The following is a 56,541-nucleotide window of genomic DNA, read 5'->3' on the forward strand; positions in this document are numbered from 1 at the left end:
CTCAAGCCCAGAAGTTAACGCGGGGTGGAGCAGCCCGGTAGCTCGTCAGGCTCATAACCTGAAGGCCGCAGGTTCAAATCCTGCCCCCGCAACCATCTTGACCTGCGATCCACCCCGCTCTCCGGCGGGGTTTTTCGTTTGCGCCGAAAGCGTAAGCCAGCCAGATCGCCCCGAACGTCGATCTCCGCCTTGCCGTCCACTGGCGTCAGCACAATGTCCTCGACCAGTGAGCGGATCACCTCGGCAGCCTCGGTCCGCCGCTCCTCGGAGTCGTCCTGCAGCGTCTCGTAGAGCTGCTGCACCCGCTGGCGATAGTGCTGTGCCATCGCCGGAGGCGGCTCGTCGGCCGTGGCCAGGAAGGACGTCAGTTCCACCTTGCGTGCCCGCAGCCTGTCGCCGCGTTCCTTGACGTCATCCACTGAGAGCGCGTCCTTCAGGTAGAGGTCCATCAGCTTCTGGACCTCCCGGTCGATCCGTCCGATCTCCGCCTCCGCCGCGTCGATATGCGCACGCGCCTCCATGCGCAGCCGATTGGTCTCCTGCGTATAGGCATCGCAGAAGGCGGAAAAATCTTCGGATCGAGCATCCGGTTGCGCAGCGCGTTCAGCACGCGCGATTCCAGTTCGTCGCGGCGGATGTTGACCCGGTTGTCACAGGTGCCCTTGTTGCGCGCCGTCGAACAGCCGATGAGGGTCGCCGAGATCATCGAATAGCCGCCGCCGCAGCAGGCGCACTTCGTCAGCCCGGAGAACAGATACTTTGGGCGGCGGCGGGTGTTGACCCGCGCGACGTCGGGCTGCCCCTTGGCATCAGGCGCGATCCGGTTGCGGGCCTGCCGTGTCTTCACCGCCTGCCACAGTGCGTCATCAAGGATGCGCAGTTCCGGGGCCTCCTGGATCACCCAGTCTTCTTCCGGGTTCGGGCGCGCCTGACGCTTGCCGGTATCCGGGTCCTTGATGAAGCGCTGGCGGTTCCAGACGATGCTGGCCGCGCCGGGTGTTGTCGGCCAGAGCCTTGAGGAACAGGGCATTCATCGTGCCCTTGAGGCCGACATGCAGATGCGTGACCTCGCCCTCGGACAGGGTGACGATCTTCACGTACTCATAGGACATGCGCTTGAAGATGCCCGCGATGTCCTCCTGATCGCGCGACAGTCGGTCCATCGCCTCGGACAGGATCAGGTCGAAGCGGCCGCGCGCGGCGTCCGAGATCAGCGCCTGAATGCCGGGCCGCAGCAGCGACGCGCCGGAGATGGCGTGATCGGTATATTCCTCGACCACGTGCCAGCCCTGTTTCTCGGCATGCAGCCGGCACAGGCGGATCTGATCCTCGATCGAGGCGTCACGCTGGTTGTCAGAGGAATAGCGGGCGTAAATCGCGACTTTCATCGGGCAGGCTCCTTACCGGGAGCCTCGCCCCCGCCTGTGCATCTGCGCCTCGAAGTTCTGACGTGCCATCTGCCGGCCGAGCAGCCGGGCGAGCTGGACGAGGCGAGGGTCCGGATCGCCGCGCGGCGTGAAGGTGAGTTCCGGCATGTCGACGAGCATCGCTTCGAGCAGTTCTTCCCGTTCGCTGCGTGATATCGTGGTCGATGGGCGGGCCTTTTGTGTCATGGGACGAAGGATTGACGCAGCGGACAACATAAACAACTGGAATCAAACGTAGAAAACCGGCGCTGAAAGGCAGCGCTACGCGCATCGAGGCGATGGATAGAAAATAACTAAACGGGAACGTACAGCGGTATTCTGGAATTTAAGCCGGTTTTATGCAGGAAGATGCACGCTTGTTCGGTTCTTCCCAATGGCCTGCCGGATCGTGTGGTCTGTCACGATCCGTGCGTGCGCATGGTATCAATAAACCGGTAAACGGAAGATCGCGAAGGGCAGGCATCGCCGAATTTTTCCTTGGCGAGCTGGAATGCCTCTGTCGTGGTCTTCGTAACGGCCGTGCCCAGCAGGAAATCCGCCAGTTCGGGGCTGCGAGCAATGGCGGATCGGGACAAGGCACGATAGGTCGAAATGCTCTTCCGGCTCCGGGTCTCTGCTGCCCTGGCCTTGAGCGCCTCGTATTCTTCCAGCGGAATCGTGACGACGCTGTCCGCGAACACGTATTTGCCGCACGATTCGCAACGATTCGTTTCGCTCACGGCAGAACCTTTCTTCGAACGAAATCAATTGTGGTTTCCATGATGTCTTGCCGGTTTTCATCCGAAAGCCCGAGATAGGGACGCGCCGGGATGGTGACGGATTTCGCGGACACCCAGCCGCCATCAGGCTTTCGGAACTTTAGCAGGTCAGCCCGCACCGGTCTGATCTCGCCGCCGAGCTGGTGGATGCGGGCATAGATCAGGCTCGACCCGACCGCGACCGTGCTGCCGGCCGGTTCGAACTCGATTGACCGCGAGAGGTTGCCCTCGCGGTAGAGCGTGGGCTTGCCTGCCTGGTTCGGCTTCCACGGCGTGCCATCGGGAGCGGTCTTTTCGTCCTCGATCCGGTCGCGCGTCTGCTTCCAGATCAGCTCTCCCAGTTAGTCGAGAAGATCGCGCTCGGACATACCTACGATGCGTGACAGCAAAACCGACGCGCTATCGAGCCCGTCGAGAGAAACCTTGATCCCGATGTCGGCCATGATGATCCCCTTGGCTACACCTACTCAGCGCGCGCCGCCTTCCGGTAATCCTCTTCGGACAACCTAACATTGCGGAGGATATCCGCCTCGGCCGAGCTGGGCGACGGTGCGCGTACTCCGAGCACGCTGTTCAGCTCAATCCCGGCCCGCTCAAGGTCGGGATCGACTCCGGACTTCACGATGACAGGCAGCTTCCCGATGATCGCCGCCGCCCGGTCGTAGGAGTTCAGGGCAAGGTCGAGATAGTCGGCGCGGACGGCCGGCGTTACCTTGCCGGCGCGCACCGCGTGGTCGATCAGCGCTTCGGCGCGCGCTTCATGCTGCTGGCGGCGGGCGCGCTCCAGATCGGCATTGGCGCTGTTCAGTTCCGCGACAACCGCGTGATAATGACCGGCCAACACCACGCCGCGGCCAGCTGCATTGAGGCCGGTCGCAGCCTGTTTCAGCGCGTTGATGGCTGCGAGAACATCGTTGATATCCGCCGTATCAGGCAGGTCGAGCACGAACGCGATATTCTTCAGCATGTCGGTTTCCTGCTGTTGAGCATTGAGGGCTGTCAGGTGAAAGTTGGGGCTGTGGACGAGGCCGGCGCCTGCCAGCGCGGTGACTTCCCCCGTCTTTTGGTCAAAGCCGATAGCCGGCGACAGAAAGCGATATTCCCGGCTGGCGATCATCTCCGCAGCGCGCGGCGTCCATGAGACGATGCCCCAGACGCCCTTGTCATCGACCTCAAGCCGCTCGATCCAGCCGGCCGCCGGTTTCGGCCCGGATTTTCCGGGCGTCATCGAATCGTGCTGATAGTCGATGGGCAGAGACCCGTTGTTGGCCTCGAACGCCTCGACAATGGCCTGCGGATCGGAGAGCTGCCATTGCCGCCCGTCGCGCCCCCTGATCTTCGGGCCGGGCGGCAACAGGTGAACGCGCTTCGGAGCCTTGCCCTCGTCGTTGAGGGCAAGAGCTTGGCGAAGGTCGATATGCTCGGAAACCGTCATGGTATCTTACCCCTGTTGGCCCGATTCCGGGGGTTCCGTTTGCTGACCTTCCTCCGGGTCCGGCGTTTCAGCCCCGTGCAATCGCGCGGCGATGATCAGCTCGGCCCAGCCCTTCCAGATATTGGAACTGCCCTCGATCGTGTCGGCGAAAATGAGGCGGCGGGCGGCTTCTTCGAGGTCGTAAGGTACGACGAGAACGTCCGGCCGGATGCCGAGCAAGCCGCCTTCGTTACCCTTGAGCTTCGTCATGGCCTTGCGTGCGGCAGCATAGTTCGTCGGATTCAACTCGGCCTTCGAGCCAAAGGCGAGCTGCCAGAAACCGAAGCCGACATTATGGCGGGCGCGGACGCCATAAACGTAGTCATCCTTCCAGAACACCGGCTCGTCACCGTCATTGGTGAGAGACGTGAACGATGGGCCAATGCGCTCCTGCCAGATCAGCGGGCGGATGGCGCGTGTGGTGTCCAGGAGGAACCATGCAGCGCCGCTGCCCGCTTGCATGTTCGATGTCGCCGTGAACCTTGCTGGTGCCCGGAACTGCCGTCACCGGGTGCGCCTCGGAGAAGAACGGCTTGCCGTAATAGCCGCGCTCGGTGAAGCCGGAGGCCAGCAGGTGGAACAGCAGCTCATCGGGGTGCTCCTTGGCGGCACGGCCCATTTCCGAGGCCATGGGCGCGTGGATGCCGTACTGGTCGTCCTCGATAGAGGTGCGGGGAATCGTGATGGTGCTTTCGAACAGCTTGTTCTTGATGCTGTAACCGTGCGCCACAAGATTGTTGATGACGCGCGAGCCGATCCATTCCCGCAGGCGCGGGAACTGGCCGAGCCATGCATAGAGTTCTTCTGCGGTTCCGCTGGATGTCTTCGTGGCGATCCTGTCGCTGAAGGCTTCCGTGCCGTCGAATGCCTTCTGAAATAACGCTTTGAAGGACGTTTCAAGGGTTCGTAAGTTCGTCTTGTCGACACGCATGGTCTTTTACCTTCGAGGTGAGAGTGGTGCCCGGCCAGCGCGCCGAGGGGCGGCGACGGGCGAATTCCTATGATCAGGCGTCATTTGCGACATCCTCGGCTCGGCGCTTCGGGGCGACGGAAACCTTCCTTACGCATTCGCGCCCAGTGGCGAATGATCGTTGATCGATCAACGCCAAGCGCCAGTGCCGCGCTATCGATGGTTGCAGTCGAAAAGAACGCGCGCCTCAGACGGCGCTTGAGGTGTGCGCGCGAACTCTCCGGCCCACGGGGAACATGAAATCTGTCTCCCAACTGTGCGGAGACGAGATGGTCGGTTATCTTCCGGGCAGCATCGAAGCCAACGGCATCGACCAGCCAATGATCAGCGTGCAGGGCGGCGGACGACGGAAAGAACGCCAGCGATCCGCCCTTGATCCTAGCGATGATCAAGGCGGCCTCGATGCCCGCTACTTCGGCGATCTCTCCGAGGACGCCCGGAAATTCATCAGCTTCCGGCAGCTCGTGCGCTTCCTCATCAACCATTCATCACCCGGTCGGATGCCCCGGCGCGATGATGACTCCGCGCCGGGGACTTGCGTTCTGCCGGAGCGGCAGTGAGCAGGGTAATAGAAGCACAAGAGATGCAAATGCAGCGCAGATGCACATGCATCTCAAGGTCGAGATGTTGCGAAACGTCGGGGATGGGTGAAAATCGGTTCGCGCCCGGGGAATTGCACCCATCGCGAGATGCGCCGGAGACCTGGCCGGGACTTCTGTCTTCACGCCGTGTGGGGGATGACGGCCCACCGGGCGCAACTTTATCATCCGGACCGGCTGCGCGTCAATATGCTGGATACGAGCGGCAGCATATGGACGACGGCTAGAACCCGCGCGGCAAATGAGAGAAGAGGTGGTAACGTCCCCGGTGGGCCGTCACCCCCACGTGGCGCGAGGATGCCTTGAGGACATCCCGACCAGATCTCCGGAGCATTCAAGATGCTTGTGCCTCGGGGACGCGGTGGGATAGTAGGCTGCAATCTCGAAGTTGGCAAGCGCCGGGCGATATCGAAAAAGAAGCCCGCACGAGCCTGTTAATGCCTTCGCTGGTAATGGGATAGCTGGAAGGCCGTGAACACCCGCCCACGGCCTTCAATGCACCTTCAAATTTGATCCTGTCAGCAGGTGGTGGTCGTCTTTTCCGCCGGGGGCGATTTTCGCGGCCGGCGGGTCATCGCTCGCAGCCCGTTGATAGCCTTTCCGGCGACTTCCGGGGTCAGGAAGCGCAGCGATGAAATCCCGTAGTGTGCTCAAGCCAGTGGTTCATGGCAGCTTCATCGCCGCTGCCCGACCATTTGCGCCACAGATCGCGGATCATATCGACCTGCGCCGGTGTCGCCATGCCGGGCCGGTTGCCGAAGGTCCGCTTCATCCTGTCGGACCGAAAGCCCCATGCATTGAAATACCGCATGACGCCTTCGAAGCCTTCCGGTGACAGCTCCTTAGAACTGGTGACGTTACCGAATTCCATCAGGATGGCGCGATAGGTGTTGTCGTCAAAGCCGAGTTGCTTCTTGGCGACGTGCAGGACGGCGACCTGTTTCGGGGAAATGCCCGGAGAAGTCGAGCGATGATTCATTGTTCTTCTCCCGCCTTAAGGCGCCACAAAGTGGCGTGGTCGATAGAAATAAACTCTTCCAATACTTTCTTAACTACGCTCGAGGCGACTCCGGCATGCTTTGCTATGATATCGACAGCAACAAGCCTATCCATTGTCTTCGCAGCCGAGTAAAACCACACATCGCCTGTAATTTTTTGGCGCTGTTCATCAGACACGTCCAACGCATCAATGCCGGCTGCAACGGCGAGCACCCGGCGCGCAGTATCCTCTCCGACACCTGCCCATTCCGCCACAACGCCGATATCGCGTATTTGGAGCTTGTCTCGCCGTAATGCTACTATCTGTTCCCGCAAGCGAGATTCGATAATGCTAAGTTCTTCGCACTGAGTTTCAAGAAGTAAGTTTATACCAAACCCATCACGACTGAAATCATCTCCTGTCCTGGTCGCGTACTCAACTAGTGTATTGAATGCTGAAATCGCCCTCGTTGTGAAACTCAATGCGTCTAGAACCTCATTGATTCTTTCTGCTCTTCCTTCTCTGTTGCTCTACATTTCAAAACATCGTGAGTCATCGTTGCCAGTGTGGTTGGGGGTTGAAGGTGTTGGAACGCTACACTTGTAGGCGGAGGGCCGTGGCGGTAGTGCCGGGCGCGGCCGTCCGGGAAAAAGGGGGGGGTACTTGCTGTCAGGTTTCAGCATGTCGCGCGCGGAAGTTATGCCATAAATGGCGGTCACCGCTTGTTGGAGATGAGCCAGTCGTACGCTGGCCGTGCCGGCCGCAAGGCTTTCAGCCCGCGTCAGCAAACGCACAAGCCGCCGGACATTCGTGCGTAGACCAAAGTTGATAACAGCAGCGCGCGCGGCGGCTTCCTCGACGCCGAAGGCGCATCCAATGATCTCGCAATCTTGTTCATCGAGTGGCGGAAGATTAACTTCTTCGCCGAGCCGGTCTGCAACTTGCTCCCATGCACCCTTGTCCATTCTCCTGGTCGCCAGTCGCTCACCGTTGCCTGCCATTACAAACGCAAGATTGCATTCCTCCTGAATGCTGAGAAGTTCACGCTGTGCCGTGGCTTCCAATGTCTGAGCTTCATCGACTGCCATAAGTATCCGTTTGCCACCTGACAGGCGGCCTTTCAGATCTAGCGTAAAAATAAGCTTATCCCGTAAATCCCGTGTCGTTCTGCAATCGTGATATATGTCAAAAGTAGTCAACAGCATGAAATACATATCGCGCGCTGACTTGCTAGTTTGCCCGACTTGGCAATGATAGCCATCATAGTGGCGAATGAGATATTTTAGCCCCGTTGTTTTTCCATATCCGGGCGGTGAAACGATGTGTACCGGTTCCCCGAAGTCGAGTGAGAGAGCGATCATTTCGCGAATGCGTCGGACACGCCTCATTCCCGAGGCAAGAAGGGCGGGGGTGCACCTTCCGGACATCCCCACGCGACGGCGCGGTGACGTGGAACCTTGCGGTTGTGCGCTGTAGGGGCAGTGCTCGTCCCGATCGGGCACCGCGTCATAAATCGGGCGTACCCGCGCGCAGGTCTCCTCGGTGCTTAGTAAGGCTGAGCTGCACCCGTTCCTATGCCATCACGAAGACGGCTCGGCGGGGAACATCGGTCTCCACCTGCAAAGGCATCGTTCCGGCAGGCGCGATGCTGTACCAGAATGCGAGGATGGCGGGACCGTATCCCAATGAGATAAATTCATTGAGATACGGTCAAACCCGTGCGGCGCTTGAGCAGAGCCCACACGCGATTGGTAGGAGACCGGGAGTATGTTGGTATCAACCGTGCGAGGCGGCGACGGTCTTGATGCGGGTGAAGCCGTTTAAAGCTTCGAAGCCCTTTTCGCGGCCATGACCCGATTTTCCAACACCCCCGAACGGCAACTCTATGCCGCCGCCCGCGCCGTAATTGTTGATGAAGACCTGACCGACTTCCAGTTTGCGAGCCAGACGCATCTGGCGCCCGCCATCTCGCGTCCAAACGCCCGCAACAAGGCCGTAAGCGGTACCATTCGCTATCTTCAGCGCTTCTGCCTCGTCCTCGAAGGGGATCAGTACTTGTACAGGGCCGAAGATCTCTTCCTGCGCAAGCTTATGATCGGGAGGAACGTCGGCAAACAAGACGGGAGGCACGAAGTTTCCGGCTTTAGCGGCATCCTCCCTGATCTTTCCCTCGGCGGCAACTGTCAGTTCTTTTCGGCCAATGGCGATGTACGAGCTGACAATTTCTTTCTGCTTGCGCGAAACCAGCGGTCCAAGAGCGTGGCTTCCCACGGCGGGACCGGCCTCCAGCCCGCGATATATCTCGGACATTCTCCGCTTGACTTCCTCGTAGATGCCACGCTGAACCAGAACCCGCGATGCGGCCGAGCACGTCTGACCGGCGTTCTGCATGCAGGCGCCGACGAGCGTCGGCATGGCTTTCTCAAGGTCGCAGTCGTCGAATACGATGTGGGGGGACTTGCCGCCCAGTTCCAGCGTCACGGGAATCACGTTCCGGGCCGCCGCCGTCTGGATGCGCTCTCCCGTGCCGACCGACCCTGTGAACGATACATGATGCACTCCGGGGTGGCCCGAGAGCGCGGCCCCTACATCCGCTCCCAGACCGGTCACGACGTTGAGCGCCCCGGCCGGGAGGCCGGCCTCCGCCGCGATTGCCGCGAATGCGAGAGACGACAGGGATGCGTCCTCGGCAGGCTTCAGCACGCAGGCGTTCCCGGCCGCCAGCGCCGCGCCTACGGCGCGGCCGAGGATCTGCATGGGATAATTCCACGGAATGATGATCCCGCAGACGCCGTGCGGCTCCCGCAACGTGTATACGGTGAACCCGTCATGATAGGGGATCGTCGTGCCCAGCAGCTTGTCAGCCGCACCGCCATAGAATTCCAGATAACGGGCCAGGGCAATCGAATCATTGCGCGATTGGTGTAGCGGCTTGCCGACATCGAGCGCTTCTATCATCGCCAGCTCGTCCGCCCGCTCCAGGACAAGCGCGGACATCTTCATCAGAATGCGGCCGCGTTCGGTGGCCGTCAGCTTTCCCCACGGGCCTTCCAGGGCTGCATGGGCGGCCCCGACCGCGGCGTCGACATCGTCTGCCGTGCCATGCCCGATCACACCGATCACGTCGCCGGTGGAAGGGTTCTCGACATCGATAGTGCGGGCTCCATCCGGTTTGCGCCAGGCGCCATTGATGAAGATATGGCTCGGATCGAACCACAGAACATCTTGTAACTTCATGAGCATTTCTCCCAGGATGCCGCTTCGCTCATTGCGCCTGAAAAGGAGTTGTCGAGCGGTTCGTGCGTGTTTGTTGATCAAGGATCTTGTAGAATGGCTCCATTCGTTCGCGAGACGAAGTGATGTGCGCCGCCATCGCGGCGCGCGCGGCGTCGGCGTCGCCTTGCTCGATGGCCTGCATAAGCTGAAGGTGTTCCTTGACCGCTTCAACAGCGACTGCGGAGTGATAGCGAAGACGGAACAAGTTCATGTGAGCGTAGAGACGTTCAAGCGTCTCCATGATAACCTCGTTTTCGGACAGGCGCGCGATCAGCGCATGGAATTCGCCGTCCAGAAGGGCGAAGCGGCCATAATTGGCCTGTGTATCGCCCTCGACCAGCTTGGACATGTTCTCGCTGAGTTCCCGAAGCCTCGCGTGGCCTTCCGCCGTCATTCGCTTCGTAGCCAGATAAGCCGCCTCGGGCTCGATCAGGAAACGGACGAGATACACGTCGCGATAGCGTGAGCTCGAAGGCAATGGAGCCGCGCTGTAGCCCGAGTTGAATTTCTTGACCACCAGCCCTTCCGATTCGAGGCGAATGAGAGCGGAGCGGACCGGCGTCTGCGAGACGCCGAATTGCCGCGCCAAAGCGTCAACCGACATGCGTTCCCCTGGCGGGATTCGGAGTGCGATAAGGTCTGAAACGAGCTGCTCGTAGACGTCGTCGCCAATGGAATGGCGCTGCGCCAGGTTGAGGGCGAGCCTTTCTTCCCGCGGCTCCTGTGGCGAGGTGTCCTGTCGCTGCATCGGCTTTCCCGTCCCCTTTTGGAGTTGCGGAAGTGAATTTGATCGTGTATCGAATCCGATATCGTATCGAATCCGCGATGTAAAGATCCCGTTTCGCCAGCCACGAGCTTCAGGGGTGGATCGGGATCAGGGGCGGCCCCCCACCTGTTCCCTTCGAACGAGCGAAGAGCCGAGATGCCCAGTGTTGAAGAGATAAGATCCGCCGCATTGCGCGCACTAAAGGCAGTGGGTGTGTCGGATCGGCACGCCGAGACGCAAGTTTCGCTTCTCCTAGAGGCCGAGTTGCGAGGAACCGCGTCGCACGGCCTTCTCAGGTTGCCGAGGGTGATCGATCGCATCCTGAGCGGGGCGAGCAATCCGGCGAGCGAGGGCATTCAATCGTGGCGCGGGAATGCGCTATTGGACGTCGACGGAGATCATGGTCTCGGTCCGGTGGTCGCGATGGCCGCGCTGGATGCAATTTGCGGTCGGGCCGCTGAAACCGGGGTTTCCGCCGCGGCCATTCGGAACTGCGATCATCTGGGAATGCTCGCCTGGTACGCGGAGCGCGTGGCCAGCCACGGGCAAATTCTCATCGCCCTGACGATCAGTGAGGCGCTCGTTCACCCCTGGGGCGGCCGCCGGGCGATGCTAGGTACCAATCCGATCGCCATCGGCGTGCCGGCCGAGCCGCATCCTTTCGTGTTCGATATGGCCACCAGCCTCGTTTCCATGGGCAAGATCCACGACCATGCGAACCGGGGCATTCCTATTCCGTCCGGCTGGGCTCTCGATCAAGACGGGAATCCGACGACAGACGCCGTGGCGGCCAAGGATGGCGCGATCGCGCCTTTCGGCGGCGCGAAGGGCTACGCGCTCGGTCTGGCTTTCGAACTCCTGGTTGCCAGTCTGACGGGTTCCGCAATCGGAACTGAGGTCAGGGGAACGCTCGACGCGCGCTATCCTTGCAATAAAGGCGATGTTTTCATCGTGCTCGAACCGGCGGGCGGCATGGCGGCAGTCGTCACCCGCTTCATGGAGGAAATTCGCGGTTCCGAGCCTTCCGTCGCGGATGCGCCGGTCCGCATACCCGGCGATCGGGCGGCGCGAACCCGCGCGCAGCGGAGCAGTCAGGACGTTCCCTTGGCTGATGAAGTCTGGAAGCAGATCCAAGCACTGGCGGAATGGCGGCCGGCATGACACGGACAGGGGGATTTTCGATGCGGCTTGATTATGGTGTCACGCGAGCGCCGGCTCGTCTTTTCTTCGGCCCCGGCCAGCGTCAGGCAATTGGGCGCGCAGCCAGGGATCTGGGCCGTAAGGTGCTGATCTGCACTGACGAGCGCCTGGCCCGGCTCCCGATTCTGCAAGAGATTCTTGAGGACATAACGGTTCACAACGGGCTTGAGGCAACCGTTTTCGATGCGACCGAGCCGGAATTGCCCCTCGCCGGCATACTGGATTGCGTCGCTGAATACCGCTCCTTTGATCCGGACGTGATCGTCGGTCTTGGCGGCGGAAGTTGTCTGGACCTGGCCAAGCTGGTAAGCCTGCTGCTGTCCTACGAGGGGCCGCTTTCACAATACTACGGCGAGTTCAAGGTCCCGGGCCCTGTCCGGCCGCTGATTGCGGTGCCAACCACATCGGGAACGGGTTCCGAAGTCACGCCGGTCGCGGTCCTGGCAGATCCCGAGCGAACGATGAAAGTCGGCATTTCAAGTCCGGCGCTCATTCCCCATACCGCCATTTGCGATCCGGAGTTGACCGTCACCTGCCCGCCGGGTCTCACGGCGATTTCAGGCGCGGACGCCCTTGCGCACGCTGTCGAGGCATTCGCCGCCGTATCGCGGCCACCGGACCCCCGCATGGCCATGGAGCGCGTCTTCGTCGGCAAGAATACATTGAGCGATCACTATGCGTTGTTGGCCATCAAGCTGATCTTCGAAAGCCTGCGGAGGGCGGTGGCCGATGGCGGAGACATCGAGGCGCGTTCCGCCGTGATGCTGGGGGCGACCTATGCCGGTCTGGCCTTCGGAAGCGGCGGCACGGCGATTGCCCACGCCATACAATATCCCGTGGGCGCCCAGACCCACACGGCTCATGGGCTGGGTGTGGGTATCCTGCTGCCCTACACGATGGACTTTAACATGCAAGCCGCCTCGGCATCCTATGCGGAGGTCGGCAGGGTTATTGGCGCGGCAAGCGCGGATCAACCCGATGAAGAGGCCGGGCGGGCTGCGATCGCGGCGGTGCGTAAGCTCTTTGGCGATATCGGTATACCTGCGAGCCTGCGGAACATCGCTCTCACCGAGGATGATCTCGATTCCTTGTCGGTGCTTTCGATGAATGCCGCGCGCCTGGTCGAGAATAATCCGGCGGCAGTCGATCCTGAGAGCATCAAACAAATCTTGATGCGCGCCTTGTAAGGCGCGTGAACAACTATAACGGGAACAAGGTTCACTGAGGAATCAATGAGCAAGAACATCTATCCAACGGATCTCTTTATCGGCGGCACATGGCGAGACGGGAGCCGCCCGGATCGGATTGCAGTCATGAACCCATCCGACGGTTCTGTAATCGATACCGTCGCGAATGCCAGCGCGGCTGATGCTATCGCGGCCGTCGATGCCGCTGCTGGTGCCGCTCGCGCCTGGTCCGCGACGCCTGCCCGGCAGCGTTCGGAAATCCTGCGTAAGTGTTTTGAATTGATGATCCGCGATGCCGAGCCGCTCGCCCGTTTGATCTCTCTGGAGAATGGCAAGGCGTTGAAGGATGCGCGCGGCGAGGTGGCCTATGCAGCGGAGTTTTTCCGGTGGTTCGCGGAAGAGGCCGTTCGGGTCAATGGCGATTTGTCTGTCGCGCCGTCCGGCGCCAATCGTATCCTTGTACAGTATCAGCCTATCGGCGTTTCACTATTGATTACGCCATGGAATTTTCCCGCGGCAATGGCTACGCGGAAGATCGCTCCTGCACTCGCGGCGGGGTGCACCTGTGTCCTGAAGCCCGCGACTGAAACTCCTCTCACCGCGTATGCCGTAGCCAGGATTTTGTCGGAAGCCGGCGTTCCGGACGGCGTCGTCAATGTTCTTACTTCATCGACGACCTCCGAGGTCGTGAATGCGATGCTGGACGATCCGCGGGTCAGAAAGCTCTCCTTTACCGGCTCGACCGAAGTCGGCCGAATCCTGCTTCGTAAGGCTGCAGATCAAGTTATTCACTGCTCGATGGAACTTGGCGGCAACGCCCCTTTCGTCGTCTTCGATGACGCGGACATGGACAAAGCCGTCGAAGGCGCAATGGTCGCGAAGATGCGCAATGGCGGCGAGGCCTGCACGGCCGCGAACCGGCTTTATGTGCAGCAGGGGATAGCGGAAGAATTTGCGCGCAGGCTGGCCGAGCGCATGGGGGCGATGAAGGTCGGTCCTGGTCCCGAAGCGGATACGGATTGCGGGCCGCTGGTGAACGCTGCAGCCGTCGATAAAGTTGCAGAATTGGTGGACGATGCCGTTGCGCGTGGTGCGAAGGTGTTGTGCGGCGGCACGCGAGGGCAGGGCGAGGGCCATTTCTTCCTCCCGACTGTACTTCTCGACGTTTCTGCGGAGGCGTCGCTTGCGCGGGATGAAATTTTCGGCCCGGTTGCGCCCATCTATGTTTTCGACACGGAAGAGCAGGCGATCGAACTCGCAAACGACACCGAGTACGGGCTTGTCGCCTATGTCTATACCCGCGATCTCGCCCGGGGGCTGCGTGTTTGTGAACGGCTGGAGGCCGGCATGGTAGCGCTGAACCGCGGACTGGTTTCTGACCCGGCGGCGCCATTCGGCGGCGTCAAGCAGAGCGGCCTCGGGCGCGAGGGCGCTCACCATGGAATGCTGGAATTCATGGAAGCCAAGTACATCGCGGCTGAATGGTAACACTGAGCCTGCCTCACCGGGAGGCGATCAAGCCGTGCGGTGCTTGAGCAAGGCCCGCACGCAGCCGGTCGGAGACGGGAGCGTTGGTGTAAGGACAGCACAATACAACAGGTCCGGAGGAATGCTGGATGGCAAATTATCGAATAGCAACGATTGAGGGGGACGGTATCGGCCCGGAAGTTGCCCAGGCTACCATCAAAGTATTGAGCGAGGCGTGCGGCGCGGCGAAGCTCGACTTCCAGATGTTTGAGGGCGGCGCAGGGCACTATATGAAGACTGGCCAGGTGCTTCCTGATGACACCTTCAAGGCTTGCCGGGACCTGGACGCCATTCTGCACGGAGCGGCAGGCCTTCCGAGCGTGACCTATCCGGACGGCACGGAGGTGGGCAACGATCTTCATTTGCGTCTGCGCTTTCAGCTTGATCTCTACGCAAATGTCCGGCCCGTGAAACTGCTGCCTGGTGTTCTGTCGCCCTTGAGAGCCTTTCAGGATGGCGGTATCGACTACGTCATCATCCGCGAGAATACGGAAGGACTCTATGCGAGCCGTGGCGCGGGCGTTCTTCTGAGGAACGAGTTCGCGTCCGACAGCCTGGTCATCACTCGAAAAGGCACTGAGCGGGTGGCCAAATTCGCCTTCGAGCTTTCTCGGAAGCGCCGCGGCGCCCCTCGGGATGGAAAGCGCCGTGTAACGGTCTGCGACAAGGCGAACATCCTTCGGAGCTATGCTTTCTTTCGTTCGGTTTGCGATGAAGTGCACACCGGATTTCCGGATGTCGAAATCGATTACGCTTATGCAGACGCGATTACCGTGCATATGGTTAAACGGCCCGACTTCTACGACGTGATCGTAGCCGAGAACATGTTCGGCGACATCATCTCGGACCTTGGCGCGGCGACGGTTGGCGGGATGGGCATTTCGCCTTCGGGCGAGATTGGCGATGCGAACGCGCTGTTTCAGGGGGCGCACGGATCCGCGCCGGATATCGCCGGCCAGAATCTCGCAAGCCCCATCGCGACAATTCTTTCAGGTGTCATGATGCTGCGCTGGTTGGCGGATAGGCATGAGGACACCTCCCTCGAAGACGCGGCCGATCGCGTCGAAGCCGCCGTGGGCGTGGTGCTATCCGAAAAGAGGGCTGTTCCCGTCGACCTCGGCGGCAAGGCCACCTGCTCGGATGTGACAGATGCAATCTGCCGCGCGATGAATTGAACGGATGGCCAGCATGAAAAACCGCAATGTCGGAATCATCGGTGTCGGCCTGATGGGCCACGGCATCGCAAGCAATATCGCGACGAAGGGTTGGCCGCTCGGATACCTCCGTCACGAGGGCAATCAACCGACCGAGAATCTGGACGCGCTCGGAGCCACGGGGTTCTCTGATCGCCAGGAGCTTGCGCGCGCGAGCGATGTCATCATTCTCTGCGTCAACGGCACGCCGCAGGTCGAAGCTGTCCTCTACGGTCAGGGCGGAGTCCTTGAGGTCATCCGTCCCGGCACGGTCATCATCGATTGTTCGACAGCAATTCCGAGTTCCACGGAGGCGATCGCCGCGGCTATCGAAGCGGCCGGGGGGCGTTTTCTCGATGCGCCGATGACCCGCACGCCGCTTGAGGCAGCGGAAGGCCGGCTTAACCTCCTCATCGGCGGGGACAAGTCGCTCTTTGAGGAGATGTCCTCCCTTTTGGAAACCTTTTCGGAAAATCGTTTCTATGCCGGCCGGGCCGGTTCGGGACATAAGCTAAAGCTCCTGCACAATTTCGTGTCGCTGGGTTTCGTCACCTTGCTGGGCGAGGCCGCGGCGTGCGCCCAAACGGGCGGAATCTCTCCGGAGGTCTTCGTCGACGTTCTGCGGAAGGGCGGGGGGCATGGCGCTGCGCTGGAGCGGGTTGCTCCCTTCATCCTCGAGGGGGACCCGTCCAGGCAGAAGTTCGCAGTTTCGAACGCGCAAAAGGACCTGGGTTATTATGTGAAAATGGCGGGCGATCTGCACGCCGCCGACGCTATCGCTTCCGGCGTCCTGTCGGCGCTGGACGCATTGGTCGAGCATGGCTTCAGCCAATCATACCTGTCTGAAGCAGCCGCCGGATTTATGAAAGTTGCGCGACAGCAAGCGTGACCTCTCATGCGCGTTGTAAAGGCCGATCTTTGAAGCGCGCGTTACTTGACGAGACTTGCCGCGATTGTCGCGGCGCGTCCGCGCCAGACTTACGGCCGTCCATCCGACCAAAAAAGAAACACAGGGAGGAATCAGATGAACGCCCCAACTCCGCGAACAGAGCCGCTTCCCGGCCCGAACTCATTATCGTGTAGCAGCATGCGAAGCGCCGATTCGATGGCCTCATGCCTGGGCGCCGTCGAACGCGGCCTGGTTGCGGTGAATCGATGGATTCTGATCGTGCTGCTCGCCGTCATGTCTTTGATCGTGTTCGCCAACGTATGCTCACGATACCTGAGCAACTTCTCTATTCCGTGGAGTGAAGAAGTTGCACGCCACCTGATGGTCTGGCTCACGTTCCTCGGCGCCGGTCCCGTGCTGCGGGCCGGCGGCCATATCGCCGTGGAGAACCTGCAGGACGCGCTGCCGCGCGAGCTTGCCATCGTGGTGCGCGTCATGGTTGCCGCATTGCTGATGGGATTCTTTATTCTGATGACCTGGGTCGGCTGGGAGTACATGACGCGGAGCGCCTACCAGCTTACCGCGGCAACGCAAATCTCGTTTGCCTGGGTCTACAGCGCGATACCGATCGGGGGCCTCCTGCTGATCGCGCACTTCGGCTTCGTCTTGCGTGGTTACGTCGTAAAACGCGAGTTCGCGGCCGACGACCAGTTCGACGCTACCGCGAGTGCATCGCTATGACCCCTGCGATCGCCCTTGTCGGTTCGGCTTGCCTGTTTCTAGCTCTGGGCGTCCCGGTGGCATTCGCACTGGGGCTGGCCACGGCCGCCGCGCTGTTATTGACCGACAGCTATCCGCTGTTGGTTCTTATGAAGGAAACGTTCACGGGCATCGACAGTTTCCCGCTGATGGCCGTTCCCTTCTTCATTCTGGCCGCCGAACTCATGAGCGGCGGCTCGCTCACCGAGGTGCTGTTGCGTTTTGCAGGGCAGTTCGTCGGGCATAAACGGGGCGGATTGGGCTACACCACCGTAGCGTCGCTGACTTTCTTTTCCGGTATCTCGGGTTCTGCTCTGGCAGATGCCGCCGGGCCGGGATCGATGCTCATCCGCATGATGGACAATGCGGGTTACAAGCGCTCCTACGCTGCGGCATTGACCGCTTCCACGGCCATTGTCGGCCCTATCATCCCGCCGTCCATCACCATGATCATCTATGCGTTGCAGGATGAAACGGTGTCTGTCAGCGCATTGTTCGTCGCCGGCATCGTGCCTGGTATATTGATTGCTTTTGCAATGTGCGCCGTAAACTGGTATATATCACGAAAGCGGAATTATCGTGGTCAATCTGAACTTCCGCCCTTGACGGAAATTCTATCCAATACTTGGAAGGCTATTCCGGCCTTGATGCTTCCCGTGATCATCCTGGGGGGCATGCGGGCCGGCTGGTTCACGCCGACCGAAGCTTCCGTGGTCGCGGTGTTTTACGCGCTGCTATGCGGCAAATACGTTTACCGCACCCTCGAATGGAAAGCGGTGCCCGATATCTTGGCGCGCTCGGCGCTGCTCTCGGCGTCGGTGCTGATCATTATCGCGCTGTCCGCCGCCTTCGCATGGCTTCTGACGATTGAGGGGCTGCCGCAACTCATGGCCGATTGGCTGATCGGCATGGATCTTTCGCCGTGGTCCTTCCTGATTACAGTCAACATCTTCCTGTTGATTTTCGGGATCTTCATCGAGCCTTTGCCCGGCGTGATGGTCTTGGTTCCTATCCTTGCGCCAGTGGCCGCCAAGTTGGGTATCGACCCGGTGCACTTCGCGATGATCGTGATCTACAATCTGACACTCGGGATGATCACCCCTCCGGTCGGCGGATTGCTCTTTGTTACGTCGAACGTGTCGCGGGTGCCGCTGTCCGCGCTGGTATCGGAACTGATGCCCTTCCTTTGGGCGCATGGCGTCGTGCTGGTGCTTCTGACATTCTTGCCCGGATTGAGCACCTGGCTTCCTCACCTATTGGGTTTCATCCGGTGAAAGTTTATCAAGTATAGATTGTGAAATATTCGTTGAAAAATAAAGTATAAAATCTGTATGCTGGTGAGATACAGCGCGTCTGCAGCTTGTCCTTTATTTTTTGCGAGTTCGGGGACGGCGAGTGCAACATCCCTCAGCCGCTGCCCTTTCTTCTTCAATTCGTATCTCTCGCCATGGGGCACCGGAGCGATGAGATGCGGTCAAGTCCGTGCGGTGCTTGAGCAAAGCCCTCATGCGACCGGTCGGCGACCGGGAGTGTTCGTATAACGCCTAAGATAACAGAGCAGAGAAGGGAGAAAATCATGAACAGAAGGAAATTGCTAGGCTTTCTGCTGGCTGCCGGTATGGCAAGCCTTTCAGGGCAGGCGGTCGCGCAAACGGCGCTCAAGATCGGTTACGTATTGCCCGCGACATCGCACTACGGATACGCGGTATCGGTGCTTGCCAGCGAAGTTGCCAAGCGCACGGAAGGCCGTTATCGCCTTGAAGCGTTCCCCAGCGGCGCTCTGGGCGGCGAAAGGGAGATGGTGGAGGGCGCCCAACTTGGAACGCTTGGCCTCGTGCTGACTTCCACCGGCCCTGTCACGAACTTCGTTCCGGAGGTAGGCATCCTTGATCTCCCCTTCCTGTTTCGTGATGCCGCGCATGCGCACCAGGTTCTCGACAGCAAAATCGGTCAGGATCTGCTGGCCAAATTCCCGTCGCATGGATTGGTCGGCCTGGCATGGACGGACCAGAGCTTTCGCCACTTGACGAACAGCAGGCGTCCGGTCGTGACGCCGGAGGATGTAAAAGGCCTGAAGGTGCGCACCATGGAGAACCCGGTGCATATTCTTTCATTCCGCACCGTTGGAGCCAACCCCACGCCCATGGCCTTCCCCGAAGTCTTCGGCGCGCTGCAGCAAGGCGCGATCGACGGGCAGGAACAGGCTATCGCCGGCAGTGCGTCGACGAAAATGTCTCAGGTTCAGAAGTACCTGTCTCTGACCGGCCATTTCTTCTCTCCCGCGGTGTTCATCATGTCGCCCAAGGCGTTCAACAATCTCTCGTCGGAGGACAAGGAGCACTTCCTGGCGGCAGCGCGGGCTGCGTCGATGGCCATGCGCGAGTACATGCGAGAAGCGGATGCCAAGGGTATCGAACAGATGCGCAAGGATGGCATGGAGGTCAACGAGAACGTGGACAAGGAAAAATTCCAGGCTGCCTTCCAGCCCGCATACGCGGAATTCGCCAAGAAATATGGCCAGGAGAACATCGATGCCATCCGAGCCGTAGGCCTGCCCGGGACGTCCCAATAGCAGCCGGTCGACCCCGGCATGCCCCGTGATTTAACGCAGGCATGCCGGGGTCGAGCTTGCCGAGGCCGCAGCCGGATCGCGCCGGTTTCGATTCGACGGCCACTCACCACAAGAGATGTCCGGAATGAAGCCGTGCCCTCGGCCGGTTGATGCCGTCGTTTTCGACGGCGCCCAGCAGTTGCAAGACGGCGGAAACAACGGAGGGGGCTTTCCTGACACATGGCCAGGAGTACGCGGGATGGCTGCGTCGCTGGGGCTGCCCTCTTAGAATCTGTCCTGTTTACGTTGAAACAGGACAGATTCCAGATTGGTTATTTTGAGCGAAATCTGATCGGAACGCGCTCCAGAGGCTCTTAAGAACCGCGGTGCGGAAAGTGGCCGGGCGGGAGCTTGTCACAGCCCGGTAACTGGTATAATGAGTATATCAATAGATAAGTGAACGGCCGCAGCTCACCGATCGGAAACGTTGGGGACGCTTCTTGCCCGCTGTCGCGATCCGCCTGCGTCGTGCCTTTCCCGCATCAAGGTCACCTTAAAATAGGGATACCCTATGGCCTCTCCCGTTCGTATTGAAGCCGACTATCTGATCGAGACTGCTTATGATCCGCGGGTGGCGGCCGAGGCCATGGCCGGCGAGCAGTCGAGCGGGACGTTCGTTGCAGTTCCGGGGGAGACACCGGAACTGAAGGAACGCTCCGCCGCCCGCATCGAGGCGCTGGAGGTGATCGGGGAGGCCGCGGAGCCGTCGCTGCCCGGTGCGGGGCGTCCGCAGGACGGCCAGCCTGCCATCTGCCGCGCCCGCGTCACGCTTTCCTGGCCCCTTGAGAATATCGGCCCCTCGCTGCCCAACCTGGTGGCCACTGTGGCCGGCAACCTATTCGAACTGAAGCAGTTTTCCGGTCTTCGCCTCACCGCTATCCGCCTGCCCTCAGCTTTCGCGCAGGCCTATGGCGGGCCGAAGTTCGGCGTTTCCGGCACCCGTCGTCTCGCCGGCGTCGAGGGGCGCCCGATCGTCGGCACCATCATCAAGCCGAGCGTTGGTTTCGGTCCGGAGGAAACGGCCGATCTCGTCCGGCAATTGTGCGAGGCGGGCATCGACTTCATTAAGGACGATGAGCTGCAGTCCGACGGCCCGCATTGCCCGTTCGACGAGCGCGTGCGTGCTGTGATGCGTGTCATCAACGATCACGCCGCGCGCACGGGCCGCAAGGTGATGTTCGCCTTCAACCTGACCGGCGAGCTCGATCAAATGCGCCGACGCCACGATCTCGTCTTGCGGGAGGGTGGCACCTGCGTCATGGCGAGTCTCAACTCTGTCGGCCTCGTTGGCATGATCGAGCTCGGCCGCTTCAGCGCGCTGCCAATTCATGCCCACCGGAACGGCTGGGGATACCTGTCGCGCGCGCCGATGCTCGGCTGGTCCTATGTCGCCTGGCAGAAGATCTGGCGGCTCGCCGGCGCGGACCACCTGCACGTCAACGGCCTCTCCAACAAGTTCTCCGAGCCCGACGAGAGCGTCATCGCCTCGGCGCGCGAATGCCTGACCTCGATGTTCGAGGACAAGCCCTGCATCGCCATGCCAGTCTTCTCGTCCGGGCAGTCGGCGCGGCAGGTGCCCGGCACCTATGCCGCCCTTGGTTCGACGGATCTCATCTTCGCGGCGGGAGGCGGGATCATGGCCCATCCCGACGGCCCTGCCGCCGGCGTCGCCAGCCTGCGCGAAGCGTGGGAGGCGGCGATGGCTGGTGTCCCGCTCGCTGAATACGGGCGGGATCACGCGGCTCTGGCCCGGGCGCTGGAGGGTTGTCCGGCATGACGGCGCTCTCGCCCGGCGCTGCGGCGCTGCCTCCGGGGTGTCTGGTTTCCTTCTACGGCGACGATTACACGGGCGCTTCAGCCGTCATGGAAGTGCTGGGTTTCGCGGGGGTCCCGACCGTGCTGTTCCTCGGTCTGCCGACACCGGAGCAGATCGCGCGCTTTCCCCACGTCCGCGCCATCGGCATCGCCGGTGTGGCGCGCTCTCAGTCGCCCGCGTGGATGGAAGCCCACCTGCCGGAGGTGTTCGCACGGCTTGCGACGTTGAAGGCACCGATCTCCCATTACAAGGTGTGCTCGACCTTCGATTCCGCTCCCCACGTCGGCTCCATCGGCAAGGCTGTCGAACTCGCCGAGCCGCTGCTCGGCGGCGCGTGGCATCCGCTTGTCATCGGTGCGCCGGCGATTGGCCGCTATCAGGCGTTTGGCAATCTTTTCGCGATGGTCGGCGACGTCGGCTACCGGCTCGACCGCCATCCCGTGATGTCGCGTCATCCGGTCACGCCCATGGAGGAGGCGGACGTCCGCCTGCATCTTGCGCGGCAGACGGATATCCCGGTCGGCCTCGTGGACTTCGTCGCGCTCAAGAACGGTGCAGGGGATGCCCGGCTCGCCCGCGAACGCGCCGCTGGAGCGCGCATTCTCGCCATTGACGTGCTCGACGAGGCGACGCTGGCGCAGGCCGGCCGGCTCATCTGGGAACATCGCGGCGAGCGGCTTTTCGCGGTTGGTTCGCAGGGCCTCGAATATGCTCTGGTCGCCTACTGGCGCGAGGTAGGCCTGCTGGCGCCGCCCGGTGACTGCCGGCCGGCCGGTGTGCGCGACCGCATCGCGGCGGTCTCGGGCTCCTGTTCGCCCATCACAGCCCGCCAGATTGCCTTCGCGCGCGACCGGGGCTTCGAGGGCATCCGTCTCGACGCGACGCGCGCGGTGGAGCAGGTTGCATGGAGCGGGGAGTTGGAGCGAGCCGCCTCCCTGGCGCTTCGCGCCTTGGGAGAAGGGCGCGATCCGCTCGTCTTCACCGCCGCCGGGCCGGACGATCCGGCCGTTGCGGCGCTTCACCAGGCGATAGAGGCGAGCGGCGTGCCGGCGGTCGAGGTCAATGCACGCATCGGCGAGGGACTCGGTGCGGTGCTGGACCGGCTGGTGCGCGCCGGCGGACTGAAACGGGTGGTCATCGCGGGCGGCGACACGTCGGGCCATGCCGCGATGATGCTCGGCATCTATGCCGTCACCGCGCTGGCTCCGCTTGCGCCGGGCGCGCCGCTCTGCCGCGCCCACACCGAGGGAGCCCACGACGAGCTCGAAATAGCGTTCAAGGGCGGCCAGATGGGCGCCCCGGATTTCTTCTGCGCCGCCAGGACGGGCGGCGGCACAAACCACTGACAAACGGGAGACACGGCCAATGAAAAAGATTGCGTTGCTGGGCGCCGGCGGGAAGATGGGCGTCCGCCTTGCCACGAACCTGCAGGGTTCGCAATATGAGGTCCTGCATGTCGAGCCGTCCGAGGAGGGACGCGCGCGGCTCAAGGCAAAGACGGGCCTCGATTGCGTCGACGGCGACAACGCCGTCGCGGATGCCGATGCGGTCCTGATGGCGGTGCCGGACCGGCTGATCGGCAAGATCGCCCATACCTTCATCGAGAAGGTGAAGCCGGGCACCGCGATCCTCATGCTCGACGCCGCGGCGCCGCACGCCGGCGAGTTGCCCAGGCGCGAGGACGTCACCTATTTTGTGACTCATCCATGCCATCCGCCGATCTTCAATGATGAGGTCACCGAGGAAGCGAAGAAGGACTTCTTCGGTGGCATACACGCCAAGCAGCATATCGTATGCGCCTTGATGCAGGGGCCGGAGGAGCACTACGCCGCCTGCGAGCGGATCGCCCGCACGATCTACAAGCCGGTGATGCGCGCCCATCGCTGCACCGTCGAGCAGCTCGCCATTCTGGAGCCGGCGCTCGCGGAGACGGTCGGCGCGACGCTGTGCCTCGCCTTGCGGGAGGCTACGGACGAAGCGGTAAGACGCGGCGTTCCGCGCGAGGCCGCGACGGATTTCCTGCTCGGCCATCTTACCATCGAGCTCGCCATCGCCTTCGAGATGCTTCCGGAGGGACGCTTCTCGGACGGTGCGCTCTACGCCATCGACCAGGCCCGTCCCCGGATATTTCGGGAAGGATGGCTGGAGCGGGTCTTCGACCCGGATGCGGTGATGCGTTCGGTGGAGGAGATCTGCAATCCCCCAGAGACCGCCTGACGACAGCCTCGCTGCAGCTTCCGTCCCGCGTCGACGGCGGGCGGAAGAGGCGTCGCCGGAACTGCGATGCGTCATATTCGTGGTATGCTGAATATATCATGAGGACGAGTCGCGGCCGGACATCCATCCGGACGGGGGAGAGGGCGGGAGCGGGAAAATGGCGGAGGCTTCCGAGACGATCATCCGCAGGAAACTCTCCCATGAGGTCTTCGACCGCCTGAAAGCGATGATTACGGGGGGCGAGCTGGCGCCGGGCGATGCCATGCCCTCCGAACGTGACCTGATGGACCGTTTCGGCGTGGGCCGTCCCGCCATCCGCGAGGCCATGCAGGCGCTGGCCAATATGGGACTGATCACCATCAGCCACGGCGAGCGGGCCCGCGTCCGGCGGCTGACGGCAAGGTCGATCTTCCAGCAGGTCGATCTGACCGCCAACCTCCTGCTCTCCGCCTCGCCCGACAGCCTGGAACACTTGAAACAGGCCCGTCGCTTCTTTGAACGCGGCATGGTGCGCGAGGCGGCGCTGCGGGCGACGCCGGAGGACATTGCCCGGCTGCGCGGCACGCTCGATCAGCAGGCGACGGCGGTCGACGCCCCGGAGACGTTCATCGCCGCGGACATCCGCTTTCATACGCAGATCGCAGCGATCTCCGGCAATCCGATCTTCGAAGCGGTCAGCGAGGCGATGCTGGGCTGGCTGCGGCAGTACCACAGGGAGATACTGCGCTGGAAGGGCAAGGAGAATCTCACGCTGATCGAGCACGCGCAAATCCTCCGGCACATCGAGCGTCACGAACCCGATGAGGCGGAGGCCGCGTTGGTGCAGCACCTCGATCGCTCAAGCGTTCTCTATATGCACGCGGGCTGAGGGCGGCCCGATCCCCCCGCCCGGAAATGCGGGCGACCGGATCGGGCGCAAGTTGCACATCGTGGCATGCGTCGGTCAGGCTTCACAGGCCGGCGTCGCAAGGCCAAGGGCGTTGTTCGGGGCGTATCCTCTCCCATGCGCGGGCCAATTGCAGCACGCCGAGGTCGTCGAAGCGCCGCCCGGAGATCTGAAGCCCGATCGGAACTCCGGCGTCATCGTAGCCGCAGGCGACGGCGACCGCCGGCTGCTCGCTCATGCTGTAGGGGAGAGTGAAGTTGATATGGGCCATCGCACGGTTGACGTCATTGTCCCAGGGATAAGCCCATTCCGCCGGGAAGCTGACATTGGGCGACACCGGTGACAGCACGAAGTCGAATCGCGAGGTCGCAGCCACGGTGGCGGCGCGAATCTGGAACGTGCTCATGTAGCTGAGGAACACTTCCTCGCCCGACTTGCCAAGGCCCGATTCCGCCCAGTTGCGGATGATGGGCAGCAGTTGCGCCCGCTTTTCCGGCGACAGGGCCGAGACGTCGATACCGGCGCGCGTGCGCCAGAAGTCATCCAGCCCCGTGAGCACCTCGTCGGTCATCCAGGGGGCGAGCGGTTCGACGATGGCACCGGCAGCCTCGAACAGCCGGGCTGCCGCGCTGACGGCTTCCGTCACCTGCGGATCCACCGGCATTCCGCAGCCGGGATCGAGGTGCAGGCCTATGCGCAGGCCCTTCACCTCGCGATCGAGATCGAGCCAACGGATATCGTTCGGGGGCAGGTCCATATGGTCGCGCAAATCGGGTTGCGAGAGTACGGCCATGGCCAGCGCCGCGTCCTCGATGGTACGGGTCATCGGCCCGACGACGCGCCCCATGAAGGGCGGATCGATCGGGATACGCCCGAGGCTCGGCTTCAGTCCCGCGAGGCCGCACCAGGCGGCGGGAAGCCGGACTGAACCGCCGATGTCGGTGCCCAGATGGATCGGCCCATAGCCGGCGGCGCCTGCCGTGCCGGCGCCCGCACTGGATCCTCCGGGGTTCATCGCCGTGTTCCAGGGGTTGCGCGCGAGTTTGTGGAAGCTCGACAGGCCCGAGGAAAGCATGCCGTAATCGGGCATGGTGGTGCGGCCCAGAAAGACGACGCCCGCCTCGCGCATGCGCGCTGCCGGCGGCGCATCCGCCGGACGCGGAGTCATGTCGCTGACCGCTGTGCCGAGCGGCATCGCAACCCCCTTCGTGGCGATATTTTCCTTGAGGGTGACGGGCACGCCGTCAAGGCTGACACCCCGGACGATGATCGGATTGCCTGCCTTCCAGCGTGCGGCGGACTCACCTGCCGAGGCGCGGGCGATCTCGCGATCGACGGTCCACATCGCATTCAGTTCGGGTTCGCAACGGTCTATCTGCGCCAGCACCGCTTCGGTCACGTCAACGGGGGTGAATGTGCCCTTGCGGTAGCCGTCGATCATCTCGGCGGCGCTCAGGGTGTTCAGTTTCGTCATTGCCTGGTTTCCATCAGGGAGGTGAAAAAAGTGGACCGGGCGGGTGCTCGGTTGTGCGTCAGCAAGCGGGTGCCCAGGTCGTCCTGCGACCAGGGTGGGGAACTGGGCATGCAGCAGCCGGCTCGGGCGAGGCTCTCGCGAATGCGTTCCGGTTGCTCCGTGCTGGCGGCGTCGCCGGCGATGACCGCGGCAGGTCGGACGGGCAGGAGGCGCGCTTCGTCTCGCGCCCGTCGCGATGCGTTCCGGTTCGGTGCCTACTCCGTTTTGGTCACGCCCCAGAATACCTGGACCGGCGACATGACCATGTTCTCGAGCTTGGTGCTGCGGGCATGGGGCGAGAAGAACTGGCCCAGCGGCAGATAGCTCACGTTGTCCATGGCGTGGATCTGGATCCGCTTCGCGATGTCGAGCCTGTCCTCGTCGGAGGCTGCATCGATGAATTCGGCGCGTAGCGCCTCGATCTCGTCATCCTGCGGCCAGCCGAACCAGGCCTTGTCGCCGCGCCCGTTCAGCATCGGGCTGATCAGCGGGTTGAAGACTTCCGGCACGATCCAGTTGGTGAAGAACAGGCTCCAGCCGCCTTCAGACGGCGGCCCCATGTTGGCCCGGCGGGACACGACAGTCTGCCAGTCCATCGGCTGCAGATCGACGGTGAACCCGGCTGCGCGCAGCGACTGCGCGGCGACGATCGGCTGCGAGGAGATCACCCTGACATCGGTAGTCTGGAGAATGACCACCGGTGTGCCGTCGTAACCGGCCTCGGCTAGAAGCTTCTTCGCGCCCTCGATGTCACCGCCACTGGTCAGCGTCTCGCCGCCGGTCTCGTTGGCGAGAGGCGTGCCGCAGCCGAAGATCGCGCCGCAGGGACGGTAGTAGTCTGGATTGCCGACGATGTTGCTGAGGAAGTCAACCTGGTTCAGTGCCCGTAGTGCGGCCTGGCGCAACTTCTTGTTGTCGAAGGGCGGATGTTTGAAGTTCATCCGGCCGATGGCCTGGTAACCGAGATCATCGCGCAGCTCGACCACGACATCGTCGGATGTTTCGAGAATGGGCAGCAGGTCGACCGGCACCTGATCTATGAAATCCACCTCTCCCGACATGATGGCATTGATTGCGGTTTGCGGGTCGGGCATCGTCACCCACTTGACCTCGTCGACATTCACCATCTTGCCGCCTGCCATCCAGCTTGGCGGCTCGCTGCGGGGAACGTAGTCCTCGAATTTCACGTAGCGAACGCTGACGCCGGGCTGAAAATCCTCGGCGACGAACCTGAATGGACCAGAGCCGATGTGTTCTGTGATCGCGGTATTGGCCGGGGTGGCGGCGATGCGCGCGGGCATGATGAACGGCGGCAGGGCCGATTGTTTGGCAATGGTCTCCAGCAGCGGCGGGAAGGGCTTTTCCAACGTCCAGACCAGTGTCTTGTCGTCAGTGGCCTCAAGGCTTGCGGTCAGGTCGAAGATCATCTGTCCGCCGGAATCGCGCTGGCCCCAGCGTTTGAGCGAGGCCACCGCATCTGCGGCGGTGACCGGCGCGCCATCATGGAACTTCAGGCCGTTCCGCAGAGTGAAGGTATAGACCTTGCCATCTTCCGAGACGGTCCAACCGGCCATCTGGGGCTGTGGCTGGAAGTTCTTGTCGACCGCAACCAGCACGTCATAGATCATATAGGCATGGTTGCGGGTGATGTGGGCGGTGGTGATGATCGGATCGAGCGTGCGCAGGCTCTCCATCACGGCGGTGATGGTCCGGGCTTCAGCCGCTGACACCATGCCGCCGGCAGCAACGAATACCGACGCGGCAAGCCCGAACAGCGCGCCGCGCACGCCGCGGCGGCGGGCAGGCCGAGGGCGGGGGGAGGAAAGGCGTGAAGATGTTGTCATGTGAGATATAGTTCCCCTGTTGGTGAAAAGATTGGCGGCCCGACTGGCGACGTCCGGCCGGCTGCGAAGCTTGGCCCGCCATATGTCGGTTTGCCCCCTGCCTGCCCGTTATCGGCCGGCGCTTGCGGCAGGGTCGCTCTTGCTCGTGAAAGGCTCGGCCAGTCCCGATCCGTCCGGCAGCCGTCGAGGCTGATGGATCGGCGGAACAGACCCCTCCTTTCAATACCCTGGTGTCTTCTATGCGCCTATTGGTTGACAGGTGTATCGAAAGACGATACCAAAGTATTGAAATTAAGAATAGTCAGGGAGCTTGTTTCAAGTCAAGCAGGATTTTGGAGATGCCATGCGTGAAGTAGACAGGGTGGAATATGCTGTGCGGCCGGTGCCAGACCCGGCAGAAGAAGATCCGCTCTTCATTCAGGCCGTAGCCCGTGCCCTTCAGGTGCTGTCGACCTTCCACGGCGCCAGCAACGCGCTGACGCTGAACGAGATCGCGTCGCGGTCCGGCATTGGCAAGAGCACGGTCCAGCGTATTGTCCATACATTACGGCAGCAAGGCTATATGGAGCGTGCTCCCGACGACCGGGGCTATGTGCCGGGCATCCGGCTGCTGGATCACACTCTGGACTATCTGCGGCTGAACCCCGTGATCGTGCGGGTTTTGCCTACCCTGGTGGAATTGCGGCGCGATACTGGCGAACGTGTCGATCTCAGCCTGCGCGACGATCTCCGGCTGGTCTATGCGCTGCGGTTGCAGAGCAAGCGCGAATCCTATTTCGCCACGTTGATCGGCAATAGCGTGCCGCTCTATTGCACGGCCGGGGGCCGTGCTCTGCTCAGCCAGCTTTCCGATGACGAAGTGGACGACATCTTGGCCCGGTCCAATCGCCAGCCTTTCACCCCGCGCACGCTGACTGATCTAAAGGAAATTCGTGCCAAGGTAGTGATGGCCCGGGAAAATGGCTATGCGATTGCTGCTGAGGAGGTTCTCCAGGGGGAGGTCGTCCTCGGGGTTGCGGTCAAGGACAACGACAGCCGCCCGATTGGGGCCATTCACATCGGCGGTTCGCTCAGCGAATGGGACAAGGATAGCTTTGTGAGCAATTTTGCGCCGCTCGCAATGACCGCGGCGGGCAAGATCAACAGGGCCTGAGTTCGCATCGCCTTCCTATCTCGTCAGCGATAGTGTTGGTCGGTCATTGCACGAATATCCCGAGGAAATTGCTATCTGGCGCGACTGGGCCGACTGGAGCACCAGCGTCGCGGCGCTTTGCCCCCCGGCGCGGACGGTCTCGATGGCGGCATCCACCGTGTTGCGGATCAGCAGGACCCGCGCGCCTTGCTCGCGGCGTCGATGGCGATGCGCGCGGCCTCTTGCGCCGCCATGGTCGGCACGGTCCGTATGGTGACGACTTTGTCTATGTGTTAAATTGCCACCACCAGCGAATGTCGGTATCGGTAGTTGCGAGCCTCCGAAATCATCTTTACTTGCATACCCGGCAGGGCACGGAAATCAATGGTTTCAGAGGCAAACGTCAGGGCTTTAGCCTGCTTGATTTTGGAAATCTGCTTACCCGATAGCTCTTCCCGTGGTTTCAGTTTAGAGCGCCTAACAAAACCATTTATTAACCCTATTTGGTTGAGGCTTGGGCGTGGTCAAGAAACTTTTGCCCGACGCCCTATGGGCTGAGACCGCCCCGTTGTTTCCGTCCGTTGCGGCACGCCCGAAAGGCGGGCGGCCTTGGGTCGAGGATCGAGATGCGCTGACTGGCATCCTGTTCGTGCTCTACACCGCGATTGCTTGGGAGCGGCTGCCGTTCGAGGTGGCGAGATGTTCCAGGATAACCTGCTGGCGCCGGCTGCGCGTCTGGCGGGATGCCGGCCTGTGGGATCGGATCCATCGCCAAATGCTGGAGCGGCTGAACCTTGCCGGGGAGATCGACTGGCCGCGTGCTTCGGTGGCTTCCTCGTCCGTTGCCGCCAAAAGGGGAGCGACGCGGTCGGCCCGAACCCGACCGACCGGGGCAAACCGGGTACCGAGCGCTACATCGTGGTCGACCGCAAGGGCCTGCCTCTCGCCATCGTCCTGACCGGAGCCAATCGCCATGACAGCATGGCGCTGACCGAGGTGGTCGATGCGTTCCATCCGATTCGGCAGCGGCGGGGACGGCCCGCAAACGGCCGAAGAAGCTCCATGCCGACAAGGGCTGCGATTTCGACCGTTGCCCGAAGGACCTGCGCAAGCGCTCCATCACGCCGCGCATCGCTCGCCGCGGCATCGACAGCTCATCCTCCCACGAGAGAAGCGTTCCAGATCATGACGATACAGACATGGAAACCCTTCCTACTTGGCCGCTGAGCAACAAAGTGAGTCGGCTTCGAACATTCGAGGTTTTGACGGCGATGGCGATGCCATCACAGCGTTGGTCCGATGACGAGAAACTGAGGTAAACTACCATGCTGCCATTGAGGATTTCGATATGGTGGGCAACAGGGCCGCGCTCCCTGCTTCGCTGGCGACGGCAGCGGGAATGACGAACGTCACGAGGCCCATCAGGCCAAGCAGGATGGTGCGATTGCCTGCCGCAGGGTCATTCTTTTCATACGGAAGGAGGATAAAGCCAGGATTGCAGAATGGATGTCGATAGTCCATATTGCGGGATAGTATCCTGAATTGCCTAATGTCAGGTGAGTGGGAGTCGTATGCTGAGCACTAACCGACAACAAGTGGAACAGAGACGTGACGGCTAGAACTGACGTATCCGATCGCCGGGCCCCCGAGGAGGGAATGAAGTCGCTCGGCAAACTGGTCAAGGTCCTTGAGTGTTTCTCGACCGACGACCGGGCGCTGTCGCTGTCGGACATCTGCGCGCGGACCGGCTTTCCTCGCTCTACCACCCATCGCCTGATGGCTTCGTTGCGGGATGTCGGATTTCTGGATCAAGATCGCGAGCGCGACGCTTATCGGCTCGGGCTCAAGCTTTTTGAACTGGGCAGCGTCGCGCTGTCAAATCTCGATATTCACCGCGAGGCCTATCCTTTCGTGGATGCGCTGGAACGGATGACCGGGCATATCGTGACGGTCGCAATTTTTGACGGCTTTCGGGCGGTCGTCATTCGCCGCACCGAGGGCGGGAGCGAAGCCGCGACCAAGTCGAACCTTATCGAGAATGCACCGGCGCATTGCACCAGCGTCGGAAAGGCATCGCTCGCCTTCCAGCCGGCAGAGGTCATCGATCGGCTGATCGAGCGCGGCCTAGAACGCTTCACCGAGGCAACGATTACGGATGGCGAGGCTCTGCGTCAGGAACTCACCGGGATCCGCGAGCGTGGCTACGCGGTCGACGAGGGCGAACATCAGCCCGGATTGCGATGCATCGGCGCACCGATCCGCGGCCAGCATGGCAAGGTTTTTGCGGGGCTCTCGATTTCCGGTCCTTCCTGGCAGCTTAAGAAAGAGAATGTCGAGGAGCTTGCAAAAGTCGTCACCTACCACGCGGATCGCATCTCGCGCGCGCTCGGTTACGTCAGCTAAAGCGTTGTCAAGCAAAGTGGATACCACTTTAGCATGAAGAAAACGCGAAAAAATAACTAGAGGCGGTCATGAACTTGCGGCAAGTATAGCGATGTTTTTCAACCTGATACAGACCAGACGAAGGCAACGATATGAAGATCGGCGAGGGTCTGGGCGCATCGTTCATAGTTCTTGAAGAGTCGTCTGAAAGGTGTCGCCCATGCGAAGGATCGCTCGACAACCCATCGTCTGGGCAGAAGGACGAAGCCGAGCTTTGCCTCCGGCAGCTTGACGACCTCAAGCCGAATACCGTGTTCGGCTGCTGATTTCTCCGGTTCCTCACCTATATGTCCCCGATCGGAAAAGGCAATCTCCACACTCTGATCCGTGGCCGCCTGGATCGCCTCGGCCATGCGGCCCGCTTCGGCTCTGTCTCCGACATTGGCAGGCGGTGACGTACATGGCGAGCAAATGGCCGAGCGTATCCGCGGCCATGTGCAGTTTGGAGCCCTTCTTGCACTTCGCGCCATCATATCCGGCTCTGGCTCCGCTTTCCGGCGTCGAGCGCAGGGTGCGGCTGTCGATGATCGCGGCTGTCGGGGCTCGTCCGGTCGGCTAGCGGCAAGCCGTAGAAGCATGCGCAGGTCTTCGGCCAGCGCCTTGAAAAAGCCGGCACGCAACCAGCATTGCGCCTGTTGATAAACGCTCTTCCACGGCGGCAGATCATTAGAGCGCGTTCCGATCAGATATAATCATATGATCGATCAGAATTCGCTCAAAATAGGGAAATTATAATATGTAATGTTTCAACGTAAACAGGACAGATTGTAGAACAGATGATGTTAAAACTGAATCGCTCGGGCGTTCTATTTGTTTATATTCGCATAAAATTATCCCAGAAGTGCGCACAGTTTTGGGCCTGATGCTGTAGAGCACGTTCCGATTTCAGGAAATGGGATCATGTTTCAAGGACCGGCTACGGCGCCTCCGGCGCCGTAGCCGGTATACCTGTTTCAGATCAGTGCCTTGAGGGCGCTGTCAATGGCCGTTTTCTGCTCGTCCGAGACTGCCTCCATGGGGGCACGCGGATTGTAGAGAGGCAGGCCCTGGCGGTGCTGGATGTATTTCACGCAAGCCGGCAGGTTGTCGTGACGCAGTACGTTCCACAGTGCGTTGAGCTTCCAATGGATTTCCAGCGCCTCGGGATGCTTGCCCTCGCGGGTCAGATGGAAGAGCCTGGTCGTGACGCCAGGAAGGGCCGAGGTCAGGGCGGAGATCGCGCCGTCCGCTCCCATGGCGAAAGCCGAGTAGAGCAGGGCGTCGATACCCGACAAGACGATGTTGTCCGGCTTGGCGCTTTGCACGAGATCGGACAGCGATTTCAGATCGCCCGAAGATTGTTTCATGCCGATCACGCCCGGAACTTCGTCCATGATGCGCAGCATGAGGTCGGAGGAAAGGTAGTTCCACGGAATGACGTTGTAGATCAGGATCGGGATACCGCATTCTTCCCAGATCCGGCGGAAATGTTCGACCGTCGCATCTGCGCCGGGTTTGAACAGGTAGTGCACCGGCGTGACCTGCAGTGCGTCGACCTTGATGTCCTCAAGCAGCTTCACACGCCCGGTCGCCTCAAGGGTGGAGTTGACGATAAGCCCTGCCAGGAAGGGCTTGCGGCCCTTGACTGCCTCGTAGGTCGCAATCATCGCATCGCGGAATTCGCCATCGCTGAGCGTGTGGCCTTCGCCGGTGGAGCCTCCGGCGACCACCGCATCCGCGCCATTGTCGAGAATCCAGTCGATCTGACCGGCGATGGCATTCGTCACCAGACGCCCGTTCGCATCAAACGGCATGGTGACCGGCGGCAGAATGCCGGTCAGGGTTTTTTTCAGTGCGATCTTGTCAAGTGTCACGTTGATCCTCCTAGTGGCGTTTATATTCATGATTTCGGTCCCCTTCCGTTTCCGAAGGGCGGAAATCTGCAAGCCACGCCAGGGCCTGCAGTCAGGTCTTTCAGCCGGCCAGCCGACGCCCGTTCTCGCCGGGTGCGAAGAAGTGCCATGCCCCGGGCGCGGGGGTGAGCGTGATCTGGTCGCCGACACGGCCGATCCCGTTGGCGGCGACCACGGTGACGCGGCCGGACGGCGTATCCACCAGCAGGTAATCCGATGGGCCTGTCGGCTCGACGAGGGCGATCCTGCCGGCGATGGCATCGTGCATGCCAGGGTCGGACGAGATCCGGAAATCTTCCGGCCGAATACCGGCGACAGCGGCGCCGGTCGGCGTCGAGCCCGGCGCGCGTGCCCGCAAGCCCCCGGTGAGCCGGATGAAACGGTCGTCGCCTTCCGCCTCGATACTGCCGTCGAGAAAGTTCATCGTCGGGGCGCCGATGAAGCCGGCGACGAAGCGGTCGGCGGGCTTGCCATAGAGTTCCATCGGCGTGCCCTGCTGGGCGATTTCGCCGCCGCGCAGGATCACAATCCGGTCCGCCATGGTCATCGCTTCGACCTGATCGTGCGTAACATAGACGGTCGTGCGGCCCAGGCGCTGGTGAAGGGACTTGATTTCGGTCCGCATGGCGATGCGCAGCTTGGCATCGAGATTCGACAGCGGCTCGTCGAAAAGATAGACGTCCGGGTCGCGCACGATGGCCCGGCCCATGGCGACACGCTGGCGCTGACCGCCTGACAGGTTGCGCGGATAGCGGCCGAGGTACTCCTCAAGGCCCAGAACCCGCGCCGCCTCCTCGACCTTGCGGCGGATCTCCTCCTTCGGCAATCCGCGCAGACGCAGGCCGAAGCCCATGTTTTGCGCAACCGTGTAATGCGGATAGAGCGCATAATTCTGGAACACCATCGCGATGTTGCGCTTTTGCGGCGGCAGGTGGTGGACGGTTCGCCTCCCGATGGCGATGGAGCCTGCGGAAATGTCCTCAAGCCCGGCGATCGTCCGCAGAAGGGTGGACTTTCCGCAGCCCGAAGGTCCGACGAGGACGACGAATTCGCCTTCGCCGACTTCCAGATCGATGCCCTTGATGACATCCACGCTTCCGAAGCGCTTGACCACGTTCTGCAGCGATATGGTTCCCATGCATTTTCTCCTTGCCCGATCGCTCAGATGGCCGGTTCGCGCGTCTTGCCTCCGAAGAGGGCCCCTTGCTCGCGAAGCCGCTGTTGAAGCTGCGTGATATCGAGATCGACCATCGGGATGCCCGAAAGCGCCGAGAGGGCGGCGGCCGTGCCGGCGGCCTGGCCCATGGCCATGCAGGTGCCGGTGATTCTGGCGCTGGCCAACGCGCGCCGTTCCGCCGATATGCAGCGGCCGGCCGCGATGAGGTTCGGCCCATTCACCGGCAGCATGGCGCCCAGCGGGATGTCGTAGCCCGACGGCACCGGCTCGGTTCCGTCCATGCTGTTGCCCTTCGCGTCATGGCTATCGATCGGGAAGCCGCCCCGGGCAACCGCATCCGCGAAATCCCGGCCGGAGCGTACATCGTCGTCCGTCAGTGTCGCGCGGCCCTTGATCCTTCGGCTTTCGCGCACCCCCACGCAGGAGGCTGTCGCGGACAGGAAGGTGTTTTCGTATCCTGGCACCATTTTGCGGAAGAACCGGACGAACTCGCGCACCTGCCGGCGCAGGACAAGCTCGGCCCGCGCCATGTCTCCGGCATCGGTCGCGTCGGCGGCATATCGGGTGACGTTGATCACCGCCTCGCGGGTGAGGACATGGCAGGCGACATGCATCTCCTTCCGGTCAAGCGAGACGAGGCCTGCCTCGAAGCCGCGGCGCAACAGCGCGCCGTAACCCCAGAGGTTGTAGTAGTGGCGCCCCTCGAAGCCGGGCTGACCCGCATCCATTTTGAAGTCGCCGGGATTCGCGCGGACATAGGCGAGGGCGGCCGCATGATCCACGTTGCCCAGCTTGAACATCATCGAAACCGGCTGCGTGGCCGAGGTCGGATGGAAGTCGCACCGGGCTTTGGCAAACAGGTCAGCGTCGCCCGTGGCGTCGACCATTGCCTTAGCGCAAAAGGCGATCCGGCCGCTTCTGGTCTCGCAGATTGCGTGTAGAGCCGCCTCAGTCCCCGACGCGACGCCAGCTCCCGACACCGCGACAACCGGCGCCTGGGGCATGATCGCGACCCCTTCCTCGTCCAGCCACTCCACGATCAGCGATTTGAACAGTTCGTGCTCGACCGGAAGGCGGGTTCGCGTATAGCCCGTATCGTCGTCCACCAGGCCGGGGGATGCGCCGCCGGCTTTCAGCCGGTCGATCATTTCCAGGGGAAGACCGCCCACGATCGGGTGACCGGCGGCATCCTGCCATCCCGCGCTATGCTCCAGGAGCTGGGTCGCGATGTTGCCGCCGAAGAAGCCGCTCCGCTCCAGAATGAGCGTCGAGGCGCCGTTGCGGGCGGCTGCGATGGCGGCCATCACGCCTGCCGTGCCGCCGCCAGCGACGATCACATCGTGGGCGCCCAGTACCTGAATTTCGCGTTCCGGCTCCCGAATCGTCATCATATCCACTAACCTCCCTCTTGATTTGTCGGAACAATAGTCCACAATACGGGACATAAGCAAGAGACGGTTTTGCTAAACGCCGTGTCATATCCGGAGTCGAACCGGAGGATCACAGGAGGATGAACGCCATGAACAGATTTTCCAAAGGGGGCCTGTCGGCTGCTGTACTGGCCATCGCGGCCCTTGTCGCCGTGCCGGCGGCGGCGCAGACGCTGACATTCTGGACGAATCTGACGACTGCCAGTCAGGCGGACGTCATCAAGAAACAGATCGAGGAGTGCCGCGCCGGGCAGGGCGGTCTCAAGGTGAACTTCGAAACGATTCCGTTCGGTTCGATGTACACGCGGCTGATCACCGCCATGCGCAACGGCTCGCCGCCCGACATCATGAATACGCTGGAGGGAGCCGTTGCCTTCGTCCAGTCGCGTGGCGGGCTGGTGCCGGTGACGGATGTCGTCGACGAGCTGGGACGTGACGATTTCCGCGCTTCCTATCTCGATGCCGTGTCGAAGAATGGCGAGATCTGGGGGCTGCCGGATTGGGCGCTGCATCAGGAAGTCTGGTATCGCAAGGACTTGTTCGAAAAGGCGGGGATCGCGGTTCCGAAGTCGTGGGACGAACTGAAAGCGGCGGCGAAAGTGCTGACGAAGGACGAGAACGGTGACGGTACGCCGGACGTCTATGGCTTCGCCGTGCCGATGGGGCGCTCGCTTGTCGCGCCGCAAACGTTCTTCCAGTTCTTCTATGCGGCTGGCGGCACGATTTTCGATCCGAAGACGGGCAAATACGCGTTCAACGAACACCGGGAAAAAGCGGTCAAGGCGCTGAGCTTCATGCTCGATCTCTACAAGACCGCCTCGCCGCCCTCCTCGGTCGAGTGGACTTGGAACGACTTCCGCAACGGCTACGTTCAGGGCAAGCTGGCCATGACCAACGAATGGGGGGCAGTCGTCCTGATCGCGGCCGAACAGAATCCCACGATGCTTGACAACATGGGCGTCTTCCCGTTCCCCGGCCCCACGGCGGACAAGCCTCCGGTGGCATCGCTGAACGGCGGATACTACTATCTTGTGGCGCGTTCCACACCCGAGCGCGAACAGGCCGCGAAACGCTTGCTGACCTGCATGTATACGCCCGAGCGTGTGGCCGAGCGCGCCAACAGCCGCCCGATCTTCGCCCTGCCTGCGACGCGCAGCGCCTTCGAGAGTGAGACCTACCAGTCGAATGAATATGTGCGCAGGTTCAAGCCGGAGATCGAAACGATCTTCAACGAGGTGATGCCGAACTGGTATCGCTACGGACAGGAAGCGGGCCTGAACCCGCTGACAGGCCAGATAGAGGCGACCACGTTCATCGGCGATGCGATCCAGGCCGCAGCGCTGGGCCAGATCACGCCTGAGAGCGCGATCGAACAGATCGATTCTCAGCTGCAGTACCAGATCGAGATGATCGGCAATTGACCGCCAGGCCGTGGGCGGGCCGTTTCCGTCCGGCCCGCGGCCAGCGGGGTTCTGGAGCAACTATGCAGAATTCTTCAACTTTTTCCGGGCACGCTCCGCATGCGCGCGCTGACGGCCTGACGGCGGCCGGGAGCCGCGCGGTGACGGGCCTCATTTTCGTGGCGCCGGCAGTCATCTTCATGGTGCTGTTCGTGGCCTATCCAATATGGGAGGCTATCCGGCTTTCCTTCGTCGCCGTCGACGCCTTCACCGGCGCCGAGAGATTCGTGGGCCTGCGCAATTATGCGGAAATTCTCAACGCGCCGAAGCTTTGGCCGGTCCTGACCAACACGGCAGTATGGACCTTCTGGTCACTGATCGGCCAGTTTGGGCTCGGCCTGCTGGCGGCGCTGGCGATCAACCGCAACATGCCCGGGATGGGCGCGATCCGCTCGATCCTACTGCTGCCCTATGTCGTGCCCGTCATCGCGCTGGCCCTCTTCTGGCGGTGGATGCTGGACGGCTCCTTCGGCATCGTTGCCGTGAGCCTGCAGCATCTGGGGCTCCTGGTGCCCGATCAGTCACCGCTTGCCTCGCCCGAGGGGGCGACATGGAGCGTTATCCTCGCGAACATCTGGCGCGGGTTTCCCTTCGTCATGATTTCCTATTGGGCCGCACTCCAGTCGATTCCGCCGGAGCAGTACGAGGCGGCCCAGGTAGACGGCGCCACTTCATGGCAGCAGTTCCGCTTCGTGACATTGCCGAACCTCTGGACGGTCACAAAAATATTGTTTGTGCTGCGTTTCATCTGGACCATTACCTTCTTCGACATCATCTGGCTTGTCAGCAAGGGCGGTCCCGCAGGGGCGACCGAGCACTGGCCGATCTGGATCTATCAGGAAACTATGGGGTTTTTCCGTTTCGGCTACGGGTCCGCGCTTGCGGTTACGCTGGGCGTGATGATCCTGGTGGCCATTGCGCTCTATGGCCTCGTCCTGCGCGTCGCCTCGGGAGGTCGTCCATGAAGCAGCAAACAATGAAGCTGCAGGCAACCATGCAGCGCATGTCGAGCTATGCCGTTGCCCTGCCGCTTGCAGCGTTTATCGCGCTGCCGCTGGCATGGATGTTCATTTCCTCGATCAAGCCGGCTGACCAGCTTTTCTCATCGCCGCCGCGCATCCTCGCGGATCGCTGGACAATCGACTGGTATGTCACCGTCTTTCGCGACAGTGGTGCGGCGGTGTTCTTCACCAACAGCCTGATCGTGGGATTGGCCTCCACGCTTCTGTGCCTCGTCATTGGCACGCTCGCGGCCTATGCGCTCACCCGGTTCGATTTTCCGGGCAAGTCCGTATTCCTGATCGCCGCACTGGTCACCTACATGTTTCCGGCGATCGTGCTCTTCGTGCCGATCTACATGATCCTGAACGCGCTTTCGCTGATCGACACGCGGATCGGGCTGGTCATCTGCCACACGATCCTGACCTTTCCCTTCGCTGTCTGGATGCTCAAATCGTTCTTTGACACACTGCCGCGCGAAATCGACGAAGCGGCTTGGGTGGACGGAGCGTCCTATCTCGGCACTTTCGTGCGGATCGTGCTGCCGCTCTCGTTGCCGGGCATTTTCTCGGTCGCGATCTTTGTCTTTGTGCTTTCGTGGAACGAATTCCTGTTCGCCAGCATCGTGATGACATCGACCGAGCTGAAGACGGTTCCGGTTGGCATCTCGGAATTCATCACCTCGTTCGATGTGCGTTGGGGCGAGATCATGGCGCTCGGAACGCTGGCCACCGTCCCGGTCGTGGTCCTTTTCACTTTCGTGCAACGCTACTTCCTGCGCGGTGTCCTGTCGGGCGCGGTCAAGGGCTAGCGTTTCTCCGAGTTGAGCGAATTCTGATCGATCAAGCGGTCATGAGGGAAGCAAGAATGAAAAAACTGATCAACGCACCTGCCGACTATGTCAACGAGATCCTCGACGGGCTTACCTCGGCCCATCCCGGGCTGGTTCTAGGCGGCGAGAGCGGCCGCTGCATCTCCCGCCGGGAACCCGCGCTGCAAGGCCGCGTCGGTATCGCGACCGGGGGAGGTTCCGGTCATCTGCCCCTGTTCACCGGCTATGTCGGGCCGGGTTTCGCCGACGCCTGCGCCATCGGTAACGTGTTCGAGGGGCCGAATGCGCAAAGTTGCCTAGACGCGATCCGCGCCGCTTATCACGGAACCGGCGTTCTTTGCCTTTACGGCAATTACGGTGGCGACCGGATGAATTTCGACCTGGCCATCGAGATGGCCGGCATGGATGATATCGCCTGCGAGACCGTTCTCGGCACCGATGACGTCGCCAGCGCCGGCGCGGATGAAGCAGCCAAGCGTCGCGGGGTGGCGGGAATCGTGCTGCTCTACAAGGCGGCGGGTGCCGCAGCGGCGGAAGGGCGGGATCTTGCCGCGGTTGCCGCGCTGGCGCAGAAGGCGAACGGGGCGACGCGATCGATCGGGGTTGCCCTTGCGCCTTGCCGGGTGCCGACGGCGTCCGCGCCGAATTTTGACATCGGAGAGGACGAGATGGAGTTCGGCATGGGTATCCACGGCGAACCGGGGATCTGGAGGGCGCCCATTGCCCCCGCCGACAAGGTCGCGGACGAGATGGTCGATCGCCTGTTCGCCGATCTCAAGCCGGGCCGGGGAGACCGGGTGATGCCGCTGGTCAACGGCTTGGGCGCGACGCCGCTCGAGGAGCTGTTCATTCTCTGGCGGCGTGTCGAACGCCGTCTGAAGGACGCCGGTATCAGCCATGCCGCACCGCTGGTCGGAAATTTCGTCACCTCGATGGAAATGGCAGGCGCATCGCTGTCGCTGATGGTGCTCGACGGGGAACTGGAAGCGCTGATATCGGCCCCCGCCAGTTGCCCGTTCTGGAGGGTAGGATGATGGCGATCACGGCAAGCGATGTTGCAGCCTTCGTCGCCTGTCTGAGCGCGGGAGCCGCACGCGAGGAACAGACCCTCAACGCGGCGGATGCCAGGCTTGGCGACGGGGATACGGGGTCGATGCTGCGTCGGGTCTTCGCGGCGATGGCCACTGCGAATGCGGCCGGGGCCGCGACGGTTTCGGAGGCGGGCAAACGGCTCGCCGCGGCGGCGATGAAAGAGACAGGATCGAGCCTTGGCACGCTTGTTGCCACCGGCGCGATGACATTCGCCAGGGAGGCGAGGGAGATCGAAGGGGCCGGCAGGGATCCCGAGCCTGCCGACCTGCCCCGCATCGTCGCGGCGATGCGGGACGCGATCTCGATGCGTGGCAAGGCGGAAACCGGTGACAAGACCATCCTCGACAGTCTCTACGCCATTGCGGCTGCGCTGGGCGGCGGCGAGGTGAGCCGGGAGGTCGCGGCGCAGGCGGCACAACAGGCCTTGGCCGCATTCCGCGACAGGCCCTGCCGTATCGGGCGGGCGCGGATGTTTCCGGAGCGCAGCATCGGGGCGGACGATCCGGGAATGCTGGCGGCGGCGCTTCTCCTCGCCTGAGCTGCAGGTTTTCCCGACGCCGGCGCGCTTTGCGCCCCTGCCGATCGTCGCCAGATTCCCTTGGTGGCGATAGCAGAAGGGCCAGGCGCGGGCCTGTCTGCCGGACCATGATGACCCGTGGCCTGCTGCCGGCTCCGTGGACAGCATGTTAGGCCAGCATAGTCTGAGTTTCGAAATTCATCGGGCTGACATAGCCGAGTGTTGAGTGCCTGCGTCTTGGGTTATAGAAGCGCTCAATGTAATCAAACACGTCAGCCCGCGCAGCATCGCGCGTGCGGTAGACCTTCTTGGCGGTCCGTTCGGTCTTCAGCGTAGGGAAGAAGCTCTCCATCGCTGAGTTATCCCAGACATTGCCTGCCCGACTGATAGAGCAGGTGATGCCGCTGTCTGCCAGCAAGCGCCGAAACTGTTCGCTTGTGTATTGCGATCCCTGGTCCGAATGATGCAGCAGCGCATCCACTCGGTCGTTCCGCCTGGAAGTCGCGGTCGAGGATATTATCCGCGATGACCGAGCGGGCCCCGTCATCCCTGGGCTTTCCGCGCCGTCGCTGCCTCTATCAGGCGGTAATCCAGTGTTGTCTGTCGGATGATCTGTCGAAGCCATGAATGTGCGGGTTGGGCATCGAGCCTCCGATGCCACCGCATGTTGGTCGCCACGCGCGGCGCGACAAAGGGTAGTTCATCCGAAACCAGGCCGGTCCCCCTGCACAGTTCCATGGCAATTCTTCTGCGTGTAATGACAAGGACATCGTGCTGGCGCAGCACGGCTTCGCAGCCGAGCAAAGGGACGGAATGACGGATCTCGCGATGTGCATGGTGCTCCTTCAGCCAGAGATCGATAAAATCCGTATTGTCGCCCGCCGACGAGAGCCGGATATGCGGGCGGGTGGCCAGCGCCTTCAGATCGAGCGGAGGCGATGGCATGTTCTCCGCCCGACGATGCACAACCACGAAATCGTCACTGAAAAGCTCTTCGGACGCGAAACGCTCCCGTGGTTCGCGCGCGCGGCCGATGAACAGGCCCAGATCGGCCTCATCGAGCATCCTGTCGATGTCTAGCGTACCGCTCGGCCGCAACTCGGTGACCACGTTCGGAGCGGCCTTCGTGACGGCTTCGATGATCGGTGCTGTCAGCGTGACGGCGCTGGCGTTGTCGAGCGCAATGGTAAAGCGTTGCGCGGAGGTGGCGGGATCGAAGGGACCGGATTGTAGCCCAAGCTCGAAATAGTTGAGAGCCTGCCTGACCGGACCTGCCAATTGCTCTGCCCGCGGCGTCGGTTGCATGCCGCGCGCCGACCGGACGAACAGGTCGTCTTTCAGGGCATGGCGTAATCTCGCCAGGGCGTGGCTCGCCGCCGGCTGGCTCATGCCGAGCTGGTGGGCGGCCCGCAAGATATTGCGTTCGCGGAAGATACTGTCGAATACACGCAGCAGGTTGAGATCGATCGTTGAAATATTGGGATGGTTCATGTCGAAGGCGTAAGCTCCGGATGGCCGCACCATGGCAGTAACAGAAGTAGGGTTAAGATCGCCTTGATAGGATTATCTATCTGATAAAAAACATTAAACCATTTACCTCGTTCCATGGTTCATGCCACCTATCATGCATTTTATGCAGTTTATTGCAATTATAATATTCATTTCATTCATGTTGTGATGTCGAAGTTTCACTTCCGTTGGTGCCGACACTGCGCATAGATGCTCACAATCGTTCCTGAGCGCTCATCGTTCTTGTCAAGTCTTCATCCTTTCAGTTTTCAAAAATGAGCTGATCGGAATCCTTGACCGAGATGGATCGCCAGTAGTTATCGAATGATGGAGTGCTATTTCATGCAACGTTTTGGTAAAATTCTCAAGGCGGCAGGTCTTGCCGCTCTTTTTTCTGTTTGTATCGGGGCCGGAATGTCCCACGCCGCTGAGGTGACCGACGTGCTGGGACGCAAGGTCACGGTTCCGGACCATGTCCAGAATGTCGTCCTCGGCGAGGGGCGTCTGTTCTATGCCTTGGCCGTGCTCGATCGCGACGCACCGTTCAGCCGCATCGCCGGGTGGCAGAATGACCTGAGGAAACTCGATCCGAAGACCTTTGACGGCTATGTCGCCCAGTATCCGGAGGTCGCCAACATTCCCCTGATCGGCGAGGCATCCGAGGAAAGCGTCAGCGCGGAGAAGATCCTCTCGCTGAAGCCGGACCTTGCTGTCTTCAGCATTTCCGGCCACGGCCCGACCGAGCACAGCCCGATTGCCGACGTGCTGGCAAAGGCGGGCATTCCCGTCCTGTTCGTTGACTTCCGGGTAAGTCCCATCGATGGCATGCGCACCAGCTTTGCCGCGCTCGGAACGGCGCTGGGCCGCGACAAGGAAGCGACCGCCTTCCTCGATTTCTATAACACCCATCTGAAGCGCATCACCGATGCCGTGGCTTCTTTGCCGGAAGAGTCACGCCCGAAGGTCTTTATGGAATTGCTCGCTGGCGTCTTCCCGACGCCCGGTCACACCACGGGTGACGGCGGCATGGGCGATTTCATCAAGGCGGTCGGTGGCCGCAACATCGCTTCGAGCGTCGTGCCCGGCGCGATTGGCGATATCAGCGTCGAATATGCGCTGAAAGCCGACCCCGACATCTATGTTGCCACCGGCAATCGGGTTCCGGGTGTGCTGCTTGGCGCGCAGGTCGGGCCGGAACAGGCCGCAAGCTCGCTGGCGCAGGTGCTTGCCCGCCCGGAGTTCAGCAGCCTGAGGGCCATCCGCGATGGCCGTGCGCATGGCATCTGGCATGAGTTCTATAATTCACCCTACAGCATTCTGGCGATCGAGGCGCTGGCGAAGTGGGTGCATCCGGAGCTCTTCAAGGATCTCGACCCGAAGGCGACGGAACGCGAGCTTTATGCCACTTTCCTGCCGGCGTTCAAGGATACCGGCACCTACTGGATCGATGAGGCTTTGAAGCCGTGATGACCCCGGCTGGTCACAAAAGTGGCGTGACAGGGCGTGCGCTACGCCCTGTCGAGGAAAGCGGGCACCGTGAGCCTCCCCTGGCCGCCGTTTTCGACCTGCATCGGCGGCGGGTTGTGCGCCGTCTTGCTCTCATTGCCGTCTTCGCCGTGGCGATGAGCGGCGCTGCCATCGCCGATATCGTTACCGGCCCCTCCGGCCTGTCGCTCGCGGAGTTTTTCGGGGCGGTTTTCCATCCCGCGCTCGCCGATCCGACGACCGCCGTCATCGTCTGGTCGGTGCGCTTGCCCTATGCCGCTATGGCGCTTCTGGTCGGGGCCGCGTTGTCGCTCTCCGGAGCCGAGATGCAGACCATTCTCGACAATCCTCTGGCGAGCCCGTTCACGCTCGGCGTCTCCTCGGCGGCGGCTGTCGGGGCCTCCACCGCCGTCGTGTTCCATCTCTCCTTGCCCGGGCTGCCGCAAAGCTGGGCCGTATCGGCTCTCGCCTTTGCCTTTGCCTTCGGTTCGGTCCTGCTCCTTCAAGCAACCACACGGATCAGCGGAGCCGGCAAGGAAACGCTGGTCCTGCTCGGCATTGCGCTGGTGTTCAGTTGCCAGGCGCTGGTCGCCCTGCTGCAATTGATCGCCCCGATCGATGTGTTGCAGCAATTGGTATTCTGGATGCTCGGCAGCGTCGCCCGCGCGACTTGGGATAAGATCGCCATCCTCGCTGCTGTCCTTCTCATCGTCATGCCTTTTTCGATGGCAGCGGCCTGGCGGCTGACAGTGCTCCGGCTGGGGGAGGACAGGGCCTTGAGCTTCGGCGTCGATGTCCGGCGGCTGCGGTTCGCGTCGCTGTTCCGCATCAGCCTGATGTCCTCGATCGCCGTCGCCTTTGTCGGGCCGATCGGCTTTATCGGCCTTGTCGGGCCGCACATCGCCCGGCTGCTGGTTGGCGAGGACCAGCGGTTCCTGCTGCCGGCAAGCGCTCTGGTGGGTGCGTTGCTGCTGTCTCTGGCCTCGATCGTCAGCAAGATCATCATGCCGGGCATCATCGTCCCGGTTGGCATCGTTACGGCACTGGTCGGCGTGCCTGTCTTCATCTCCCTCATTCTGAGACGGAAGTCATAGACATGGAGCCTGCCGGCAAGAACGAACTCATCATATCGGATGTAACCCTCGGCTATGGCCGCGTGCCGGTTATCCGCCATTTTAGCTTGCCACCGCTGCGGCGCGGCTCGCTCACGGCACTCATAGGGCCGAACGCCGCCGGCAAATCCACCCTGCTGCGCGGTCTCGCCGGGTTGGGCGATATCACGGGCAGCGTCCGGCTCGATGGGCAGGAGTTGGTCGGGCGACCGCGGGCGGAGCGGGCGGCCCGTCTTGGCTACATGCCTCAGACACTGCCATCCGGGATCGGCCTGTCGGTTCTGGAGACGGTTGTCGGCGCTCTGCGTGCCTCGCCTCCCGCGAATACTCGGACGGAAAGCCCGTCGGCGGCCCCTATTCAGCGGGCCTATGAGGCGCTTGCCGAGATCGGGATCGCGGAACTCGCCAACCGGAGCTTGAGCGCGCTGTCCGGTGGCCAGCGGCAGATGGCGAGCCTTGCGCAGGTGGTCGTGCGCAGACCGGAGGTTTTGTTGCTCGACGAGCCGACCAGTGCGCTCGATCTGCGCTATCAGGCGCTGGTCATGAAGCAGGCGGTTCGTCTGGCGCGTCAGCATGGCATGATTGTCCTCATCGTCCTCCACGACATAGCGCTTGCCGCGCAGTATGCCGACCAGATCGCCATTCTCCACCAAGGCGCGCTGCATGACTTCGGCACTCCGGCGAATGTCGTCACCAGTGCCATGCTGGCAGCGGTGTATGAGGTCGAGGCGCGTGTTGAGCATTGCACGAAAGGCACGCTGCAGATCATCGTCGATCAGGCAGAGTGAGTTTCTAGTTGTTCATTTGAATGCGGCCATCCTTGATGGTTCTGTTCATCAATTTAACCTGACTTTAGCGTTCCCCATAGTGCCACGTTGCTTCGCGTAAACGGGCGCTACCGCATCCAGATGTCGAATGACGATCTCCATTCCTATAGGCGGCACCGCCGTCGCCGTGTGTCGGTTGCGCACCGGCAATGACGAAGGACGATGAGCTGACAAAACCCCAGGCAATTTCTTTTTGTTTCAGGGCAAATTGGCAGCCGGGGCGATGGAACATCTGAACCTGATTTCGAACGTCAGGTTCAGCTGGCCTTCGACAATCTCCAGGCCACACTCGACGCCGCAGGCTGCACGTACGATGATCTCGTGGACGTCACGACGTTCCATACGGACCCGGAGAACAAGTAGATCCTGAAGCTTTCCCTCATCCGCCGACTGTCAGGACGGCCTTCCCGCTGAACTCTCTCTTCAGAAGTTCGCGGGCCGTTTTATCGATTCTCGTCCATTGTGCGGTTCGTCCGATAACCGGGCGCAAACTCCCCTCCGACAGGCGGCGGGCGAGGTCGGCAAGAATGGCCGATCCATCGGCCGCCCCCTCGGGCCGGGTCAACTCATCGATCAGGAAGAAGCCGTAAAGAACCGTGCCACCATACGCTCCGCCCGACTGTAGACGGAAGCGACGGGCGTCAAAGGTCGTGAGCGTGTCCTGTGAAGCATCGCCGAAGAGAACGCAAACGCCGCGCGGCGCCAGCCACATCAGCGCTTCGCCCAGGAGAGTGCCCCCAACGCCCTCCAGGATCAGATCGTAGGGGCCGCCTTTCTCGGCTGCTTCGAGACCGACTGCGATCTCTTCTGCGCCAAGGTTGCGTAGGAATTCCGTATTTGCCGCGGCCCGTACAAAGGCTGTCACATGCGCGCCCGCAGCCGCTGCGAGTTGGACCGCATAGACGCCGACACCGCCCGTAGCCGCCGTGACAAGAACACGACTTCCCTTGCCGATCGCCTTCTTCTGCAACGCTATGGCCGCGGTGAGCCCGGCGACAGGAAGAGTCGAGGCCGCTTCGAAACTCACGCCATCGGGGATTTTGGCCAGCCGGCTGGTCGGCACGGCTACGCGTTCCGCCCAGCCTCCTCCCCACACCAAGCCCACGACGCGATCGCCCGGCTGGAACCCGGATCCTTTCGGTGCGCTTTCCACCACGCCCGACAGATCCCATCCGGGCCGGTCGCCGTCGACACCTTCGTGAAGTGCTGCTCGAACCTCACCGTTGTTCAAAGAGAAGGCACGAACCGCGACAATTGCCTCGCCCGGCGCGGCTCCAGGTTCTGTATGCTCGGCAAGAACGAGGTGAGTTTCTGGACCCGTCTTTGAAACAGTAACAGCTTTCAATGTAACTCTCCCGATTCAGTATTCGATCAGACTAAGAAGGTAGTGATTTCCAGGCTGGTTCACCGGATTCCTCCGCCAAGGCGGCCTCGGTGATCGGCCGCTGGCCGGCCGCCATTAGTGCCGACGTTTCGGCCGGAATATCGTGAGCGAACTGGTCGCGGAACTTTGTCTGGTCGATATAGAGGTCGGCACCACCGTCAGTGAGCTTGACCGGGGTCGCAAGCCTATCCCCAAGCGTCCCGCCAGGAAACATGCCAGCCAGATCGGATGCAGATTCGCCAGAGTCTGCTGCGAAGGCAGCCACATACACGAGTGACTTGACGTTATCATGCCCATTCGCGGCGTTAGAGATAATCTGGCCTCCGTATGAATGACCGACGAGCACCACCGAACCCCTCGATGCTCCCGATGACGTCGGAGACGAGGCGTGTATCATTAGGGACGCTGCGCAACGGATTGGCGACGGCTATCGTCTTATATTGAGTGTTGACACGCGATGCTTGCGCATAGTTGCAGCAGCCGAATATTGGTCCTTATCGACGGCACTCGCGCCGGCTAGGATCGCGCCTGCAGCGCTCCCAGCGTGCGTGATCGGCCATAACCTGAGCGTTTCTTGCAATTTCTTGCGTCATTCGGGTCTGTTCGAGCGACTTCAGTTGCGCGTTGTCGCGTCGGCGCTGTTGTTCCAGCATGCAGTCCGTATAAGCGCGAGACCCATAGGAAGCTCCAAAGCTCTGGCAAGTACCCGCGTCCCTATACCGCCGTTCTTCAGCCGACACACATCCTGTGACAGCGAGGCCGAGCAGGACTATAGAGAATATGGTTAGCGCAGACCGACGATGTTCGACGGAAGGATATTGCGGCATTCTGTTGATCTCCTTTTGAGAATGAGCGCGGGCGGTCCATGCGCAACGCAAGCGAGGCACACCGGGTGCAAGCGCGAATGAGAGGAGGTAATGTCTGTTCAAACTGATTGTCCTTTATTTGAGAGGACCCGCGCGCAGTCGGCAAAGCTGTGCGGAAATCGATTCCGTTTAGCCACGGACTCTGCTGCGGGTGATGGCAGCGGCCAAAGTCCTCGCGCTTTATTGCATTGGCGAGAAACCCAAGGCCGACGCGAAACTATTGGCGCCATTATAAACGCAATGCAGGGTGACACAGGGCCAGACCGATCCCGTTGCCCGGAAAAGGACAGCGGATAGAAGACCGACCATGATCGCGACAGGCAGGATCACGCTGACGCCGTGCGCGAGCCCGAAGATGATTGAGCTCAGAACGATACCGGCAAAGGCGCCATAGCGGTTGAGCGCATTCGCAACGACGCCTCTGAACAGGATTTCCTCGCCGAACGGCGTGAAGATGGCTCCGCCGAGAAAGGACAAGACAAAGGGAAGCGGGCCGCCGCGGGCCGCTGCATGCAGGATACCTTGAGGGTCGTTGCTCCCGAACCACGTCAGGTATGTGAACTGTATGATCAGGTTGAGGCCATAGGCGATGATCCCCGCTCCAATGGCGATCATGCCCCAGCGGGGGGAGACTCGTCTGAACCCGAACGGGCCGAGCGCCCGTATCCGCAGGCCGAATGCCGCGGCGAAAGCACCGACGCCGACGAAGCCGCCCGCAGTCGAACCGACAACCCCGAGAAGAACAGGATCGCTCTGAGGAAGAAACCCCAATAGCAGGCCGAACGAGACAAGAAGCAGTGCATACACCGCGAGTCCTATCAGTATCTCCGGCCAGCCGGGTCGTTTCCATCGATCATGTGTAATCATTGTCAACCTCAGGTACTTCACAGCTCCCAGGAGAGTTTCGGCATAATACCTGTCGGCATTGAGCTGCATCTGCCGCCATGCCTCATGCTCTTGCGGTGACGGCGTTGGATAGAGCGCGTTGAGCGGCGTTCCCTCGCGCACGGCGGTATGCAACATCTCCTGGGGTTCGGCGCTGATTGAGGTGGGGACGGGGATTCTGCGTTCGTCTACGCGGACGCCCTGTCAACTAGACGGTTTTCGGCTGTCTACCATTGGCGACTTCTCCCAATCCATCTGATCGGAACGCGCTCTAGAAATCGACGTTGGCGGTAATGCCGGTCGTCAGCCCCGCTCACCGCTCAGCCTTCGGCCTCACGCGCGAGCACCTTTTGCACTGCCGGATCGCCGGCCAGCCTGTCATGAAGCGCTTGCACGTTCGGATATCCTTCCAGGCCGCCCGGCAGAAGCTTCAGCGCCCAGCGGATCATCGGGAAGGAATAGGCGTCGATCACCGAGCGCGCGCCATCCAGGATGTACTCCCGTCCATCGAGGTGGCGGTCGAGAATACCGAACTGCTTCGCGACAAGCTTGTGTCCGGCTTCTACCACCGCCTGCCGGGCCGTTTCGCTTGTGTCGCTTGTGTAGCGGGAAGGCATGAAGATCGGCCAGAAGGCGGCATGGACGTCCGAAGTAAAGAAGGCGGACCAGCGATGCGCTTCGGCCCTGGCGCGCAGGCCATCTCCGCCGGCAAGCCCAGCCTCGGGGTGCTTGTGTGCCAGGTAGTCGAGGATCGCGCCGGCCTGCGTCAGAAGCCAGCCGTCCCCTTCACGAAGCGTCGGGACGGCACCGGCGGGATTTACTGCGAGAAGCTCCTTGGAGCCATACTGCACCTTGACCGCCTCGTAAGGAGCGCCGATCCATTCGAGAGCGACGTGCGGGGCCAGAGAGCAGGCACCTACGGCGTAGTAGAGTGTAGGCATGATTTGTCCTCATCCTGTTGTTCGACTCCGATGGAATTTGCGACGGAGCCGAGACGGTTCACTGCACAGATGGTCACGTCGGAGTGTGCATTCGCCGAAAGTCTGACATCACAGCGGCTTTCGGACGGGTTGAAGGAGCAGTCGGCTGCTGCCCGACATGGTGTCTCCGTGAACCTGCTCGGCCAGGCGTTCGGCATCGCGCCGACGAATGTCGGTGGCGGCGGCTTCAACATCGGCTTCCCCGTAGCCCAGCGCCCGCAAACCTTCCGCTCCCATCAGGTAGGCGGATTCGACCGTTTCGCGGATCTGGTAATCGACTCCCGCTCGGATCAGATCTACCGCGTGTCCACGATCGTAGCTGCGGACAAGAAGCTTTGCCTGGGTGAACTCGTGTTGCGCCAGCTCCACGATCTTCATCGCGGCCTTGGGGTCGTCGACACAGACCATGATCGCATCAGCTTCCCCGGCACCGGAGTGGTGCAGCGTATCGAGCCGGGTCCCGTCGCCGAAGAAGACCTTGAACCCATATCGCCCGGCATCGCGAATGCGGTCAGGGTCCTTGTCGATGACAGAAAGCTCGACGCCCTGCGATAAAGGTATCTGTGATGCGATCTGACCGAAGCGTCCAAACCCGACGATAAGGACCCGCCCCTTGAGATCATGGGCGGGATCGATGCCATCCATCGACGCTTCCGTTCGAAGCAGAAGGTCGGTCGCTATTGTGAGCAGCGGGGTCAGCACCATTGACAGGATCACGACGGTAGCGAACAGCGCATTCTCGCGTGCATCGATAACGCCGCCTGCCATCGCTGCTGCATAAAGGACGAAGGCGAATTCGCCGCCCTGGAGGAACATCGACGTACGATGCAGGGCCTGATGGTTCGAGCTGCCGAACAGACGCGCGACCACATAGACCACGGCGCCCTTCGCGACCGTGAACGCGCCCAGCATGGCCAGCAGAAGCGGCCATTCGGCCGCGACGATCGAAAGGTCCAGCGACATGCCGACAGCAAGAAAGAACAGTCCCATGAGCAGACCGCGAAACGGCTCGATATCGCTTTCGATCTGGTGCCGGTAGCTCGAACTCGAGAGCATCACTCCGGCGAGAAACGCGCCCATCGCCATCGACAATCCGGCGACGTCCATCAGCAGCGCTGCGCCAAGCACCACCAGCAGCGCACCTGCCGTCAGCACTTCGCGGGTGCGCGCGCGTGCCAGCAAGGTGAAGAACGGATTCAGACCCCAGCGCGATATGCCCAGAAGCACGAGCAGGGCCGCGACGGCTATGAGGGCGTCCGTCCATCCTGACTGTCCATGCGAGAGCGGCGAGAGGAAGGCGACCACCGCCAGGAGCGGCACGATCATCAGATCCTCAAACAGCAGGATGGCAACCGACTTCTGTCCCTGTGCGCCCGAAATCTCGCCCCGATCCTGCAGCACCGATATGATGACGGCGGTTGAGGATAAGACAAAGCCCGCCCCGGCGATGAAAGCGACGGTCGCGGATAGGCCGAGGAGCATCGCGCCCGTCAGAGCAAGGACGGCTGTCGCGGCGAAGACCTGGACAAGGCCCAATCCGAAAATCTGGGTACGCATCGCCCATAACTTGTTCGGGCGCAGTTCCAGTCCGATCACGAACAGGAACATCACCACCCCAAGCTCGGAAAAATGGAGGATGGATTGGGTATCGGTGAGCAGCCCCAGCACCGATGGCCCGACAAGAACGCCAGCGGCGAAGTAGCCGAGCACCGATCCCAGCCCCAGCCGGCGGAACAACGGCACAGCAACAACAGCGGCTCCCATCAGCACGACTGCCGGTCCAATCGTTTGCCCCAGGCTCACTTCAGCCATCCACGTGTCTTTCCCATCAGCGCGGCCTTCGACGCACGACCAGGCCCGCTGCGAGCGATGTAGCGGATCACCCGGCCGCCGCCCGTCGAGTGCCCGACGTGAACCGCGTCCTTCAGATCGAGCTCCCGCACCAGCTCCGCGACGTCGGACGCATATGTGTCCATCTCGTTTCCAGTATCGGTCTGCTCGGTGCGACCATGACCGCGCCGGTCATGTGCGATGACGCGGTAGTCCTTGCCGAGGAGGAACAGCATCTGGTTGTCCCGGTCGTCCGCGCTCAGCGGCCAGTCAAGATAGGACATGATGGGCCGGACTTCGCGCGGACCCCGATCCTTGTAGAAGATCCGGTTTCCCTCCTGCGTCGTAAGCGTCGTCATGGTGTTCTTTCCTTTCCTCAGATTTTCGGATGGGAAGACCGGGTTGCCATCTATTCCCGATGGCGAGCTATTTGTGTTGAGGCCTCCTCATGCCTGCACCACAGCCGCACGAACGACTGGCGCCACTTCAGTACCCAAAAGCTCGATCGAACGCTTCATCGCCGCCGTTTCCAGAGAGGCGGTGCTCATCTGAAAGGTTATGCGGGAAAGGCCGCCCAGCACCCGGCTCGCCTGAAGCATCTTCTCGGCAACCGTTGCCGGAGCGCCGATCAGGAAGGCGCCTCGCGGGCTGGCCATGTCTTCGAACTGCTCGCGTGTCGGGGGCGCCCAGCCACGTTCGCGACCGACCTTCGCTGTCAGATGCGACCATCCAGGGAAGAAGGCATCCCTGGCGGCTGCGTCTGTCTCGCCGACGAAACCCATCGCATGAATGCCCACCCTGAGCTTTTCGGCATCGTGCCCCGCGCGCATACCGGCCTCGCGATAGAGATCGATGAGCGGGCGAAACCGTTCAAAGGTTCCACCAATGATCGCCACCATCAGCGGAAGGCCGAGCGCGCCGGCACGCGCGAAGGATTGCGGCGTACCGCCTACACCCATCCATAGCGGCAGCCGCCGCTGGTGGGGCCGCGGGAAGACGCCCTGGCCGTTCAGCGCCGGACGGAATCGGCCTTCCCAGACAGGATTGTTTGTCTCTCCAAGCTTTATGAACAGGTCTAGCTTCTCGGCGAAGAGTTCGTCATATGCCCGTGTGTCCAGGCCGAAAAGAGGAAAGGCCTCGCCGAACGAACCTCGGCCGACGACGAGTTCGGCGCGTCCTCTGGAAATCAGGTCAAGGGTTGAGAATTCCTGGAAGACGCGGACAGGATCGGCGGCACTCAATACTGTCACCGCACTCGTCAATCGAATCTTGCTGGTACGCGCCGCTGCTGCGGCGAGTATGATCGCAGGCGCGGAATCGAGGAATTCGGCGCGGTGATGCTCGCCGATGCCGAAGACATCGAGCCCAACCCGATCGGCGACCTCGACTTCATCAAGAAGTTCGGCCATGCGGTCGGTCGCCGAAGGGAGCTTTCCTGTCGTCGGATCAGGAAGGATCGCGGCAAAACTGTCGACGCCAATTTCCATGAATACTCCCTCCATAATTCATTGTTCGATATGGGCGCCCCATGAGGATCGCTGTTGAGTTGGTCATTCCGAGCGACAGGTTGCCGTTCATTCCGTTTCCGGACGCGCGATGCGTCCTTAAAGACATCTTCTTGATCCTCGGAAAGGGGGAGGGGTGATGAGACTCGACGAGCAATCGGGGGCGTTCGCCGTCGCATAACCCCGCCACCCGCCCCGATCAGCCGCCCGACGGTCCAGCGGCACCGACCGGGGTGTTGAGCAACTGCTGTTCCCAAAGATACGCGATGCCGCTGCCGCTGAAGTGCTCGATGAGAATCTCGGTCAGCTCCTCGACATGTTCGGTGCGTGCCCAATCGCGTTGCCATTCGCCAGCGAGCGCCATCACGGTCATCACGTTCGCGCCGGCCGCGATCATGCGCTGCACGGCGACTTCGTGAGACTCCTTCGAAATCCCTCCCGACGCATCGGTGATCACGGTCACGTCCCAACCTTCGCCGGCAGCCTGGATGACAGGCATCGCGACGCAGACCTCGGTCCACAGGCCGGCGATGATCAGCTGCTTGCGGCCGGTCGCCTTGACAGCGTTGACCACCTTCTCGTCCTGCCAGGTGTTCACCCACGTGCGATCGATGACTTCCTGGCCCGGAAATACGTCGGTGATCTGCTTGAAGAGAAGTCCACCGCGCGCCGCGATCACGCTGGTGAGAATGGTCGGCACCTTGAAGGCTTTCGCCAGCTTCGCCAGCGCGGTCGTGAGGTTGACCACGGCTTGCGGATCGTGGCTGTTCAGGTTCGCGAGCTGATAGGGCTGGTGGTCGATCAGAACGAGGACCGAGTCTTCCGGCCGAAGAAGCGAATCGAGACCGTTACGAAAGGTCATGGAAACATCCTTTGCTGACGTTGCGGGCTGGGTTACTGGAAAGACGGGCGGCGCCTCAGACGACGCCTCAATTGACACTCTCATTTCTTGTTATGGCGCGGTAGCATCCTTTCCCGCGAAGCTGTGTCGCGAAATGAGGAACGCCAACGTCGACACCGTCGTTTCTATTTGTGATATGATCGGATTGCTTCGAGCACTAAACCGTCGCGCGTACAGGAACGTTGATTTGGACATCGAAGACCTGCGGACCTTCGTGGAAGTTGCCGATGCTGGCGGGGTTTCGCCCGCCGCGCGGCGGCTCGACATATCCAAGTCGATGGTCAGCCGGCGCCTCATTCGGCTTGAAAAGGAATTGGGCGTGCAGCTGCTTGCCCGAACGACGCGCGGCGCCGCCCTCACGGAGGCCGGGATCACCTTCCGCGAACACGCCGCAAAAGTCTGCGCCGAGATCGACATTGCCAGGGAGGCGATATTACCTGGCGGCGACCTTCGCGGTCGGCTGAGGATCGCAGCTCCGCTTACATTCGGTCCGACGCATTTCGCCCCGGTGCTCGCATCCCTGGCGCAGCGTCATCCGGAGTTGCAGGTTCAAGCCAGCTATACCGATCGGTTCGTTGACCTGATCGCAGAAGGTTTCGACTGCGCGATACGGGTCGGCCATCTTCCCGACTCCAACATGCTGGCAAGGCGCGTCGGCTGGACCTCCGCCAAGTACGTTGCAACGCCGGACTACATCAAAAAGCACGGCTCGCCCGAGACGCCGGAGGAACTTCTCACGCATGAGGTTGTCATGCAGGGAACTGAAACCTGGTTGGTGATGGATGGGGACAAGATCGTCACGCTGAAACCGCAGGGGCGCTTCAAAGCCGACAATGCCGTGGCTCTCGTGGCGGCAGCACTTGCCGGGATTGGGCTAGCCGGTGTCCCTGAAGAATTGATCAGGGAGCATCTGGTTTCCGGCGCGTTGGTTCCGGTCATGACGCGCTATCCGCCCGCCAAATTGGGCATCTATGTCGTCCGGCCGCCAGGGCTGCATCCCTCACGCAAGATACGGGTGCTCACCGAGATGCTAATCGAGTGCTTTGAAGATTTTTCGACACGTCGTTAAGAATAGTTGTTCAGTATCAGAGTTTGCTGGTGCCCTATTGAGCCAGGCATGGAGGGATGCATTCAGGGAAAAATTCTGCACGGGAGCGCACGCACGACAGAGGCGAACCGTCGGGCAATACAAAATATAGCCAGGAGATACTGAGGGTTATTCCCAAAATTTAGCATGATAGCCTTGATAGGCCTCCCGTTCTGCGTTTTGCAACAGCGTTTCGCATTTGGGGAGACTATCCTGCCCGTATATGCTGGGCTAACTTCTACGCTGCACGAGTAAAATCCTGGGCAAGCCGCTTTCGAAATCGGTGTTCAACGGGGCTTTTATTGCAAAGTAAAGTGTAGTTCCCACTTTCCCGCATGCGTGGCAAAGTTTGCCTTGATCGGAGGAGAGGTGGGCGACCTGCCTTGGGAAGTTGAACCTCGTTTCCGGCAGCGTACGTAGTCCCGCAACCATTGCAGGGATGGTCTCTCGAACCGGATCTGGAACGAGAAAACTAAACCCAGGAAATCACATGACAAATTTCGTCCATCGCCTCCATCATGTCGGTGTCGTTGTCAACGACCTGCAGGGCAGCCTTGACTGGTATCGAGATAAGCTTGGTTTCGAGCACCAATATAGTTTCACTCTGCCTGGCGCGGAGGTGGCCATGCTCGTTCGTGGTGAAGCTCGACTGGAGATTATTCAAGTCGAAGGCGCTGCCCCCATGTCAAAAGAGCGAAAAGAAATCGAAACATTTCTGAAAATCCGTGGTATCAACCATTTTGCGCTCATTGTTGATGATCTGGAAGAAGCTGTAGCCGCTCTTGCGGCAAAGGGCGTTGAAATAGTTATACCTCCGTCCTCCGTACCCAACCATTCCGGTGATCGCTTCGCTTATATCCGCGACAATGAGAGGATGCTGGTCGAGTTGTTTCAATCGGCGTCTTGAGAATGGGTTCTGCGATATCAGCCCAAGAATGCCTATCCAGCTTTAATGCCTATCCAGCTTTCCTCATTGTGCAACGCCGCGTCTGCATATGAGACGACCGATCCATCATCCCTGGATGTTTGGCACAGCGAAAGGCCGGCACCGGTGCGTATGGCTGTGCATGCGCTACCATGAGTATTTCAGTTCCGCTCGAACATAGTTGCTGTCACGGCCTCCGGCGTCGCGAAGCGCCGAGCCGACCTGGTAACGGACGGCCTCCAGCGACCCCGCGAGATTGGGATTGAAGCGGTAGTCCGCCTTGACCTGTAAATAGGCTCCGGTCCATGCCGACCCCTGACCCGCCGTGCCGGCCACGGGAAGGCTTGGCAGCGTGTAGACAGCGTCCTGTGTCGTCTGTCG

53 protein-coding genes, 1 tRNA gene and 4 pseudogenes (1 of these 58 only partly in view) are annotated in these 56,541 nt (G+C 61.4%); 27 read left to right on the forward strand and 31 right to left on the reverse strand.

The genetic code is table 11. The annotated features are described in order from the left end of the window. Positions 1-18 precede the first annotated feature (18 nt). Positions 19-95 (forward strand) — tRNA-Met (locus FHS82_RS19520). Positions 96-448: 353 nt separating this feature from the next. Here FHS82_RS19520 and FHS82_RS21470 read toward each other — a convergent pair. The 14 genes from FHS82_RS21470 to FHS82_RS19580 all read right to left on the reverse strand — a co-directional run bounded on the left by FHS82_RS21470 (position 449) and on the right by FHS82_RS19580 (position 10,231). Beyond that, on the reverse strand, positions 449-901 hold the full coding sequence (locus FHS82_RS21470) for a recombinase zinc ribbon domain-containing protein (protein WP_343042631.1): 453 nt from the start codon (positions 899-901) through the stop codon (positions 449-451). Then, complete coding sequence (locus tag FHS82_RS21255; protein ID WP_246225456.1) at positions 867-1,388, reverse strand: recombinase family protein; 522 nt, start codon at positions 1,386-1,388, stop codon at positions 867-869. The genes FHS82_RS21470 and FHS82_RS21255 overlap by 35 nt, the downstream gene beginning before the upstream one ends. A gap of 12 nt (positions 1,389-1,400) precedes the next feature. Beyond that, on the reverse strand, positions 1,401-1,613 hold the full coding sequence (locus FHS82_RS19530) for a hypothetical protein (protein WP_166956039.1): 213 nt from the start codon (positions 1,611-1,613) through the stop codon (positions 1,401-1,403). Between the two features lie 212 nt (positions 1,614-1,825). Beyond that, on the reverse strand, positions 1,826-2,146 hold the full coding sequence (locus FHS82_RS19535) for a DUF4817 domain-containing protein (RefSeq protein ID WP_166956041.1): 321 nt from the start codon (positions 2,144-2,146) through the stop codon (positions 1,826-1,828). Next, complete coding sequence (locus tag FHS82_RS21510) at positions 2,143-2,526, reverse strand: phage virion morphogenesis protein (RefSeq protein ID WP_166956196.1); 384 nt, start codon at positions 2,524-2,526, stop codon at positions 2,143-2,145. The genes FHS82_RS19535 and FHS82_RS21510 overlap by 4 nt, the downstream gene beginning before the upstream one ends. A gap of 122 nt (positions 2,527-2,648) precedes the next feature. Next, positions 2,649-3,620: a phage protease gene (locus FHS82_RS19545; RefSeq protein WP_166956043.1), complete on the reverse strand. Its 972-nt coding sequence runs from the start codon at positions 3,618-3,620 to the stop codon at positions 2,649-2,651. A gap of 6 nt (positions 3,621-3,626) precedes the next feature. Further along, the gene (locus tag FHS82_RS20960; RefSeq protein ID WP_208394363.1) at positions 3,627-4,121 is read right to left on the reverse strand and encodes a Mu-like prophage major head subunit gpT family protein; all 495 of its coding nucleotides are present in this window, start codon (positions 4,119-4,121) and stop codon (positions 3,627-3,629) included. Continuing rightward, on the reverse strand, positions 4,012-4,590 hold the full coding sequence (locus FHS82_RS20965) for a Mu-like prophage major head subunit gpT family protein (RefSeq protein ID WP_208394364.1): 579 nt from the start codon (positions 4,588-4,590) through the stop codon (positions 4,012-4,014). The genes FHS82_RS20960 and FHS82_RS20965 overlap by 110 nt, the downstream gene beginning before the upstream one ends. A gap of 80 nt (positions 4,591-4,670) precedes the next feature. Continuing rightward, positions 4,671-5,114 (reverse strand): helix-turn-helix domain-containing protein, encoded by a 444-nt coding sequence (locus FHS82_RS19555; protein ID WP_166956045.1) that lies wholly within the window; start codon positions 5,112-5,114, stop codon positions 4,671-4,673. Between the two features lie 730 nt (positions 5,115-5,844). Then, on the reverse strand, positions 5,845-6,207 hold the full coding sequence (locus FHS82_RS19560) for a regulatory protein GemA (protein ID WP_166956047.1): 363 nt from the start codon (positions 6,205-6,207) through the stop codon (positions 5,845-5,847). Next, positions 6,204-6,689, reverse strand: coding sequence for a hypothetical protein (locus tag FHS82_RS19565; protein ID WP_166956049.1), 486 nt, complete (start codon positions 6,687-6,689; stop codon positions 6,204-6,206). Before FHS82_RS19565 ends, FHS82_RS19560 begins: the two co-directional genes overlap by 4 nt. 48 nt (positions 6,690-6,737) lie before the next feature. Further along, entirely contained in the window at positions 6,738-7,568 is an 831-nt protein-coding gene (locus FHS82_RS19570) for an AAA family ATPase (protein ID WP_166956051.1), read from the reverse strand. Positions 7,569-7,983: 415 nt separating this feature from the next. Further along, positions 7,984-9,444, reverse strand: coding sequence for an aldehyde dehydrogenase family protein (locus FHS82_RS19575; protein ID WP_166956053.1), 1,461 nt, complete (start codon positions 9,442-9,444; stop codon positions 7,984-7,986). Between the two features lie 28 nt (positions 9,445-9,472). Continuing rightward, positions 9,473-10,231 carry a GntR family transcriptional regulator gene (locus tag FHS82_RS19580; RefSeq protein ID WP_166956056.1) on the reverse strand — a complete coding sequence of 253 codons (759 nt, stop codon included), beginning with the start codon at positions 10,229-10,231 and terminating at the stop codon, positions 9,473-9,475. A 174-nt stretch (positions 10,232-10,405) separates the two neighbouring features. On the opposite strand from FHS82_RS19580, the gene FHS82_RS19585 reads away from it, so the two are divergent. From FHS82_RS19585 to FHS82_RS19640, 12 genes are all read left to right on the forward strand, one after another. Next, a complete protein-coding gene (locus FHS82_RS19585; RefSeq protein WP_166956059.1) occupies positions 10,406-11,410 on the forward strand; it encodes an Ldh family oxidoreductase in 1,005 nt (334 codons plus the stop codon). Positions 11,411-11,430: 20 nt separating this feature from the next. After that, the gene (locus FHS82_RS19590) at positions 11,431-12,636 is read left to right on the forward strand and encodes an iron-containing alcohol dehydrogenase (protein WP_166956062.1); all 1,206 of its coding nucleotides are present in this window, start codon (positions 11,431-11,433) and stop codon (positions 12,634-12,636) included. 45 nt (positions 12,637-12,681) lie between these two features. Beyond that, a complete protein-coding gene (locus tag FHS82_RS19595; RefSeq protein ID WP_166956066.1) occupies positions 12,682-14,124 on the forward strand; it encodes an NAD-dependent succinate-semialdehyde dehydrogenase in 1,443 nt (480 codons plus the stop codon). A 128-nt stretch (positions 14,125-14,252) separates the two neighbouring features. After that, entirely contained in the window at positions 14,253-15,338 is a 1,086-nt protein-coding gene (locus FHS82_RS19600; protein ID WP_166956069.1) for an isocitrate/isopropylmalate dehydrogenase family protein, read from the forward strand. Positions 15,339-15,342: 4 nt separating this feature from the next. Beyond that, positions 15,343-16,245 carry an NAD(P)-dependent oxidoreductase gene (locus FHS82_RS19605; protein WP_246225457.1) on the forward strand — a complete coding sequence of 301 codons (903 nt, stop codon included), beginning with the start codon at positions 15,343-15,345 and terminating at the stop codon, positions 16,243-16,245. A 198-nt stretch (positions 16,246-16,443) separates the two neighbouring features. Next, positions 16,444-16,986 carry a TRAP transporter small permease gene (locus FHS82_RS19610; protein ID WP_246225458.1) on the forward strand — a complete coding sequence of 181 codons (543 nt, stop codon included), beginning with the start codon at positions 16,444-16,446 and terminating at the stop codon, positions 16,984-16,986. Then, entirely contained in the window at positions 16,983-18,278 is a 1,296-nt protein-coding gene (locus FHS82_RS19615) for a TRAP transporter large permease (RefSeq protein ID WP_166956075.1), read from the forward strand. The genes FHS82_RS19610 and FHS82_RS19615 overlap by 4 nt, the downstream gene beginning before the upstream one ends. A gap of 302 nt (positions 18,279-18,580) precedes the next feature. Further along, positions 18,581-19,576 carry a TRAP transporter substrate-binding protein gene (locus FHS82_RS19620; protein ID WP_166956078.1) on the forward strand — a complete coding sequence of 332 codons (996 nt, stop codon included), beginning with the start codon at positions 18,581-18,583 and terminating at the stop codon, positions 19,574-19,576. A 550-nt stretch (positions 19,577-20,126) separates the two neighbouring features. Continuing rightward, positions 20,127-21,392, forward strand: coding sequence for a ribulose-bisphosphate carboxylase large subunit family protein (locus tag FHS82_RS19625; RefSeq protein ID WP_166956082.1), 1,266 nt, complete (start codon positions 20,127-20,129; stop codon positions 21,390-21,392). Further along, positions 21,389-22,777 carry a four-carbon acid sugar kinase family protein gene (locus FHS82_RS19630; RefSeq protein ID WP_166956085.1) on the forward strand — a complete coding sequence of 463 codons (1,389 nt, stop codon included), beginning with the start codon at positions 21,389-21,391 and terminating at the stop codon, positions 22,775-22,777. The genes FHS82_RS19625 and FHS82_RS19630 overlap by 4 nt, the downstream gene beginning before the upstream one ends. A 19-nt stretch (positions 22,778-22,796) precedes the next feature. Then, the gene (locus FHS82_RS19635; RefSeq protein WP_166956088.1) at positions 22,797-23,648 is read left to right on the forward strand and encodes a phosphogluconate dehydrogenase C-terminal domain-containing protein; all 852 of its coding nucleotides are present in this window, start codon (positions 22,797-22,799) and stop codon (positions 23,646-23,648) included. A gap of 157 nt (positions 23,649-23,805) precedes the next feature. Further along, positions 23,806-24,516, forward strand: coding sequence for a transcriptional regulator NanR (locus tag FHS82_RS19640; protein ID WP_166956092.1), 711 nt, complete (start codon positions 23,806-23,808; stop codon positions 24,514-24,516). 82 nt (positions 24,517-24,598) lie between these two features. On the opposite strand, the gene FHS82_RS19645 is transcribed toward FHS82_RS19640, so the two are convergent. Next, positions 24,599-26,008 (reverse strand): amidase, encoded by a 1,410-nt coding sequence (locus tag FHS82_RS19645; protein ID WP_166956095.1) that lies wholly within the window; start codon positions 26,006-26,008, stop codon positions 24,599-24,601. A 254-nt stretch (positions 26,009-26,262) separates the two neighbouring features. After that, the gene (locus tag FHS82_RS19650) at positions 26,263-27,891 is read right to left on the reverse strand and encodes an ABC transporter substrate-binding protein (RefSeq protein WP_166956098.1); all 1,629 of its coding nucleotides are present in this window, start codon (positions 27,889-27,891) and stop codon (positions 26,263-26,265) included. 343 nt (positions 27,892-28,234) lie between these two features. Here FHS82_RS19650 and FHS82_RS19655 point away from each other — a divergent pair, with 343 nt between their 5' ends. The 3 genes from FHS82_RS19655 (at position 28,235) to FHS82_RS19665 (ending at position 31,426) form a co-directional block, all read left to right on the forward strand. Further along, on the forward strand, positions 28,235-29,044 hold the full coding sequence (locus FHS82_RS19655; RefSeq protein ID WP_166956101.1) for an IclR family transcriptional regulator: 810 nt from the start codon (positions 28,235-28,237) through the stop codon (positions 29,042-29,044). 499 nt (positions 29,045-29,543) lie between these two features. Further along, the gene (locus tag FHS82_RS21515) at positions 29,544-29,981 is read left to right on the forward strand and encodes a transposase (protein WP_166956104.1); all 438 of its coding nucleotides are present in this window, start codon (positions 29,544-29,546) and stop codon (positions 29,979-29,981) included. A 698-nt stretch (positions 29,982-30,679) separates the two neighbouring features. Next, positions 30,680-31,426 (forward strand): IclR family transcriptional regulator, encoded by a 747-nt coding sequence (locus FHS82_RS19665; RefSeq protein WP_166956106.1) that lies wholly within the window; start codon positions 30,680-30,682, stop codon positions 31,424-31,426. A gap of 98 nt (positions 31,427-31,524) precedes the next feature. On the opposite strand, the pseudogene FHS82_RS19670 reads toward FHS82_RS19665, so the two are convergent. From FHS82_RS19670 to FHS82_RS19685, 4 genes and pseudogenes are all read right to left on the reverse strand, one after another. After that, positions 31,525-32,133, reverse strand: a pseudogene (locus FHS82_RS19670) (IS5 family transposase); the annotation flags it as partial. 285 nt (positions 32,134-32,418) lie between these two features. Next, positions 32,419-33,318 (reverse strand): dihydrodipicolinate synthase family protein, encoded by a 900-nt coding sequence (locus tag FHS82_RS19675; RefSeq protein WP_166956108.1) that lies wholly within the window; start codon positions 33,316-33,318, stop codon positions 32,419-32,421. Between the two features lie 100 nt (positions 33,319-33,418). Continuing rightward, positions 33,419-34,495, reverse strand: a complete 1,077-nt coding sequence (locus tag FHS82_RS19680; RefSeq protein WP_166956110.1) for an ABC transporter ATP-binding protein — start codon at positions 34,493-34,495, stop codon at positions 33,419-33,421. 23 nt (positions 34,496-34,518) lie between these two features. Then, on the reverse strand, positions 34,519-35,979 hold the full coding sequence (locus tag FHS82_RS19685; RefSeq protein ID WP_343042635.1) for an FAD-dependent oxidoreductase: 1,461 nt from the start codon (positions 35,977-35,979) through the stop codon (positions 34,519-34,521). Positions 35,980-36,053: 74 nt separating this feature from the next. On the opposite strand from FHS82_RS19685, the gene FHS82_RS19690 reads away from it, so the two are divergent. From FHS82_RS19690 to FHS82_RS19710, 5 genes are all read left to right on the forward strand, one after another. Then, positions 36,054-37,385 carry an ABC transporter substrate-binding protein gene (locus tag FHS82_RS19690; protein WP_166956117.1) on the forward strand — a complete coding sequence of 444 codons (1,332 nt, stop codon included), beginning with the start codon at positions 36,054-36,056 and terminating at the stop codon, positions 37,383-37,385. Positions 37,386-37,525: 140 nt separating this feature from the next. Then, positions 37,526-38,389 (forward strand): ABC transporter permease subunit, encoded by an 864-nt coding sequence (locus FHS82_RS19695; protein WP_166956124.1) that lies wholly within the window; start codon positions 37,526-37,528, stop codon positions 38,387-38,389. Continuing rightward, positions 38,386-39,234, forward strand: coding sequence for a carbohydrate ABC transporter permease (locus FHS82_RS19700; protein WP_166956129.1), 849 nt, complete (start codon positions 38,386-38,388; stop codon positions 39,232-39,234). The genes FHS82_RS19695 and FHS82_RS19700 overlap by 4 nt, the downstream gene beginning before the upstream one ends. Before the next feature lie 56 nt (positions 39,235-39,290). After that, positions 39,291-40,289: a dihydroxyacetone kinase subunit DhaK gene (locus tag FHS82_RS19705; RefSeq protein WP_166956135.1), complete on the forward strand. Its 999-nt coding sequence runs from the start codon at positions 39,291-39,293 to the stop codon at positions 40,287-40,289. After that, a complete protein-coding gene (locus FHS82_RS19710) occupies positions 40,289-40,885 on the forward strand; it encodes a DAK2 domain-containing protein (RefSeq protein ID WP_166956141.1) in 597 nt (198 codons plus the stop codon). Before FHS82_RS19705 ends, FHS82_RS19710 begins: the two co-directional genes overlap by 1 nt. A gap of 148 nt (positions 40,886-41,033) precedes the next feature. Here FHS82_RS19710 and FHS82_RS19715 read toward each other — a convergent pair. Further along, positions 41,034-41,357: pseudogene (locus FHS82_RS19715) on the reverse strand (IS3 family transposase); the annotation flags it as partial. Between the two features lie 50 nt (positions 41,358-41,407). Next, on the reverse strand, positions 41,408-42,388 hold the full coding sequence (locus FHS82_RS19720; RefSeq protein WP_417715125.1) for a LysR family transcriptional regulator: 981 nt from the start codon (positions 42,386-42,388) through the stop codon (positions 41,408-41,410). Positions 42,389-42,787: 399 nt separating this feature from the next. On the opposite strand from FHS82_RS19720, the gene FHS82_RS19725 reads away from it, so the two are divergent. From FHS82_RS19725 to FHS82_RS19740, 4 genes and pseudogenes are all read left to right on the forward strand, one after another. Continuing rightward, the gene (locus FHS82_RS19725) at positions 42,788-43,840 is read left to right on the forward strand and encodes an ABC transporter substrate-binding protein (protein WP_246225460.1); all 1,053 of its coding nucleotides are present in this window, start codon (positions 42,788-42,790) and stop codon (positions 43,838-43,840) included. Positions 43,841-43,956: 116 nt separating this feature from the next. Then, the gene (locus tag FHS82_RS19730; protein WP_343042636.1) at positions 43,957-44,952 is read left to right on the forward strand and encodes a FecCD family ABC transporter permease; all 996 of its coding nucleotides are present in this window, start codon (positions 43,957-43,959) and stop codon (positions 44,950-44,952) included. Between the two features lie 2 nt (positions 44,953-44,954). Further along, complete coding sequence (locus tag FHS82_RS19735; protein WP_166956161.1) at positions 44,955-45,758, forward strand: ABC transporter ATP-binding protein; 804 nt, start codon at positions 44,955-44,957, stop codon at positions 45,756-45,758. 228 nt (positions 45,759-45,986) lie between these two features. Then, positions 45,987-46,157, forward strand: a pseudogene (locus FHS82_RS19740) (Rid family hydrolase); the annotation flags it as partial. A gap of 19 nt (positions 46,158-46,176) precedes the next feature. Here the strand turns inward: FHS82_RS19740 and FHS82_RS19745 are convergent. From FHS82_RS19745 to FHS82_RS19780, 8 genes and pseudogenes are all read right to left on the reverse strand, one after another. Then, complete coding sequence (locus FHS82_RS19745; RefSeq protein WP_166956164.1) at positions 46,177-47,142, reverse strand: zinc-binding dehydrogenase; 966 nt, start codon at positions 47,140-47,142, stop codon at positions 46,177-46,179. Positions 47,143-47,176: 34 nt separating this feature from the next. After that, positions 47,177-47,609: pseudogene (locus FHS82_RS19750) on the reverse strand (alpha/beta fold hydrolase); the annotation flags it as partial. A gap of 618 nt (positions 47,610-48,227) precedes the next feature. Beyond that, complete coding sequence (locus FHS82_RS19755; RefSeq protein ID WP_246225461.1) at positions 48,228-49,070, reverse strand: CPBP family intramembrane glutamic endopeptidase; 843 nt, start codon at positions 49,068-49,070, stop codon at positions 48,228-48,230. A 182-nt stretch (positions 49,071-49,252) separates the two neighbouring features. After that, the gene (locus FHS82_RS19760) at positions 49,253-49,873 is read right to left on the reverse strand and encodes a glutathione S-transferase family protein (protein ID WP_166956167.1); all 621 of its coding nucleotides are present in this window, start codon (positions 49,871-49,873) and stop codon (positions 49,253-49,255) included. A 108-nt stretch (positions 49,874-49,981) separates the two neighbouring features. Then, the gene (locus tag FHS82_RS19765) at positions 49,982-51,724 is read right to left on the reverse strand and encodes a monovalent cation:proton antiporter-2 (CPA2) family protein (RefSeq protein WP_166956170.1); all 1,743 of its coding nucleotides are present in this window, start codon (positions 51,722-51,724) and stop codon (positions 49,982-49,984) included. Further along, positions 51,712-52,101 carry an alpha/beta fold hydrolase gene (locus FHS82_RS19770; RefSeq protein WP_166956173.1) on the reverse strand — a complete coding sequence of 130 codons (390 nt, stop codon included), beginning with the start codon at positions 52,099-52,101 and terminating at the stop codon, positions 51,712-51,714. Before FHS82_RS19770 ends, FHS82_RS19765 begins: the two co-directional genes overlap by 13 nt. An 87-nt stretch (positions 52,102-52,188) precedes the next feature. Beyond that, positions 52,189-53,229, reverse strand: a complete 1,041-nt coding sequence (locus FHS82_RS19775) for an Atu2307/SP_0267 family LLM class monooxygenase (protein WP_166956176.1) — start codon at positions 53,227-53,229, stop codon at positions 52,189-52,191. Between the two features lie 217 nt (positions 53,230-53,446). Then, entirely contained in the window at positions 53,447-54,109 is a 663-nt protein-coding gene (locus FHS82_RS19780; protein ID WP_166956179.1) for a hydrolase, read from the reverse strand. 226 nt (positions 54,110-54,335) lie between these two features. Here FHS82_RS19780 and FHS82_RS19785 point away from each other — a divergent pair, with 226 nt between their 5' ends. Continuing rightward, on the forward strand, positions 54,336-55,217 hold the full coding sequence (locus FHS82_RS19785) for a LysR family transcriptional regulator (protein WP_166956181.1): 882 nt from the start codon (positions 54,336-54,338) through the stop codon (positions 55,215-55,217). Between the two features lie 508 nt (positions 55,218-55,725). Next, positions 55,726-56,142 (forward strand): VOC family protein, encoded by a 417-nt coding sequence (locus FHS82_RS19790; RefSeq protein WP_166956184.1) that lies wholly within the window; start codon positions 55,726-55,728, stop codon positions 56,140-56,142. Between the two features lie 165 nt (positions 56,143-56,307). On the opposite strand, the gene FHS82_RS19795 is transcribed toward FHS82_RS19790, so the two are convergent. After that, a protein-coding gene (locus tag FHS82_RS19795; protein ID WP_246225462.1) for an alginate export family protein crosses the window boundary here: on the reverse strand, positions 56,308-56,541 show its end. Its footprint extends 1,338 nt past the window's final position; only the last 234 of its 1,572 coding nucleotides appear in the window; its start codon lies beyond the right edge, outside the window; its stop codon occupies positions 56,308-56,310.

This window comes from Pseudochelatococcus lubricantis (assembly GCF_011762225.1).
GTDB lineage: Bacteria > Pseudomonadota > Alphaproteobacteria > Rhizobiales > Beijerinckiaceae > Pseudochelatococcus > Pseudochelatococcus lubricantis.

Excerpts from the sequence above, each read along its gene's own strand:
- FHS82_RS21255 (WP_246225456.1), bottom strand. The coding sequence starts at position 1,388 with ATGAAAGTCGCGATTTACGCCCGCTATTCCTCTGACAACCAGCGTGAC.
- FHS82_RS19530 (WP_166956039.1), bottom strand. The coding sequence starts at position 1,613 with ATGACACAAAAGGCCCGCCCATCGACCACGATATCACGCAGCGAACGG.
- FHS82_RS19545 (WP_166956043.1), bottom strand. The coding sequence starts at position 3,620 with ATGACGGTTTCCGAGCATATCGACCTTCGCCAAGCTCTTGCCCTCAAC.
- FHS82_RS20960 (WP_208394363.1), bottom strand. The coding sequence starts at position 4,121 with ATGCAAGCGGGCAGCGGCGCTGCATGGTTCCTCCTGGACACCACACGC.
- FHS82_RS20965 (WP_208394364.1), bottom strand. The coding sequence starts at position 4,590 with ATGCGTGTCGACAAGACGAACTTACGAACCCTTGAAACGTCCTTCAAA.
- FHS82_RS19555 (WP_166956045.1), bottom strand. The coding sequence starts at position 5,114 with ATGGTTGATGAGGAAGCGCACGAGCTGCCGGAAGCTGATGAATTTCCG.
- FHS82_RS19560 (WP_166956047.1), bottom strand. The coding sequence starts at position 6,207 with ATGAATCATCGCTCGACTTCTCCGGGCATTTCCCCGAAACAGGTCGCC.
- FHS82_RS19570 (WP_166956051.1), bottom strand. The coding sequence starts at position 7,568 with ATGATCGCTCTCTCACTCGACTTCGGGGAACCGGTACACATCGTTTCA.
- FHS82_RS19575 (WP_166956053.1), bottom strand. The coding sequence starts at position 9,444 with ATGAAGTTACAAGATGTTCTGTGGTTCGATCCGAGCCATATCTTCATC.
- FHS82_RS19580 (WP_166956056.1), bottom strand. The coding sequence starts at position 10,231 with ATGCAGCGACAGGACACCTCGCCACAGGAGCCGCGGGAAGAAAGGCTC.
- FHS82_RS19585 (WP_166956059.1), top strand. The coding sequence starts at position 10,406 with ATGCCCAGTGTTGAAGAGATAAGATCCGCCGCATTGCGCGCACTAAAG.
- FHS82_RS19590 (WP_166956062.1), top strand. The coding sequence starts at position 11,431 with ATGCGGCTTGATTATGGTGTCACGCGAGCGCCGGCTCGTCTTTTCTTC.
- FHS82_RS19595 (WP_166956066.1), top strand. The coding sequence starts at position 12,682 with ATGAGCAAGAACATCTATCCAACGGATCTCTTTATCGGCGGCACATGG.
- FHS82_RS19600 (WP_166956069.1), top strand. The coding sequence starts at position 14,253 with ATGGCAAATTATCGAATAGCAACGATTGAGGGGGACGGTATCGGCCCG.
- FHS82_RS19605 (WP_246225457.1), top strand. The coding sequence starts at position 15,343 with ATGGCCAGCATGAAAAACCGCAATGTCGGAATCATCGGTGTCGGCCTG.
- FHS82_RS19610 (WP_246225458.1), top strand. The coding sequence starts at position 16,444 with ATGCGAAGCGCCGATTCGATGGCCTCATGCCTGGGCGCCGTCGAACGC.
- FHS82_RS19615 (WP_166956075.1), top strand. The coding sequence starts at position 16,983 with ATGACCCCTGCGATCGCCCTTGTCGGTTCGGCTTGCCTGTTTCTAGCT.
- FHS82_RS19620 (WP_166956078.1), top strand. The coding sequence starts at position 18,581 with ATGAACAGAAGGAAATTGCTAGGCTTTCTGCTGGCTGCCGGTATGGCA.
- FHS82_RS19625 (WP_166956082.1), top strand. The coding sequence starts at position 20,127 with ATGGCCTCTCCCGTTCGTATTGAAGCCGACTATCTGATCGAGACTGCT.
- FHS82_RS19630 (WP_166956085.1), top strand. The coding sequence starts at position 21,389 with ATGACGGCGCTCTCGCCCGGCGCTGCGGCGCTGCCTCCGGGGTGTCTG.
- FHS82_RS19635 (WP_166956088.1), top strand. The coding sequence starts at position 22,797 with ATGAAAAAGATTGCGTTGCTGGGCGCCGGCGGGAAGATGGGCGTCCGC.
- FHS82_RS19640 (WP_166956092.1), top strand. The coding sequence starts at position 23,806 with ATGGCGGAGGCTTCCGAGACGATCATCCGCAGGAAACTCTCCCATGAG.
- FHS82_RS19645 (WP_166956095.1), bottom strand. The coding sequence starts at position 26,008 with ATGACGAAACTGAACACCCTGAGCGCCGCCGAGATGATCGACGGCTAC.
- FHS82_RS19650 (WP_166956098.1), bottom strand. The coding sequence starts at position 27,891 with ATGACAACATCTTCACGCCTTTCCTCCCCCCGCCCTCGGCCTGCCCGC.
- FHS82_RS19655 (WP_166956101.1), top strand. The coding sequence starts at position 28,235 with ATGCGTGAAGTAGACAGGGTGGAATATGCTGTGCGGCCGGTGCCAGAC.
- FHS82_RS19665 (WP_166956106.1), top strand. The coding sequence starts at position 30,680 with ATGAAGTCGCTCGGCAAACTGGTCAAGGTCCTTGAGTGTTTCTCGACC.
- FHS82_RS19680 (WP_166956110.1), bottom strand. The coding sequence starts at position 34,495 with ATGGGAACCATATCGCTGCAGAACGTGGTCAAGCGCTTCGGAAGCGTG.
- FHS82_RS19685 (WP_343042635.1), bottom strand. The coding sequence starts at position 35,979 with ATGTCCCGTATTGTGGACTATTGTTCCGACAAATCAAGAGGGAGGTTA.
- FHS82_RS19690 (WP_166956117.1), top strand. The coding sequence starts at position 36,054 with ATGAACAGATTTTCCAAAGGGGGCCTGTCGGCTGCTGTACTGGCCATC.
- FHS82_RS19700 (WP_166956129.1), top strand. The coding sequence starts at position 38,386 with ATGAAGCAGCAAACAATGAAGCTGCAGGCAACCATGCAGCGCATGTCG.
- FHS82_RS19705 (WP_166956135.1), top strand. The coding sequence starts at position 39,291 with ATGAAAAAACTGATCAACGCACCTGCCGACTATGTCAACGAGATCCTC.
- FHS82_RS19710 (WP_166956141.1), top strand. The coding sequence starts at position 40,289 with ATGGCGATCACGGCAAGCGATGTTGCAGCCTTCGTCGCCTGTCTGAGC.
- FHS82_RS19720 (WP_417715125.1), bottom strand. The coding sequence starts at position 42,388 with ATGGTGCGGCCATCCGGAGCTTACGCCTTCGACATGAACCATCCCAAT.
- FHS82_RS19725 (WP_246225460.1), top strand. The coding sequence starts at position 42,788 with ATGTCCCACGCCGCTGAGGTGACCGACGTGCTGGGACGCAAGGTCACG.
- FHS82_RS19735 (WP_166956161.1), top strand. The coding sequence starts at position 44,955 with ATGGAGCCTGCCGGCAAGAACGAACTCATCATATCGGATGTAACCCTC.
- FHS82_RS19755 (WP_246225461.1), bottom strand. The coding sequence starts at position 49,070 with ATGTTGCATACCGCCGTGCGCGAGGGAACGCCGCTCAACGCGCTCTAT.
- FHS82_RS19760 (WP_166956167.1), bottom strand. The coding sequence starts at position 49,873 with ATGCCTACACTCTACTACGCCGTAGGTGCCTGCTCTCTGGCCCCGCAC.
- FHS82_RS19765 (WP_166956170.1), bottom strand. The coding sequence starts at position 51,724 with ATGGCTGAAGTGAGCCTGGGGCAAACGATTGGACCGGCAGTCGTGCTG.
- FHS82_RS19770 (WP_166956173.1), bottom strand. The coding sequence starts at position 52,101 with ATGACGACGCTTACGACGCAGGAGGGAAACCGGATCTTCTACAAGGAT.
- FHS82_RS19775 (WP_166956176.1), bottom strand. The coding sequence starts at position 53,229 with ATGGAAATTGGCGTCGACAGTTTTGCCGCGATCCTTCCTGATCCGACG.
- FHS82_RS19780 (WP_166956179.1), bottom strand. The coding sequence starts at position 54,109 with ATGACCTTTCGTAACGGTCTCGATTCGCTTCTTCGGCCGGAAGACTCG.
- FHS82_RS19790 (WP_166956184.1), top strand. The coding sequence starts at position 55,726 with ATGACAAATTTCGTCCATCGCCTCCATCATGTCGGTGTCGTTGTCAAC.